The organism is Microcoleus sp. Pol12B4, assembly GCF_036701385.1.
Lineage (GTDB): Bacteria > Cyanobacteriota > Cyanobacteriia > Cyanobacteriales > Microcoleaceae > Microcoleus.
In genome coordinates, this window is sequence record NZ_JAUBQR010000013.1 from 1 (window position 1) to 51,766 (window position 51,766).

Annotated in this window: 33 protein-coding genes and 1 pseudogene; 17 read left to right on the plus strand and 17 right to left on the minus strand. The window is 45.8% G+C overall.

Translation table 11 applies throughout. From position 1 onward, the window contains the following. Positions 1–372: pseudogene (locus QUA38_RS03485) on the plus strand (4-hydroxyphenylpyruvate dioxygenase); the annotation flags it as partial. 20 nt (positions 373–392) lie between these two features. Here QUA38_RS03485 and QUA38_RS03490 read toward each other — a convergent pair. Further along, on the minus strand, positions 393–926 hold the full coding sequence (locus QUA38_RS03490; protein WP_333159226.1) for a GNAT family N-acetyltransferase: 534 nt from the start codon (positions 924–926) through the stop codon (positions 393–395). Then, positions 907–2,958 (minus strand): diguanylate cyclase domain-containing protein, encoded by a 2,052-nt coding sequence (locus QUA38_RS03495; RefSeq protein WP_333159228.1) that lies wholly within the window; start codon positions 2,956–2,958, stop codon positions 907–909. Before QUA38_RS03495 ends, QUA38_RS03490 begins: the two co-directional genes overlap by 20 nt. 573 nt (positions 2,959–3,531) lie before the next feature. Between QUA38_RS03495 and QUA38_RS03500 the strand changes: the two genes are divergently transcribed. Beyond that, the gene (locus QUA38_RS03500) at positions 3,532–4,218 is read left to right on the plus strand and encodes an HAD family hydrolase (protein WP_333159230.1); all 687 of its coding nucleotides are present in this window, start codon (positions 3,532–3,534) and stop codon (positions 4,216–4,218) included. Positions 4,219–4,364: 146 nt separating this feature from the next. Here the strand turns inward: QUA38_RS03500 and QUA38_RS03505 are convergent, their stop codons facing one another. Together QUA38_RS03505 and pgeF are read right to left on the minus strand one after the other, a co-directional pair. Continuing rightward, the gene (locus tag QUA38_RS03505) at positions 4,365–4,976 is read right to left on the minus strand and encodes a CPP1-like family protein (protein WP_333040744.1); all 612 of its coding nucleotides are present in this window, start codon (positions 4,974–4,976) and stop codon (positions 4,365–4,367) included. Positions 4,977–5,219: 243 nt separating this feature from the next. Next, positions 5,220–6,098 (minus strand): peptidoglycan editing factor PgeF, encoded by an 879-nt coding sequence (gene pgeF, locus QUA38_RS03510; RefSeq protein WP_333159232.1) that lies wholly within the window; start codon positions 6,096–6,098, stop codon positions 5,220–5,222. A gap of 430 nt (positions 6,099–6,528) precedes the next feature. Between pgeF and QUA38_RS03515 the strand changes: the two genes are divergently transcribed. The 3 genes from QUA38_RS03515 (at position 6,529) to QUA38_RS03525 (ending at position 11,660) form a co-directional block, all read left to right on the plus strand. Further along, on the plus strand, positions 6,529–8,307 hold the full coding sequence (locus tag QUA38_RS03515) for a peptidoglycan DD-metalloendopeptidase family protein (protein WP_333159235.1): 1,779 nt from the start codon (positions 6,529–6,531) through the stop codon (positions 8,305–8,307). 74 nt (positions 8,308–8,381) lie between these two features. Further along, positions 8,382–10,754 (plus strand): hypothetical protein, encoded by a 2,373-nt coding sequence (locus tag QUA38_RS03520; protein ID WP_333159287.1) that lies wholly within the window; start codon positions 8,382–8,384, stop codon positions 10,752–10,754. A gap of 15 nt (positions 10,755–10,769) precedes the next feature. Then, positions 10,770–11,660 carry a glycosyltransferase gene (locus tag QUA38_RS03525; RefSeq protein ID WP_333159237.1) on the plus strand — a complete coding sequence of 297 codons (891 nt, stop codon included), beginning with the start codon at positions 10,770–10,772 and terminating at the stop codon, positions 11,658–11,660. A gap of 472 nt (positions 11,661–12,132) precedes the next feature. On the opposite strand, the gene QUA38_RS03530 is transcribed toward QUA38_RS03525, so the two are convergent. The 3 genes from QUA38_RS03530 to ribE all read right to left on the minus strand — a co-directional run bounded on the left by QUA38_RS03530 (position 12,133) and on the right by ribE (position 24,354). Beyond that, complete coding sequence (locus QUA38_RS03530) at positions 12,133–13,164, minus strand: PleD family two-component system response regulator (RefSeq protein ID WP_333159240.1); 1,032 nt, start codon at positions 13,162–13,164, stop codon at positions 12,133–12,135. Next, entirely contained in the window at positions 13,157–22,276 is a 9,120-nt protein-coding gene (locus QUA38_RS03535) for a PAS domain S-box protein (RefSeq protein WP_333159242.1), read from the minus strand. The genes QUA38_RS03530 and QUA38_RS03535 overlap by 8 nt, the downstream gene beginning before the upstream one ends. Positions 22,277–23,637: 1,361 nt before the next feature. Further along, positions 23,638–24,354, minus strand: coding sequence for a riboflavin synthase (gene ribE, locus QUA38_RS03540; RefSeq protein ID WP_333159244.1), 717 nt, complete (start codon positions 24,352–24,354; stop codon positions 23,638–23,640). A 228-nt stretch (positions 24,355–24,582) separates the two neighbouring features. Between ribE and QUA38_RS03545 the strand changes: the two genes are divergently transcribed. The 4 genes from QUA38_RS03545 (at position 24,583) to QUA38_RS03560 (ending at position 30,672) form a co-directional block, all read left to right on the plus strand. Next, positions 24,583–25,089: a bifunctional nuclease family protein gene (locus QUA38_RS03545; protein WP_333159246.1), complete on the plus strand. Its 507-nt coding sequence runs from the start codon at positions 24,583–24,585 to the stop codon at positions 25,087–25,089. A 5-nt stretch (positions 25,090–25,094) separates the two neighbouring features. Beyond that, positions 25,095–26,225, plus strand: coding sequence for an aldo/keto reductase (locus tag QUA38_RS03550; protein ID WP_333159249.1), 1,131 nt, complete (start codon positions 25,095–25,097; stop codon positions 26,223–26,225). A 428-nt stretch (positions 26,226–26,653) separates the two neighbouring features. Next, positions 26,654–29,932 (plus strand): PAS domain-containing protein, encoded by a 3,279-nt coding sequence (locus QUA38_RS03555; RefSeq protein ID WP_333159251.1) that lies wholly within the window; start codon positions 26,654–26,656, stop codon positions 29,930–29,932. A 233-nt stretch (positions 29,933–30,165) separates the two neighbouring features. Continuing rightward, the gene (locus QUA38_RS03560) at positions 30,166–30,672 is read left to right on the plus strand and encodes a hypothetical protein (protein ID WP_333159253.1); all 507 of its coding nucleotides are present in this window, start codon (positions 30,166–30,168) and stop codon (positions 30,670–30,672) included. Positions 30,673–30,739: 67 nt separating this feature from the next. Here QUA38_RS03560 and QUA38_RS03565 read toward each other — a convergent pair whose 3' ends face one another. Further along, entirely contained in the window at positions 30,740–31,849 is a 1,110-nt protein-coding gene (locus QUA38_RS03565; protein ID WP_333159255.1) for an extracellular solute-binding protein, read from the minus strand. Continuing rightward, complete coding sequence (locus QUA38_RS03570) at positions 31,846–31,965, minus strand: hypothetical protein (protein ID WP_333067056.1); 120 nt, start codon at positions 31,963–31,965, stop codon at positions 31,846–31,848. Before QUA38_RS03570 ends, QUA38_RS03565 begins: the two co-directional genes overlap by 4 nt. Before the next feature lie 630 nt (positions 31,966–32,595). Between QUA38_RS03570 and QUA38_RS03575 the strand changes: the two genes are divergently transcribed. Beyond that, positions 32,596–32,994: a hypothetical protein gene (locus tag QUA38_RS03575; protein WP_333159257.1), complete on the plus strand. Its 399-nt coding sequence runs from the start codon at positions 32,596–32,598 to the stop codon at positions 32,992–32,994. A 387-nt stretch (positions 32,995–33,381) separates the two neighbouring features. On the opposite strand, the gene cobT is transcribed toward QUA38_RS03575, so the two are convergent. The 4 genes from cobT to QUA38_RS03595 all read right to left on the minus strand — a co-directional run bounded on the left by cobT (position 33,382) and on the right by QUA38_RS03595 (position 36,856). Next, the gene (gene cobT / locus QUA38_RS03580; RefSeq protein ID WP_333159259.1) at positions 33,382–34,488 is read right to left on the minus strand and encodes a nicotinate mononucleotide-dependent phosphoribosyltransferase CobT; all 1,107 of its coding nucleotides are present in this window, start codon (positions 34,486–34,488) and stop codon (positions 33,382–33,384) included. Positions 34,489–34,553: 65 nt separating this feature from the next. Beyond that, positions 34,554–35,309: a DUF2232 domain-containing protein gene (locus tag QUA38_RS03585; RefSeq protein ID WP_333159261.1), complete on the minus strand. Its 756-nt coding sequence runs from the start codon at positions 35,307–35,309 to the stop codon at positions 34,554–34,556. A 246-nt stretch (positions 35,310–35,555) separates the two neighbouring features. Next, on the minus strand, positions 35,556–36,053 hold the full coding sequence (locus QUA38_RS03590; protein ID WP_333159263.1) for a universal stress protein: 498 nt from the start codon (positions 36,051–36,053) through the stop codon (positions 35,556–35,558). Between the two features lie 89 nt (positions 36,054–36,142). Next, positions 36,143–36,856, minus strand: coding sequence for a Crp/Fnr family transcriptional regulator (locus tag QUA38_RS03595; protein WP_190663937.1), 714 nt, complete (start codon positions 36,854–36,856; stop codon positions 36,143–36,145). Positions 36,857–37,115: 259 nt separating this feature from the next. Between QUA38_RS03595 and QUA38_RS03600 the strand changes: the two genes are divergently transcribed. From QUA38_RS03600 to QUA38_RS03630, 7 genes are all read left to right on the plus strand, one after another. Further along, complete coding sequence (locus QUA38_RS03600) at positions 37,116–37,286, plus strand: hypothetical protein (protein ID WP_333159265.1); 171 nt, start codon at positions 37,116–37,118, stop codon at positions 37,284–37,286. A gap of 653 nt (positions 37,287–37,939) precedes the next feature. Further along, the gene (locus QUA38_RS03605; RefSeq protein ID WP_333159267.1) at positions 37,940–40,237 is read left to right on the plus strand and encodes a hypothetical protein; all 2,298 of its coding nucleotides are present in this window, start codon (positions 37,940–37,942) and stop codon (positions 40,235–40,237) included. Between the two features lie 143 nt (positions 40,238–40,380). After that, a complete protein-coding gene (locus tag QUA38_RS03610) occupies positions 40,381–42,279 on the plus strand; it encodes a hypothetical protein (protein ID WP_333159269.1) in 1,899 nt (632 codons plus the stop codon). Positions 42,280–42,587: 308 nt separating this feature from the next. Beyond that, positions 42,588–43,253, plus strand: coding sequence for a sugar transferase (locus QUA38_RS03615; protein WP_333159271.1), 666 nt, complete (start codon positions 42,588–42,590; stop codon positions 43,251–43,253). 82 nt (positions 43,254–43,335) lie between these two features. Beyond that, a complete protein-coding gene (locus QUA38_RS03620; RefSeq protein WP_333159273.1) occupies positions 43,336–44,181 on the plus strand; it encodes an ADP-ribosylglycohydrolase family protein in 846 nt (281 codons plus the stop codon). A gap of 208 nt (positions 44,182–44,389) precedes the next feature. Further along, positions 44,390–44,914 carry a CDP-diacylglycerol--glycerol-3-phosphate 3-phosphatidyltransferase gene (gene pgsA, locus QUA38_RS03625; protein ID WP_333159275.1) on the plus strand — a complete coding sequence of 175 codons (525 nt, stop codon included), beginning with the start codon at positions 44,390–44,392 and terminating at the stop codon, positions 44,912–44,914. Positions 44,915–44,959: 45 nt separating this feature from the next. After that, complete coding sequence (locus tag QUA38_RS03630) at positions 44,960–46,411, plus strand: methyl-accepting chemotaxis protein (RefSeq protein WP_333159277.1); 1,452 nt, start codon at positions 44,960–44,962, stop codon at positions 46,409–46,411. 106 nt (positions 46,412–46,517) lie between these two features. On the opposite strand, the gene QUA38_RS03635 is transcribed toward QUA38_RS03630, so the two are convergent. From QUA38_RS03635 to QUA38_RS03650, 4 genes are all read right to left on the minus strand, one after another. Beyond that, on the minus strand, positions 46,518–48,263 hold the full coding sequence (locus QUA38_RS03635) for a diflavin flavoprotein (protein ID WP_333159279.1): 1,746 nt from the start codon (positions 48,261–48,263) through the stop codon (positions 46,518–46,520). Then, a complete protein-coding gene (locus tag QUA38_RS03640; protein ID WP_333159281.1) occupies positions 48,256–48,885 on the minus strand; it encodes a hypothetical protein in 630 nt (209 codons plus the stop codon). Before QUA38_RS03640 ends, QUA38_RS03635 begins: the two co-directional genes overlap by 8 nt. A 210-nt stretch (positions 48,886–49,095) precedes the next feature. After that, positions 49,096–50,823, minus strand: coding sequence for a diflavin flavoprotein (locus QUA38_RS03645; RefSeq protein ID WP_333159283.1), 1,728 nt, complete (start codon positions 50,821–50,823; stop codon positions 49,096–49,098). Between the two features lie 355 nt (positions 50,824–51,178). After that, on the minus strand, positions 51,179–51,766 hold a 588-nt coding region (locus QUA38_RS03650; protein ID WP_333159285.1), incomplete at its 5' end, for an HNH endonuclease.

The following is a 51,766-nucleotide window of genomic DNA, read 5'->3' on the forward strand; positions in this document are numbered from 1 at the left end:
CAAACTAATAATATTGTGGGTGTTGTTGCCGATTTGCGATCGTGCGGTTTGCCTTTTCTGCCGGTTCCTCCAACATATTACTCCGAATTGCAGCAGCGGCAAAACTATTTGCCCGCAGATTGGCAAGCAATAGCAGCTTGTCAAGTTTTGGCAGATTGGCAAGAAGATTCTCCCGCAGCGATGCTGCTGCAAATCTTTACCCAGCCAATTTTTGCAGAACCGACTTTCTTTTTCGAGATTATTGAACGCCGCGTTAGTTTAGTGAACGGCAAACAGGTGCAAGCTGGAGGTTTTGGGGCGGGAAATTTTAGAGCTTTGTTTGAGGCAATTGAACGCGAACAAATGAAGAGGGGAAGTTTGATAGATGATTGACAAAATTTCCTCTTTTGAGGTCATAAAGGCTTGTTAATCAGCACTGCGATATCTTTCCATACGTAGGCAATTTCTTTGAGTGTAACTCCGGCTCTACTGGTTTGTCGTTCGTCTACTTTTTCACCTCCTAATAATTCATAAAACCTATAGGCTGAATTGTCTCCTAGTACCCAAACTAGCATCGAACTCAAACTTAATTCTGCCAATTTTGTGGCAACTGTTCTCACGAGTTGCCGTCCGATTCCTTGACGCTGATATTCCTCCAAAATATAGATAGCAAATAATTCTCCTTTATATACATATTTGCCCGTCCGCTCGCCACCACCTGCCGCAAAACCCACAATTTGTCCCGAGTCATTCTCAGCAACGCAGACAAAAACCCCAGTATTTTTGACGTTGGTCAGGATTTCTTGCCAACGGCTTTCTGCTTTTTCATAGGACAGTTGCGCGAAGTAATCTGTCGGTACAATTTTTCGGTAAGCTGTCCGCCAAGTATCTAGATTAACCCGTGCGATTGCAGGTGCATCAGCGATTTTAGCTTCTCTCACAATCATCAGAAAATACTCCTTTCGAGTCCGGAAATTCTATTTTCAAGTCTAGGCCAACTATATGATCGCGCCCTTCTAGTTTAGCTCGATACAGCGCTCGATCAGCCTGTCCAATTAACTCCTCAATCGATAAACCAGCAGCAGGTATCGTAGTAGCGATACCTATACTAAGAGTTATAAACTTACTTACCTTGGAAGCAGCATGAAAAATTGCCGCTGCTTTCAAATCGCTGCGAATTGCTTCAGCTACCTGCTTTGCTCCTTCCACATCAGTTCGCGACAAAATTACCGCAAATTCTTCGCCGCCGTAGCGGGCGGCTAAATCTCCTGCCCGCTGAGCATTGCTAACTAAAATCTGGGCTACTTTTTTTAAACATTCGTCGCCTCCTTGATGCCCGTAATGATCGTTGTAAAGTTTGAAAAAATCGATATCGCACAAAATTAAAGACAGCGACTCTTTTTCTCGCTCCATCAACTGCCATTCTAACTCCAATTTTTTGTCAAAACAACGACGGTTGGGAATTTGAGTCAATCCATCCACCGCAGCGAGCCGCTGTAATTCCATGTTAGCTGCTTCTAATTCTAATTTGGCTTGTTCTAAAGCTAAATTTTGCCGAGCTAATTCTTCACTTTGCCGTTTTTGTTCTTCGTACAAAAATCGGAGTGAAGCTTCAGCTTGTTGCAATTCTTGCTCCGCATATTTGCGCTTGACAAATTCCCCTAATTGAGAACCTACCACAGCTATTATCTGAAGTAAATCTTGATCCGGTGGCAGTTCTTCCCGGCAAAAAAAAGTCATTACTCCTACAACTTGGCCCCTAGCGTGAATGGGGAAACCGAATCCCGATCGCAGTCCCACTTCCTCAGCCAAACGCGATCGCACGAAATTGGGATCGCCCACAAGATCGGTAATCCACTGCGTAGAACCGCTCTTGGAAACCGCTCCGGGCAAACCCTCATCCCCAGCCAAAGTAATCTGCTGATCGTTTTCGGCAAACTCCCTAACTTCCTCCGCTGCCTGCCAAACTGCCACGCGCCGCCAACAAGGAGTTTCGTCGATCGGACAGCAGAGTTCCAGGTACCAAAGCGGATCTTTTTCAGATTTTATTTCCGCACCCACTCTAGTTTCTTTCTCTGCCTCTGCAGGCGTCCAAAGTTCGCCAATATCCCACCCAAAACTTTGGCAAATAGCTTGCAAAATTCTCGGAGTTGCGCTATTTAGAGAACTTGATTCTGACAGGATATGAGTAACAGCATACTGCGCTTCTTGAGAATTTTTTATACGCAGTTGCTTGGTAATGTCTTTGCCGATATAAACAAAATCTTGTATAACCTCGCTATCTGCATCCTTGCTTCCTGTGATTGTCTCAAAAGTAGAGCATGAAAACGCGACAATCAGCTTTAAACCTATTTTCGTTTGGCAAGCTACTTTTACTTGAGGCCAATATTGGCTTTTAAGTGCAGGAGGTAGCTGGCTGACTTTGCGTAATAATTTCTCCTCAGCCGTAATTATTGATAGGGATTGGCCGATTAATTCCGATTCGGTATATCCAAATAATTGCTGTGCAGCTTGATTCACTTTTTTGATTTGGCCCGATGTTCCTGTTACGAACAAAACATCACCTAGGGAATTAATAATTTTGTCAATGTAATCGCCAGTCGCCGCTAAGTAATCGACTTTCATACTGTTTTCGTTGACAGCCTGAACCATGATTTTATGAGCTGCAATGCTATCTGTCACATCTTCGCATAAAATAATTAATCTGTCAGCATTGGCTTGTCCCTTATAACCAAATATGTACAAATTCAGATACAAATAAGATCCGTCTTTGAGAACTCGGTTAATTGATTTTAACTGAAAGTCTTGTTCTCGTTCTTCAATAATATCTTCAAGGATTCCTTCAATTCCAATCAGTTCAGGAAAACTATCGCGCACGTCTTTTCCTTCGGCTACTTCTTCATGAATGTAGGCAAAATCTTGCACTTTCAAAGATATTTCTTTAATCTTGAGTTCGCGATCGACTGCGAGGTATGCCATCCTGCGTAAGGATAACAGCTTATAAAGAAGAATATTAATACTTCTGGCGCTGCTCTCTACAGTTAATGTTGGAAGTATTTCGTTATTGTAGAGCATCACTCTCCAAGGTTAGCAGGTAAAGTTAGTTGTTGTTTGGCTGCTATTTCTCATGGGATTTTTTATAATGGCAGATATCATCACCTGTTACCGCTGCCTAATTTATGGAAATAGTACACTTTGGATTCTCCAAGCAGTTTTTGTTTATTTTAATGAGATGGCAAAATATTAATTTAACCAACTTTTTTTGAGAAAGCGCAGTCAAAATCAGCTTAGATTGAAGTTGAGATTTATGAACAATACGTAGTGGTTGGGACTATTTGTGCCACACATTTTAATTGTAAATTCCCCGATATGGCTTACAACCGCTAAAGTTGAAGAACAGCACAGTTTAATTCAAATGTTTGCTCTAATTAGCACCATTCTTATAGACTTTACCTCCCCTAGGTATTTGTGTCAATTTTTGTAAAGAAAGTGTTACCTCTAAGTGATATAGTATCGAAGGATTTGTATAAAAGCTTAAAAATACTCTACTAAATGCTGAGACTTATTACCGACTTTGACGGCCCGATCATGGACGTGTCCGATCGCTACTACCTAGTTTACCAGTATTGTCTCGCCGAGACTCAACGTGAGGGGCAACCAGTGCGCGAACTCCCCAAGGCAGAGTTTTGGGACATGAAACGCGCGCGGGTTCCCGAAACCGAAATCGCAATTCTCTCAGGATTAGACGCAGCCCAAGCCCGCGATTTTGCCCAGAAACGCCGTCAAACTGTCCACACCCTACCCTACATGATTTACGATCGACCAGCTCCCACCGCTGTCGAAACTCTCGAAAAGGTGCAGCGCACTGGAGTAGACTTAGCGGTGATGACCATGCGCCGGGTTAGGGAACTAGATGAAGCCTTCAACCGCTGCAATTTAGGGCAATTTTTCCCCGAAAACCGCCGCTATTGCCTCCCCAACGATTACGTTAAAACCGGGGATGTCAAAGATAAGCCCATGTTGATGGCAAGAGCTCTGGCCGAACTCCCGCCGGCTTCTGACACTTGGATGGTTGGCGATACGGAGGCAGACATCATAGCAGCAACAACGCACGGTGTCAAGGTAATTGGTGTTTTGTGCGGAATTCGCGATCGCACCCAACTAGAAATGCACCAACCGGATTTAATTGCTAACAATTTGAGTGAAGCAGTTGAGATTATTTTAGGTGGCAATAGTTAGTCATTAGTCATTAGTCATTAGTCATTAGTCATTAGTTATTAATTGTTAGCTGATGTTATTTCTCAGAGGTCTTGATTTCACAGTTATTAGTTGTTGGCTGCTGACTAATGACTGCTGACTAATAACTGCTGACTAATGACTGCTGACTATCGCAGAAAACCGCTGACCAGCCACAGAATTAAAAACGTAAACAAAGCGATAAATTTCTCTGTTGTTATAAATGCCGGACTGACCAAAGAACCCAAAAATCCTCCCAGCAACAAGCCTATAACCAAGCCAGCCACAGTCAGCAGCACAGCCCGACCAAATTTTTGTTCCTTGCGATTAACAAAATAAAGACAAGAGCCGACCCCAAGAGCCAGAGTTAACTGTAGTAAACCATCATTAGCTGCCGGATAAATACTCAGTCCGCCTAAACCCACATACACCCCAGCCGGCCACAAAATGTCCGATCGACTAGGAGTATCGATTAACCGCTGCAACCAAGCTGGGCTGCCACTAGGAGGAGAGGGAGTAAAGCTTGGGGGTGGGGGAGTCAGCCGTTCGGGAAAGCGAATGCGTTCGGGTACTTTAATTTTCCCTTCCTGTCGCTGCCGCAGGCGATCCATGAGGATCGCGTCGTAAGCTGCTTCGATCAATTCCAAACGTTTCTTGTCACCGCTGTACTGCTCGCCTAGGCGCGTGCGGGCCTCTTGCACTTCATCAAAGGAAGCATCTTCATCGACTTCAAGCAGTTGATAGGGAGTTGGCTCACTCATGGTAATAACCCGCTGAAGACTCTCGTTATAGAGCAATCTTAACAAGAGAGGAAAGCGGGGCGGGATCTCTGCCGCTTTCCCAAAAGTTTTGCTGCTAGTTTTTGGTGCTTTAAAACAGGAACCAGCAAACCTTACGAAAATAGAAACTAGAAGGCATTTGGCATTCGTAAATAAAAAATAATGAATCCAAAGATTTTTATTTTTATCTTGGCCGTGTAAAATTTTACCTTCTGCCAAATGCCCTCAGAAGGGACTTGTCCTGCAGGCACTCACAATTCCCGACCACTGGACTTTTTTAAGTCGATCGCGGCGGTACGAAAAAAAGCGAGCTGAGTCAGAATAAGTACAGAAAGGAGCGATCGCCACTTGAGAAAGATCGATTCCCAACTGCTGCAATTGCAGAGCATTGCAGAGGCGAACATCCAAGCGTACTTTTCCCGGTTCTGGATCCGGTAAGACAGGCGTTTCCGGGAGTTGGTGCAAAAACTCTAGAATGCCGTCTGCTGTCGCACTAACGGCACTCTTAGGAGCAATGGTGGCTCCCAGTTCCGCTGCTACTTCCACAGATACCTGGTAAACCTCTCCAGCGATCGCCGGCCCCATAGCAATCTTCAGATTTTCTAGTTGACTGCCTTGTGCCACAAGTTGAGCGATCGCCTCTGGTAATATCTTAGCAGCAGTCCCGCGCCAACCCGCGTGAACCGCAGCAACGAGTCCGGTGCGATCGTCAGCAATCAGCACCGGCACGCAGTCGGCCGAGCAAACCCACAGCGCCTCCAATTCTCGATCGGCAACCAAGCCATCAGCCTCAGCATAGCTTGGGGCACCGGTTTCCGGGGCCGGAGCCACAACCGGGGACAAATCACTCGTTTTGAGTACCGCATTGCCGTGTACCTGTTGGAGTCGGTAAACCTTAGCTCCCGGTTCGAGAACTGCCGTCAGATCGATCGGCCCCAGGGGCGAGAAATCGCGCGTAAAAAAGCCGTGAGACCAGCGAGAAAGCAAGCTGCAAGTCAGATAAGGCAAGCCTTCAGAACTCTGCCAGTCCCAACTGATACCGTCAGGTCCTCCGGCGCATTCAGACTCAGGAAAATTTGTCAAGTGATCGCCAGCTACAGTCATGAAACCTATCCTTACCCAAGCGCATCATTTAGCTTGTATTCTAAACAATCAAAAATTTTGTCTGCGAAGTTTAAAGGCAGGGCTAGCTTTTAGGCAAAAATCACGATCGGTCGGCGGTTTTAGGACGACGGACTGCGCCGAAATTTTGCAGAACCCCAGAAATATAGGCAACTAATTAACATAGACGAACGCCAAAGCGCTATCATCAGTGTGGCCGTCACAGACTTCTCGGCAAGTGCCATCGGGATCAAAAAAACCGGATATCGATCGCGAGTGAATGCGTAAGGCATTTGAGCTTGTTCTATGTGCAAAAAAAATTGCCTCAAGCCCGGTAAAATCAGTTAGGCCTGTATATAAAGACAAGGATTGCCATACATTCGATCCTGACTTCGAGATCCTTGTGCCCCCTGTTGAGTTGGGAAAAAAAATCGTGAAACCAGTTCCAGACAAGCAAATAACAGCCCCTTTGAACACCAAACAGCAAAAAAATAAGCCTACAGGCGCCCGGACTCGATCGCGCCTTTTGTCCGATCGCTCACTGCTGGTGGGACTGGGTTGCCTTGCCAGTCTGGGACTGCTCAGCAAAGGTCTAGTTTGGGCTCAAGCCGAAACTCCGCCAGCAGAACAAGCCGTCCCCGGCGCAGCAGACCTCCAGCCATTATTTGAAGCTCCTCTCCCGCCCCCGGAACCCGAATACAGCCAAGGGTCGCCCGAACCATACCCTGAACCGCAGGCAGAAGTTCCGCCGTCCGAGCCTTTCGACGCCGCACCGCCCAGTGAGCCGGAGTACGCCAGCGAACCACCTCCCACCCAATATTATCTGCCAGAACCCGCGCTGATTCCCCTGCCAGAAGCGACGGCCCAGGAGCCGCCTTTTGAAGCGCCAGTTAACCCAGCCCACGCTGAAATCGACCAAACAGACTACAGCGTTGGCGCTACCAGCGACTACGAAGCGCCAACCAGAATAGAGTTTGCAGAACGATCGACCGGCTGCGAAGGAGAAGGCGGTTTGTGCGCGCCTCCTCCTGTTTCCGAGCCGGTGACGGCAGATGCAGGAGAACCCAGCTACAGCCCGGAAACTCCGATAGCAGGCGACGGCTATATAGCAGCCCCTCTTCCTCGAAATCTGCCAGAAAACCTTCCGGGCGATGTTCGGGAAACTGTGGTAGGAAATAGTAGCGGAAATCCTGTCAGTAAAATCGGTCAAGCCGTTCAACAAATAGGCAGCCAGGTTTGGGGGGGTTCAAACCCGCCCGAATCTGCTTACGCACCCCCGCGCTACTCGGCTAACGCAGGATACTCCGCAGACGCAGGATACTCCGCAGACACTGGATACTCTGCTAACATCGGCTACTCCGCAAACACTGGATACTCCGCAGACGCTGGGTATTATGGCGGATCAGGATCTTACGGCGGCGGCGCTCCAGCGCCCAGCATGGGACTCGGACCGGTTCAAGTCGGTGCCGTTAGTGTCAGCAGCGGCAGCAATACCGGTTTTGCTTACTACAATCTCACGCCGCGTCCTGCAGGCCTGCCCGGAAATGGCAACACCAGCTTGCTGTTTCCGCTATCTATTGCTTCGGCAATTACTTCGCCGTTTGGGTGGCGGACTCATCCGGTTATGGGCTACGGCAGGTTTCACACCGGAACTGACTTGGGAGCCCCGATGGGAACGCCCGTACTGGCGGCCTATGCGGGTCAAGTGGCGATCGCCGATTGGTTGGGCGGCTACGGTTTGACGGTGGTTCTCAACCACAGCAAAAAGTCTCAGGAAACTCTCTACGGCCACCTTTCGGAACTGTTTGTGAAACCGGGAGAGTGGGTGAAACAGGGAGAGACTATCGGCCGTGTCGGCAGTACGGGAATGTCTACAGGGCCTCACCTCCACTTCGAGGTGCGGCAAATGACTGACCAGGGTTGGGTGGCGATCGATCCGGGTTCTCAGCTAGAATTCGCTCTGGCAAAAATGATCGGCAGTTTGGAAACCGCCAAAGTACCGCAAATGCCGAAAATGGTGGAAATACAAACCGCTAGCGGACTCAAGGATTTGGAAAACGATCTGCCCCAGCTTCCACCTCTGCCGCTGGGAATGGACATCGAAGTTCACAACCTCCAGCCGCCATTCCCCGAACTCTTAAAAGCTGACATTTCTAAGTCCAAAGATACAGAAGCCGTCAAACCCAAAACTCAGAAGCAAGCTAACAGGTAAAAATTGGTGATTGCCTAAATTAATTTTCTTGTGGAACGGTCGAAAAGCCCACCCCACAAGAAAATTTATGTTTGGTGCAACGAACAGACGACCTCGTTGCTTTTCCTCGTTACCAGGCTTTTTCGCGTAACGAGGAAAAACTGATAAAAAATGGTAACTTGGAGCTTATGCTAATAGCGCAGCATTTGTGGGAATTAATTTTATTTCTGATTATTTTAGTCGGACCGATTCCCTTAAGCTTGTCTCTTGCCTTTGAGAATCAGAAAGAAAACAATAAGTATTCATTTCCCCATTTTCTCCTCGTACTCCTGGCAGGATGGAGTATTGCACAAGTTTGTATCGGCTTGCTTTTAGGAAGTGCCGAGCGCCTAAATATTGCTGCGGTGATTATAGCAGAAATTTTGATTTTTGCGCTCGGCTTCATCCTAATTTATACAAAAAACCACAAAACTTTTATCTTCTCTGAGTGGCCGATTCCCCAACTCAAGCAACCTCTGAGCAAATCCGAACGCCTAATTATTTTTGCTACTGCTATTGCAGGATTTTTGCTGTTACAAATTCTCGCAACCAAACCCACAACCAATTATGATTCATTGTGGTTTCACCTACCTGCGATCGCCCGATGGTATCAAACCCATTTATTTACCTTATTAGATGCCGCAGGAAATTGGATTTTTGAACAAGAACAAGCCCGAGTATATCCTTACAATTGGCACGTTTTATCTGCTTTGTGTGTACTCCCATTCCGAGAAGACTTTCTCGCAGCTTTTCCCCTGCTAATTGCGTGGGTACTTGAGGGAATTGCAGTCTATCTATTAAGCGTAAAATTCGGAGCAACCCGAATTCACGGTATGGCAGCAGCATCTTTAGTATTGACAGTACCGATGATGCTTAACCAAGTCAACACCATTCACCCAGACTTACCGCTAGCTGCAATATTTACAGTAGGTTTGTATCTTGGCTTCTCCTATCACAGCAGCCGATCGCAATCCGAACTTTCCCTATTTTTGGCAGCCGCAGGAATGCTAGCTGGCATAAAAATCACTGGCATAGTCTATGCAGCCTCACTTTTAGGAGGATTAGCAATATTAGAAATAAAAAGATTCGCGGTTAATAAAAAATCTACACCAGCTCCTTTGAGAATTCGCCACTTTCTCAAACCAGTCTTGCTGTGGGGCGTAGCTTGTTGCTTGCTTTTAGGAGGTTTTTGGTATGCGAGAAACTTGCTGCAAATCAATTATCCTGTCAGCGAAGTCGGGGATATTAAAATTCCTTTAGAGCCTGTTCCCTTACCGTCTCCCGTACCTGGGTCAACACCTCCGGTACAGCAGCCACCCGCTTCGCCACTGCTAAAGATTTGGCAAAGCACTTTAGCAGCTCAATTTAATCCCAGCAATTTTTCCCACTGGCAAACTGTCGGCTTACAAATTATCATTAGATTGCAACTGCCCTTTCTGGCGATGGCACTTCAGGTATTGGCAGCACCTCTTGCGTTTATTCAGGGTAAAAATAGAATAATTAATCAAAATAATATTATTTTAATAATACTTCTCGCCAGCACAGCAGTTCTGTATTTAATTACACCTTACACCTCCGGGACTGTCGGAGAGTCTATCGGTAAACTCAGCCCTATACTCGGTTTTAACCTCAGATACGGATTTCCCTTTTTAAGCGTACTCGCCATCGCCGCAGCAGCTACAGCAACTCTCTTGAAAACTCAAAATCAAGTTGTTCTAGCAGTGGTTTTGATTAGTGGTTTTTTCGGAATTACTAGCAACACAATTTTTGATTATATTAAAAATGCTTCTTTCACCGGAGATAGTATTGTTTGGGGGAGTTTATTGATTGACAATTTTAAGTCTAATCCAGTAGAAACTATTAATAGTATCTGGAAAATATTAGCTCCGAGTTGGCAATATATATTACCATATCCGATATTTTATATTGTGTCACTGACTCTAGCTGCGATATTTTTTAAAATAAATCCTGGCTTCGGATGGCTGAATCATATATTTCCAAGTCGCAAAAAATCAATTTACATAGTAATAATTGTTGTGTGTATAGGATTGATAGTAGTTGGTCATTGGAGGGAAAAGCGAGATATTGCACGCACCGAACTGTATCGTGGTATTTACGAGTATATTGATAAAAATACAGGACCTGATGAAAGAATAGGCTTCTTTTTAAGTTCGCGCAGCTACCTGTTTTACGGGAGAAATTTGGACAGAAAAGTTTTATATGTGCCGTTTAGACCAGATCGACTTTCGGCATGGATTGACAACCTGCGACAACATAAAATTAGGACTGTGGGATTCGGGCCCCTGACTGAGACAAACGCAGCTACCAGAAAAGCTTTATCTTGGCTGACAAGTGCCCAGGGCCCGCTGCAACCAGTTTTTGGGAAAAATTTTAATACTGAGTCGGTGTTATATCGCTTGAAAAATTAAAAGTTATTAGTTACCATGAACCAAGCTAAAACTCTATTTTCAATTATTGTTCCGACCTACAATCGCCCCGATAAATTAGCGGCGTGTATTCAGTCTTTTGTTGAAATTGAATATCCGCGCGATAAATTTCAAGTTATCGTGGTCAACGATAGCACCGAAATCTCTGTAGAAAATACCATTTCCCCTTTTCAAAATCAGCTAAATATCAAACTTCTGACACAACCCAACTCCGGCCCTGCAAAGGCGCGAAATACTGGGTCTTTTGCCGCAGAAGGCACATTTTTAGTGTTTACAGACGATGACTGTACTGTGGGGGCAGATTGGCTGCAAAACCTGGAAAAGCGATTTGTGGAAACACCAGATTGCTTAATCGGAGGTCGAACTGTAAACGCGCTGCCGGATAACATCTATTCTACTGCCAGCCAGCAACTGATCGATTACCTTTATAGTTACTATAATGCTATTGGTGATCGCGCCCAATTTTTCACTTCTAACAATTTTGCACTTCCCGCTGAGGCTTTCCAAAAAATCGGCGGCTTTGACACGACTTTTTCTCTAGCGGCTGGAGAAGACCGAGAATTTTGCGATCGGTGGTTGCATTCGGGCAATGCCGCAATTTACGCTCCCGAAGTTATAGTCTATCACTCCCATGCACTAACTCTTCGCAAATTTTGGAAACAGCAATTCAATTATGGTAGAGGTGCTTTTTTGTTTCAGCAAATTATCTCGAAACGCGGGGCTAATGGGAAACTACAACATCCGTCATTTTATTGGAACTTGCTAACTTATCCATTTTTCCACGCACCGGGCTTTCAAAAGCTATTAATTACTGCATTATTTTTAGTTTCTCAGGCGGGAATTGCTGCGGGATTGTTTTGGGAGAAAAACAAATTTGGTGAGGAATAGAGTTTGAGTATTTAACCGCAGAGAACGCAGAGAGAGAATTACCCCTCTTTTGCCACTTTCGGCAGGAAATAATCTGGGATGGTTATAGCATAAGACTTTTACCAAAAATCTTGATTTCAGCCATTCAGTTAGATAATAAATGCTCAAATCCTTGCTCTATCTACAGTTGAAAATTTGGCTCTCATTTTTAATTTCCCAGAGTGACAAAAGAGGGTTACAACGGTTCCCGCTGTTATGAGGTACAATAACAACAATGAGCCAACCAAGTTTTTAAATGTTGAGAATTTTTAAGTTGATGGTACCTGCAATTATTGTATCAATCATAAAGGTGGTAGTTAGACCGAACCTATGTAAAAAACATTTGAGTGGTGACCACCACAGTTCAATGGAGTAAAAATCTGGGGAGTATGGGGATAAACACCTAAATCAATTTATCTGGGAAGCAAGTTGAGTTGAACTCAAAGTCTAATGATTAAAAACTTTTCACAATTGAGCGGTTTCTCCCCTGCTCTTTAGCTTCATATAATACTTTATCAGCCGCAGCAATCAAGATTGAGGGGTCCGAGGTGTCCTGGGGAACTACACTGGAAACGCCCAGACTCAAGGTGACGTATTTATTAACAGCAGATTGAGCGTGGGCAATTTTAAGATTTAGAACTTCATTCCGCATCGCCTCAGCGACTTTTAGCGCTCCTTCAGCTTTTGTATTAGGTAGAATTACAGCGAATTCTTCACCTCCGTAACGAGCCAATATATCTGCCGGACGCTTAATAGCACGGCTAATAGCTTGAGCGACTTGCTGTAGACAGAAATCCCCGGCTAAATGACCATAAGTATCATTGTATTTTTTGAAATAATCAATGTCACCTAAAATCAAAGATAAGGGTAATTGATCTCGTGCCATCCGTTGCCACTCTTTATTGAAAGATTCATTGAACTGACGACGATTAGCGACTCCTGTTAAGCTATCTAAAGAGGCGAGACGCTGTAGCTTGATATTAGCTTCGACCAAAGCAGATTCAGCTTGTTTACGATCTTTAATTTCCTGTTGTAGCAATGTATTTTGCTCGGCGATTTTCTGTGCTTGCTTCTGAAGTTGGAGATACAGATTGCGGATAATTAGTTGGTTTTTAATGCGAGCTAAAACTTCGGCTGACTGAAAGGGTTTGGTAATGTAATCTACCCCTCCAGCATCAAAGGCTTTTACTTTATCAAATACATCATCGAGAGCGCTGATAAAAATTACTGGAATCTCCGCTGTTTGTGGATGAGTTTTGAGCAACGAGGAAACCTTATAACCATCCATTTCTGGCATCAAGATGTCAAGTAAAATCAGAGCGGGGGGAGAATTTTGGGCAACTTTTAAAGCTAGCTGACCGTTAATTGCCTTCCGGACTTGATATCCAGACTCGGTAAGGATAGCGGACAAAACTCGGAGGTTGTCTGGATGATCGTCAACGATGAGGATGTCCCCAAAGGAAGCGGGTACTTGATTACTATTCATTAATAGATGCTCGGATTAGATCAAAAAGTATATCTAAGCGAAAGTTATTAACCAAATCTGTGAGGGTGTGTGCTAAACTTGCCTCGCTTTCGGGAATTTGGTCAATTAACTGCAATATTAACTGATCGTTACCACAAAGCACCTCTTGTCGGAACTGTGCCATCCACTCAGAAGGCATAACGTTTAGATCCTCTGGTGTTAAGTTTCTCGGTGTTACTGGCTGGGATGAGCTATGCTGCAAATCCTTTTGATAGATATAACGGACTCCTAAGTGTTGAGCCATCTTGTCAAATAGCATCGACTCTCGGAAAGGCTTATGTATAAAGTCATCGCAGCCTGCTGTCATAATCTTGGCTCGATCTTCGTCAAAAGCACTAGCAGTTAAAGCAATAATTTTTGTTGCGTTAGTAGGTGATGAGTTGGCAGGTAAGTTGTGCTTCTCTCCAGCTATTCCACTTTGCTGTTCCAAAGCTTTTATTTCTCTAGTTGCTTCGTAGCCATCCATGACGGGCATTCGCATATCCATCCATATTAGATGCGGTTTCCAAGTTGACCACAAAGCGATCGCTTCTTGACCGTTAACCGCTTCTCGCACTTCAAATCCTAACGGTTTGAGTATTTTTAAGAGCAACTGACGGTTCTCTTCGACATCCTCAACAACTAGAATGCGGTACACAGGTTGATTTGGCTCTAATCCAATAACCGGCTGGGTAATCGATAAACTCTTCTCATCAGGTTCAGCAACCTCGCTCGCGAGGATACCAAATGTGAACATTGTTCCCTGACCGAGTTGACTGCTGACCGCAATCTCTCCTCCCATCATCTCTATGAATTGTTGGCTGATGGGTAAGCCCAACCCCGTTCCTTGCATCGATTTGCGACCTGCTTCTGTTTGGACGAAAGGGTCAAATAAAGTATCCAGTTCATTGGGGGCAATGCCGGGGCCAGTGTCTTCAATTTCAAACAACAAATAGGTTTTGGAGCTGAAGTTTTGGAGGTCAGATTTTTCGGATATCCGACCCTTTTTAACTCGCAATGCAATGTGACCGAAAGCAGTAAATTTTATGGCATTCCCCAAAATATTAATTAAAACTTGACGCAATTTATTTTCGTCAGCTTGCACGTATTGGGGAATATTTGATGCTGGTGGTTCAAAGGTTAGCTGCAAGCCTTTGGAAATCGCTTTGAGTTTTAGCATCTGTTCTATATCGTTCAGTAGCTGATACAGGTCAAAGCGATTTTCATTGAGCATAGTTTGACCTGCTTCAATTTTGGCCATTGACAAAATATCGTTGATTAAATTGAGCAAATGTTCGCCACTACGATTGATGATTCTTAGCTGTTCTTTTTGCTCAGAGGCAACGGAACTACTGCGAACCATCACCTGGCTAAAACCGAGAATGGCGTTGAGAGGAGTACGCAGTTCGTGGCTCATGTTGGATAGGAAGCGGCTTTTAGCAATGGATGCAGCTTGGGCGGCTTGGAGCGCTTTTTGCAAGGCTGCTTCTGCCTTTCTGCGTTCGCGAAGCGCAGCTTGCTGTTCGCTGACATCTATGGCATGACCTACGGCACGAATTGCTTGTCCGTTGGTATGTCGCGCGATCGTGCCATAATCGGATAGGTAAACGTAGTGACCATCTCGATGGCGAAGTCGGTATTCCAACACGTAATAACTTTGAGTTTCGTTCGCAAAGGCTTCAGATAGTTGCTGAGAAATTTTGGGGAAATCTTCTGGGTGAAGGTGTTCGTTCCACCACTGGAACTTAGCTTCAGCTTCTTCAGGAAGGTATCCAACGAGTTCAAACAATCCCCGCGTCCGTAAAACGATATTCTGCTTGAGATCCCAGTCGTAAATAAATCCTTTTACTGCCGATGCTGCTAGTTGAAAACGCTCGTTGCTTTGTTGCAGCGCTTGCTCCATTTGCTTGCGATCGCTAATATCGAAAGCTAAACCTTGAAGCACTTGAGTCTTTCCGTCAGCGCAAAAAACGAGATTGGCTCGATCTCTGAGCCAGAGCGTTTTGCCATTGCGAGTTATCATGCGATACTCGACGCTCAATGGCTCTCCCGTAGAAATTGTGGTGCTGACAGCTTGCCAAACGCGATTGCGATCGTCTGGATGTACGAAATCAGCCCAACTATTAAAGAAGCCAGCAGACCACTCTTCTGAAGGAATTTCCAGCAATTGTTGCAGTTGCGGGCTGATATAAGCGTTCTCGGTTGTTGTCTCAATTGGAGAGATATAAACGACTCCTGGAATTTGCTCAACCAAGGTGCGATATTTATGCTCTGCCCGTTCGAGCTTTTCTTCTGCAAGTTTGCGATCGGTAATATCTAATATCACCCCATGCCAAACTTTAGAACCATCTTCGCGGCATTCGGGTTGAGCTTGGGCGCGCAGCCATCTTTGTTTTCCAGAAGGAGTTATATTGCGCCATTCAGAAGTGAGAGGTTGCACGTTTTGAACGGCGCGAACAACTGCTTCTTGATGCTCAGGTTCGTCTTCAGAAGAAAATTGCTTCAAAAGGGTACTTTGCTCTTCTAGTGCCTGCTCCGGGTCAATTTCAAACATATCTCGGCAACCGAGACTGATATATTCAAACTTGGCCGAACCATCGGGATAGTATCCGTAGGAGTAAAGGGTTCCCGGAATGCTAGCCGTTAGGTGTTTGAGCCGACCTTCGCTAAGGCGCAGTGCTTCTTCTGCTCGTTTGCGATCGCTAATATCTTCGATAATGTACGACAATCTCGGACGACCGCTGGAGCCAATGGAAATCGGGCAAACGCTGGCAGAGAGCCACTTTTGTCCTGTAGGAGTTTCGCGACAGTATTCAAATCTAACCGGAACTTGAGTTTTTACAGCTTCCCTGTAGCGGCCCAGCCAAAGTTCTAAAAGCGATCGCGGCACTCCCGTTCGGCTAACGAATTGATTCTGCAATGCTTGTGGAGTGGTGCTTAATAACTGCCCTGTTGCTAGGTTAGCAGACAGAAGCAAAATATCATCTTCATACAGCTCTACAATGCCCATCATCATGACGCTACTGTTGAAGAAAGCTCGCAGAGTAGATTCGCTCTGTCGCAACGCTGCTTCCATTTGTTTCAGTTCGGTGAGGTTACGCAAACTCACCACCACACCTGAAATAGTGCCATCTGTCTCTACATAAGGAGCGTAGGTAACGCTGACAAATTTCTCTTCGCCGTTTAAATATTTAACCCACAGTTCGTATTGGACGATTTCTCCAGTTAAACATCGATCTAGATTGGGTTTGAGTTGAGTTTCAAACAGCTCTCCACCCAAAATTTGACTAATAGTATGTCCGACTATCTCTTCCTGACGGTACTGATGCCAAGTCAAGTAAGCTTGATTAACAATTTGATAGGTATAATTGCAATCGATTAAACAAATTGCATCAGTAGTAGTAGCAACAATCTTTTCGTAGCGTCGCAAGTTTTCTTCAGCCAGTTTGCGAGAATTAATATCTATTCCTACTGCTTGTAACTCTATTAAGCGACCGTTGCTATCAAATATGCCTCGGTTAGTCCAGTGCGTCCAACGAATTTTTCCGGCAATAATCACTCGGTTTTCAAGCGTAACAACCGGATTTTGCCAACTGATTTTATTGACGCATTGAACCACATATTCCCGGTCTTCCTCAAGCACAATGGGTTCATAGTGATATCCCACAAGTTCTTCCCGCGTTATGCCAAAAAATTGGCAGTAAGCTTCGTTGACATAAGTAAAAGTGCCATCGGGTAACAACCGAGCAATGAGTTCTGTCTGATCTTCAAGAATGCCACGATAACGCGCTTCGCTTTGCCGCAGGGCCTCTTCTGCCTGTTTAGAAGCAGTTATATCAGCAAACGAGCATACAACTCCCTTAGGAAGAGATTCATCAGATCGAAATATAGGTCGAGTATTAATGGAAATCCAGGTAAAACTACCATCGGGTTTGTGGACTCCCATCACCACGTTAGAGAAAGCTTTACCCGTTCGCAGCGTCACCATTGCCGGGTGTTCTTCTCCGGGGAAGGGGGAACCGTCTTCGCGAACGGTTCGCCAAGCGGGATCGAGGGAAGTGCGCCCCATCATTTGCTTGCGAGACAAGCCCAAAATGCGTTTTGCACTGGCATTACAAGTACGAATCGCACCATTAGCATCTTGCAAGACAATACCCTCTGCCATCGCTGTTATCACAGTACGGTAGCGTTCTTCGCTTTCTTGGAGGGCGGCTTGCGCGCGCTTGCGTTCGGTGATGTCCCGCACCAGACACACAACCTCATCAGCACCGCTTTTGACAATGCGCGTTTCGTAGCTGTGGATACCATCCGGTTTTTCCAGGTCGTGTTCGTAAATTTGTAGCGTTCCGGTTGCCGCTACTACTTGGAAACATTCGAGCAAGTCGGCTTTAATTTGTTCGGGAATGGGGGTGTCTTGTAACTTTGTGCCAATTAGCATTTCGCGCGGCACCAACAAGGAGGTGTCATTTCCTGCCACATCTAAATAAGTGCCATCTACTCGATGCCTAAACATCAAATCGGGGATGGCACTCAAAAGCGCCTGCATTCGTTCTTCGCTTTGTCGGAGAGCGGCTTCTGTCTTCTTGAGTTCGGTAATATCTGTCGAAATACCGCACAGGCCATAAACATCGCCGTCAGAATTTTTTAGAGGAACTTTGGTCGATAAAACGTGATGCAGCTCTCCATTACTATCAATTCCAATTTCCTCAAAGCGATGGACGACACCGCTGTTTGTTACGCGATCGCAAGTTTCTTTGTAAGCTAGAACAAATTCTTCAGCAAAAAATTTGCAATCGTTCGCTCCGATAATTTCAGATGCGCTACACCCAAAAAATTCCTCAGTTAAGCGATTGACATAGACGTAGGTGCCATTCAAATCTTTGATATAAATACAAGCACCTGCATTATCTAGGACGATTGATAGTTTAGCTTCGCTGCGCCGTAATTGGTCTTCTATTTGCTTGCGTTCCTCAATTTCCTGCTCTAATTGAGCATTTGTTTGAGTCAGTGCAGCCGTGCGTTCTTGTACCTGAGTTTCTAGAAGTTGATTGTAATCTTTTAAAAGTTGTTCTGATTGTTTGCGCTCGGTAATGTCAGTAAGAGTGCCGATGTAACCGATGATGTTATCATCAACATCTTTTTCCGCGATCGCTTGTGCCAATACCCAGATAATGGTGCCATCACGTCGCTGTAAGCGGAGTTCGCAGTAATAGGGAATGCCTTGTTGTACGAAGCTATACCAAGCAATAGTAACGCGATCGCGGTCGTCTGGATATAGCGTTGTTGCCCAACCCTCACCGATTAATTCTCCTAGAGAAAGCCCGGTCATCTCTAAACAGCTTTCGTTGCCGTACACGCAATAGCCTTGAGTATCGTTACGGAATATGCCAACAGGGGCAGTTTTCGCTAAAGTAGCAAAGCGTTGTTCGCTTTCCTGCAATGCTTTTTCTGCTTGTTTGCGTTCCGTAATGTTGGTAACAATTCCGGTGGCAAACCAGTAATCTTCAGACTTATGCTTTTTAGCGAGCAAAGTGTTAGATAACCAAAGCAAATTGCCATTTTTATGGCAGAATCGATACTCTATAGTTATTTGCCGTCCGGCATACAAATCTTGCATTGCTGGCAGAACGATTGCCTCAATATCTTCGGCAGGAACTCTAGAAAGCCACAAATTCGGATCGGCAGCAAATTCTTCTCCTTTGTAGCCAAGAATCTCCTCTCCATTGGGAGAATAGTAGTCGTATTCCCAGACTTTATCGGGATGGATGCGGGCAGAGGAAATAAAAGCGGCTGTATTGTCAAGCACTTCTTTGAGTCTGGTTTCCGATGCTTTCAGGGCAACTTGTGCTTGTTTGAGCTCGCGCATCGCGGCTTGCCGTTCGGCAATTCCCTGCCGCAATTCCTTATTTGCTGTTGCGAGTAGGGCAGTACGTTCTATGACTCTAATTTCTAACTCGTCGTGAGCTTGTTTTAGCGCTGCTTCCGCAACTTTGCGCGCGCTGATATCGCGAGCAACTGCCAAAACCGATTGCACCGAGCCATCGCTGCCAAACTCAGGAACCACGCGAGAAGCATAATAAGTTACCCCTGCAACCGATGGAATTTCGTATTCGTATTCAATGTTTTGCTCGCAACCCGTTTCAAATACTTGCTCAATGGCTGTTCGCCAAAGATTAACTAGCGTTTCGGGCGTACCAAACTCGTTAATAGTTTTACCGATAAATGCAGCGGGAGGAATTCCCGATTGTTTTTCAACCGTGGGGTTGATATAAAGATAGCGGCATTCCCGATCCAATCGCATGATAATGTCCGGCGCATTTTCTACTAAAGCGCGGAACTCTTGTTCTCGCTGTTGTAGAGCTGCCTCTGCTTTTTTGCGATCGGTAATATCGATTGCTACCCCGCCAACCAGCACTTGGCCCGATGAACTTGGCAGCGGAAACTTGTAAACCAAAAACTCACCAATGCTGCCGTCCGCGAGGGGAGCTAGCTCAATTACTTCGAGCGTTTGATTGGTTTCTACAACTTTGCGAATATTTTTTAAATATTCCTGCCCAAACTCAGCCGGATAGATGGAGAGGTCTGTTTGGCCAACTGAATAGTTGGTTGGCAAATTGAACATTCGGCAATAGGTTTGGCTGATGTAGAGCAGTCGCCCATCTCTATCCGTAATCCAAGCAGTGGCAGGGCTGTAATTCATAAATGCTTGGAAGCGGGCTTCACTTTCTTTTAAGGCTGCTTCTGCCTGTTTGCGATCGCTAATGTCGCGCAGAAAGACAGTAAAAACTTTTTCTCCTGCCAAGTCCAATTGGGAAATTGAAGCTTCAGCCGGAAATTCCGTACCATCTTTACGACGACCGATAATCTCGCCGCGCTTGCCCATCTTTCTTGCTGTATAGGTAGATTGGGCAAATTGCCTTACGTGCTGCTGATGGTTTGTCGCAAAGCGTTCTGGCAAAAGTCGGTCGAGAGTCTGACCGAGCATTTCCTCGGAAGTATAACCAAAAATCCGTTCCGATCCCTGGTTGTATAATGTAATGCGTTGGCTGGAGTCTACTGAGATAATTGCCTCGTCGGCAATGTCTAGAACCCCAGAGAGGCGTGCTTGAGAGGCTCGCAGTGCTTCCTCTGCGCGATAGCGATCGCTGATATCGCGAGCGCAAGCAAAATTGTATTCTTTCCCGTTAAATTCCAGGTAATTTAGCGTTATTTCTACGGGAATCACACTGCCATCTTTTCTGGATTGTTGAGAAGTAAATGAAAGTATTTTTTGCTCTTTAAGTTCTTGCCAATGCTGCGGCCATGACTCGATGGGAAAATTGGGATCGGTATCCCAGACGTACATCGATAGCAGTTCTTCGCGAGAATATCCAGTTTGCTTGCATGCTGCTTCGTTCGCCCGCAAAATTCTGGCATCGCGATCGACCCAGGCAAGGCCGAGAGAGGAGCGTTCGAGCGAAAAATCGGCCAATTGCAGTTGTTCTTCTATTTGCTTGCGCTCGGTAATATCTTCAAATAGATAAAGCCGTCCGAAATAGCGATCGCTTTCGTCGCGAATTTGTGTCGAAAAACGACGAATCGTGCGCCCATCGCGAAAAGGAATTTCATCTTCAACAACGGCTCGATTCTCTTCACTTTGCAACGGTTTACAGGATTCCGCAAAAGCCGGAACATCTGCAAGTACGGGCGCGCAGTGAGGAACGATATCGTTGTTTTTCAGTTGACCCCGCTGCATCTGTTCCTCAAGGTGTTCGATGCCCCAGATCGTGCAGAAGCGGTGATTGAAGTAGAGAATGTCATCGCTACGGTGATCTACAACAAAAAAAGCGAGTGGCGAAGCGTGAGTCATCGAACGCAGCAAAGTTTCTTTCCAGCGCAGCTCTGCTTCAGCCTTTTTGCTTTCTGTAATATCGGTAGAAGAACCGACCATTCTAATCGCATTGCCATCGTCATCCCAAAATGCCTGACCGCGATCGAGAATCCATTTATAAGTCCCGTCTTTACATAAAATGCGGTGTTCGGTTTGGTAAAAAGGTGTTTTTTTAGTAAAGTGATTTTCGATTGTTTCCATTACCCAGGTAAAATCGTCTGGATGGACTCGTTTAGCCCATTCATCTAGATAGTGGGAAATTTCGCAGTCTTCATAACCCAGTATTTTCTTCCATCGCGCCGAGAAAAAGATTTCATTCGTTCTGACATTCCAATCCCAAATTCCATCATTGTTACCCCGCAACGCTAACTGCCAGCGTTCTTCACTTTCTTTCAAAGCATTTTCCGCCTGCTTGCGCTCCGTGATATCCATACTGACGCCAAGTAAACGAGTGCGCGAATCGGGATCTACTAAAGGCGTTAAGGTGGTGAGAAAGCAACAACTCTGTTCTCCAAAAGGCAGATTCTCCTCGTAAGAGATTGTTTTGCCTTGCTGCAAACAGTCATGGTAGTGCGCTCGAATCGTAGTACCTGTATCGATGTCCCACAGTTCGTCCAGCCGTTTACCAATCCAATGCTCGGCCCAAGTTCCACTTGAGGTTTCAATGGCTCGATTCATGCTGACAACTTGAAACTCGCCATCCTCAAGCTGTTCCACCACCCAAAGGGTGTCTGTCACGGAGTTATAAAGGTTGCTTAAGAACTGCTCCCGCTCTTGAAGGGTTGCTTCTACCTTGATCCGCTCTCTAATTTCCTGCTCTAGTTCTCGATTAGCTGCCTCTAACTGTGCGGGACTCGGAAGCGCTAATACTTTTGGGATTAACGGCACCAGCACTATAGCTGTCACCACTGAAACCAATGCGGTGATGGCTTTGAGGCCGCCACTCAGCCAATAGGTAGGATGCCAAAGCGTCCAAATCTCCATCAGGTGAGTGGTGCCACAAGCGATGATAAAGGTGCTAAATAGCAGAAATATCCAAGGGTAGGGCAAATCTTGTCGCTTGCGAACAAAATAGAGCAGCGTAATGGGAATTGAATAATAAGCCAGGGCAATCAGCGAGTCGGAAGCGATATGAAGACTCACCAATCCTGGCTTCCAGAGATAGCAATGCCCGTGAGGGATAAACGGTGCTATAGCAAAAAGGTTTTTCCAAAGTTCCAGCATTTTTTTCTAACTGCAATAACGACTTTTGCGATCGCCCTGGGAGGGTGACAACCCGCCTGAAATCTTTATAGAGTAAAGATTTTGCTCACTTATGCTAAAAAAAGATAGGCAGCCGAATTGTTACAAGCTAGCCTACCCCAAAGATAATGTTACCCCATTGGTAAAAAGTTAGAAGGGAGGAGATTTTGTCAATACCCCTTTGTGTAGGAATATAATTAAATAATAATAATGATAACAATACTCCCGACAGTTTTAAATCATCCTAATCTTCCTTCAGTCTTGTATTATGGTACTCTGGCTGCTTAAAAACTGTCCGGAGTATTGCTAAACTCCAGTTATTAGGAATTAAAACTTGACACACGTTGATTCCCGTTTTTGCGCGATTTGCACGGCAACTGCACTGTCAAGAATCTAAGATCTGAATCTAAAACCTGAAATTACAGCACTTCCGGGTGTTATGAGGTACAATAAGAATAGATTAAAAAAACACACCAATGAAAGCATATTCAGTAGATTTGCTTTCCCAAAATAGTAGCAGCCCATCAACATAAGAAGCGTTCGATCAGAAAAACAGCAGCGATATTTTCCGTCAGTAAAAGCTCTTTTCAAAAACTGGTCAAGTAACCAAAAATCGAGGGTAATTTACAGCAGAAACGAGAGTGGTAAACCGAGATACAGTTATTTGAATAATTCCACAGCAGAGTTGAGAGAAATAGTGGCATCACATCCCGATACAACCTTACTATAATTGTGTGATTTATTTGCCCAGAAGACGGGAAATTGGGTAGAACAGCCATGTGTAACGCCTTACAAAAGTTGGGATTAAATCGTAAAAAAAAACAGTGAGAAGTAGCTAAGCCGGTACTTAAACAGTCATGTAATTAAGGTTAGAGTCTTAGGAAAAAGTCAAGCATATCGACCCAAAAAATCTAGTATTTTTAGATGAGACTGGAGTATTACGCTTGTTTAACCAGAACTCATGCTTCCAACGAGGAACGAGATCCTATGCGGTCAAACCTTTTTATCAAGGCAAGAAAGTTACAGTAATTGGTGCAATTAGTTTCCAGCGAGTAGTGGCATTAATAATGACCATAGACAACTCGATGGATAGCCAAGCATTTGAGGTGTTTATCGCTCAATGTGCTGTAAGAGTTAGTAGGTTGGGTCTGCTTTGACCAGTAAATTATTAATATAATAATTCGCTCCTGAGGCATTCTACAACTTAAAAATAGACTCACCTGGCTGTTCCACAAACAGTGAGTTTTTTTGTGGGGTTGGCAGGATAACCCGCCAGTAAAAGGCTTATTGAGGATGGTGTAATATCTCAGATATTAGCAAGGTGCGCGGTGCGTACCCACAGATTAGATAAAGCCGTGTTCTGCTAAGAATTCTGGTGTAATTGTTCCCAAATTGTTGATTCCCGGGGTTTCTTCCCACGGTTCGGGATGGGATTTTGATCCGCTGCGGAGAAATTTGGCGACATATTTGCCCAGAATATCTGCTTCTAAGTTTACTAAACTTCCTGGTTGCAAATAGCTGAGGTTTGTCTCACCAAAACTGTGGGGAATGACAGCAACTTCAAACCAATTGCCGTCAGCATCGCAATCTGCCACGGTTAAGCTGATGCCGTTGACGGCGATGCTGCCCTTGGAAACGATGTAAGGTGCGATTTGACGTTGCCATCCCGAATTTGCTGTTGGTGGGGCAGTAAACCGCATCTCCCAAGCGTTGGCGGTTTGGGTTGAGGTTGCTAAAGTGCCGATCGCATCTACGTGCCCGGTCACGAAATGTCCCCCCAATTTGCTACCGGCGCGCAGGGAGGTTTCTAAGTTGACCCAAGCATCGGGGAATGCTCCCAAAGTAGTACGGCGCAGGGTTTCCGGGGAAGCGACGGCGACAAAACCTTGCGGCAGAACTTCCACCACCGTCAAACAGACTCCATCCACGGCTACGCTGTCCCCAATGGCTAAATCTTGTAAAATCTGGTAGGAGTTGTTTGATGTGCTGCAGGAAATTTGGAAATAATCGTTGCCTAGCGACTTCAGCTTTCCGAGAGATTGAATTAGTCCTGTAAACATAAGTATTTTTCCGTAGTCGATCGCTTATTTACATCAAATCACAGGGACAAACCAGAGACAGGAGGTTTTGCCGTCTCCCTGTCCCCCGGAGTCAATCTAAAATCTAAAATCGACAGTCCCCGATCTGTTGCGGATTCAGGCGAAGATCAAGTCATACTGGATTTAGGTGATCTTTATGTCCAAGTTCTCTACTGCCTTACAGTTTCTTAATTCTATGAGGCCGATCGAATGATTGAAATGAAAGTCGCTGGAATTGCCTTAGATGCAGCCACGCGCAGTCCTATTGTCCTATTGAGAGACGCTACTGAGCGACGGGCTTTGCCTATTTATATCGGTCAGGAGCAAGCAAAGGCTATTATTAGCGCGATCGAAGGCCACAAGCCTCCTCGGCCCTTAACTCACGATCTGATGGTCAATTTTTTAGAGGCATGGAGTCTTACCTTGGAGCGCATAGTTATTCACTCGCTGCAAGATAACACGTTCTATGCCGTCCTGATCGTCCGTCAGGGAGAAGTTAAAAAAGAGATCGATGCCCGACCTAGCGACGCGATCGCCCTAGCCCTGCGTACAAATAGCCCTATCTGGGTGATGGAAGAAGTCGTCGCCGATGCTTCGATACCGGTCGATCGAGATGCTGATGAGGCAGAACGCCGGGCCTTCCGGGAATTTATCTCAAACCTCCGTCCAGAGGATTTGATTAAGAGAAGCGGCTTGGGCCCGGGCGAAACTTCCTAAACTTTATGCGCTATCGACGGTTTGGCAAAACAGAGTTGCACCTGTCGGTATTTTCCTTGGGAACCATGCGCTATTTGGCTTCTGAGGAAACTGCCTGTCAGACTGTACAACAGGCGTTGTCTCAGGGAATCAATCACCTGGAAACGGCTGCGGGTTACGGTTGCAGCGAGGAATATCTTGGCGCGGCCCTTTCGGCTGGTTTGTCGGTCGATCGATCGCGCCTCCACGTCACTACGAAAATTTCCCCAACGGAGGATGCAGCAGCTACGGAACGCTGCATCGACGCATCCCTCAAACGCCTGAATTTAGACTATATCGATTTTCTGGCAATTCACGGTTTGAATACTTGGGAACATTTGGCGATGGTGCGATCGGCCACAGGCTGCATGGAAGCTGTACGCAAAGCCCTGGCCGATCGCCGAATTCGGCACGTCGGCTTTTCGACTCACGGGCCTCTGGATCTGATTTTGGATGCAATAAATACAGATTTGTTTGAATTTGTCAACCTGCATTACTACTATTTTTTTCAGCGCAACGCCCCGGCAATTGAACTCGCCAAAGACAAAGATATGGGCGTTTTCATCATTTCCCCAGCCGATAAAGGAGGGCAACTCTACACGCCCCCGGAAACTCTCGCACAATTGTGCTTGCCTTTCTCGCCCTTAGAGTTAAATTATCGGTTTTTACTTAGCGATACTAGGATTGGGACTTTGAGTGTGGGGGCGGCAAATCCGACAGAATTAGAGCAACCCCTGCAATATTGCGATCGCGACTTTCCCCTCACCAACGCCGAAATCGCTGTATTCGAGCGACTAGAATCGGTTATGGCAGCCACTTTGAAAACCGACAAATGCAGCCAGTGTTATGCCTGTTTGCCTTGCCCGGAAAACATCAACATTCCCGAAGTATTGCGACTTCGCAATCTCGCAGTCGGGTGCAACATGACTGACTTTGGCAAATACCGCTATGCCATGTTTGAAAATGCCGGACACTGGTTTCCCGGCAACAAAGGCAACCGCTGCACCGATTGTGGCGAATGTTTGCCTCGGTGTCCCGAAGAGTTAGACATCCCAACTTTGCTCAAAGATACTCACCAGCGACTTGGGGGCAAAGCAGGCAGGCGGTTGTGGGATTGAAAAAAAGGTGATGGAGGCAAAAGGCGATCGAGCTTATCTAAAGTTTTGCAATAATTAGGCTAAACTTTGGTTTAAGTAAATTTACGATACAGTAGATCAAAAAATTACTTAGTCTGGCGACTGTCTGCTGGAGCATCCCGATTTTGCAAAAAGCGTTTTCACAGGAGTGCGATCATCCTGCACAGCCAAGCCTAAATCAAAGCGCGAACACTCCTGTGGAAGCACCCATTTGGATTCTCGCAACAAACTTTAAATAGATGCGACAGTATATGTAAAAACGACTCAAAAAAATCTGATTTAACAGCGAGGAACTGATTTTTTGGAAAATACCCCTGTCATTTTCTTACTCTGTTGTACCTGACGATAGCGAACAATCTTATAAAGATTGATTCACCGAACTCTATCTAAAATCTCAACTCTAAAATTGATTGTTTTCCAGATTAATTTATCGCCTGTTATCTACTACCGATTCATCTACTACTATGGCTCCAACTCAGTTAAACGGCAGCAAGCCAAATTGTTCGCAGCCAACTAAAGGTGCAACTTGCGAAAGAAGAGTGAAAGCAGCTTTAAAGCCGTGCACCTATAACTTATCTGTTACCAAAAAACAGCTAATTGGACTGCTGGCGTTACAAACAATCTTGCCAGTTGGACTAACGGGATCAGCACTTTGGCTAACATCGGCAGTGGGAAACAACGAACTGCAAAATCAAGCTAAATCGGAACTCAGCCTTAGTAAAAGTAACTACAATTTCAAACTAGATCGCGCCGCCGACCGTTTGCAAAACTCCTCTGACAGCAAAACGATAGCCCAAATAGCCTTAGGTTACAACAACGGTAAACAAACAACATCGGATTTGCGAAAATCAATCAAGGAAATTTTAGAAAATCAAGTCAAAATAGGGGAAATAGACAGCACGGTCTTAGTTGGAAAAAATCGGCAGATAGTTGTTAGCGTTAACGCCAACCCGGAGGGAAAAAATTTTAAACCGCAAAAAATAGTCGATCGAGTATTCGCTGCAAAAGAGCCAATTACCGCCACCGAAATCATTGCCAAATCAGAAGTTCAAAAACAATTGGGATCTTTGCCACCGGGAAGTGGCGATCGCCCTGTGCTCGTCCGCTACGCAGCAATTCCCGTAAAAGATCCCAAAAATCAGACAGTGATTGCTGCTTTAGTCTTAAGAAAAATTATCAGCCAAACGTCGGCAGTCGCTAACAGCGAAACCCTCAATTTACAGGGCGGCGGATATCACGCTATCTACGTACCGCTGGCTGACGGCAAATTGGTCTTGGCAGGTTCGCAAGCAGTTACAAAAAACCAACAGTTGCCAGACTTAAATTCAATAGATAAATCTCTCCTAAAATCTGCACTCGCCGCCGGCGGCAAACCAGTCGCCGGAAACGTACAAACAGGCCGTCAAACTTATGCAGTAGCTGCTAAATCCCTCGGCAATTTAGCGGGAAAACCCGCAGCAATTTTAGTTCGGGGCATCCCCAAAACCTCGATCGCAACTTGGTGGGGCAATAACTGGCTGCTGGCAATGTCTGCTGCTGCCGTTGTCCCGTTAGCCTTGGCAGTTGCTGTCACTCGCCGGATTGCCAAACCCGCTAACTCAGGTTTATCAACAGCAGACGGGAATTGGTCATCTAACTCCAGCGGCGAACCGCCGCAGCGATCCCGGAAGTTCGATCTAATTTATGACAATTTAAATTTAGGCGAATTTCCCGATTTATTCCCTACAAAATCGAGTTTAAACGGTAAATTAGCGGTCGATTTTCGATATAAAAAAAATCAGGGCGCTCTCCCGATCGCAAATCCCCAGATCCCGATAGCTTTCCAACCCCTAGAATGGCCCGAAAACTCCGTCTCAAACCAGTCGCGGCAGGTACATACAGAACTAGAAAAAAGCGCGATCGCCTTAAATCTAGTCCAGGAAGCTTGGCAAGACTTAAATCGCCTCAACTGGGAATTGCAGCCAGAAATACTCGATCGCCAAAACACTCAAAAAGCCCTGCGAAAGAGCGAAGCACTGCTGCAAGCGATTTTAGACAACTCAACAGCAGTAATTTATATCAAAGATGCGGACGGAAAATACCTGCTCACCAACCGCCATTTTGACAATTTGTTCGACATCGCAAAAGAGCAAATAACAGGCAAAACCGACGGCGATATTTTTCCCCAAGACAAAGCAGCAGTCTTGCGAGAAAATGACCTGAAAGTTCTCGAATCCTCGTCGCCCATAACCCTCGAAGAAATCATCCCTCAAGACGACGGCCCGCACACTTATATTTCTCTGAAATTTCCCCTCTGCAACTCCGAAGGTAAAGCTTATGCAGTCGGTACAATTTCTACAGATGTGAGCGATCGCAAACTTGCCGAACTCACCCTAGAAAAAGCCAAAGCAGAACTAGAAATAGAAGTCGAACAGCGCACCCTATTCCTCAAACAAGCCAACGAACTCTTGCGGTTTGAGCTCGCCGCCAGAGTCCGCGGCGCCATCACCGTTAGACAAATGACGGCTCAGGTAGCCCGACACGCCAGAACAGTTGACGGGATTCTCGGCGCTTCTCTTGACCTAATTTTTCTAGTAGATCGATCGGGAAAATACACCTATGTCAGCCGCACCGCCGCTCAAGCTGCGGGCATGAATCCCAGAGAAATGATTGGCAAAACCTGGCAGGAATTAGGCTGGTCGCCAACGATCATGCAGCGAGTTCACCAAGAATGCCACAGCATATTTGCCACAGCCGAGCCCAAGAAAGGTGAAGTAATTGTCCCCACGGCAAGCTGGGGAACCCGGGACTACGAGTACATTCTCAGCCCGGTTTGTGCGACAGACGGCAGCGTCGAAGCGGTGGTGGCGACACTGCGAGATATCACCGAACGCAAAGACGCTGAGGAAGCGTGGCAGTTGGCCAAAGAAGCCGCAGAACTCGCCAACCGCGCCAAGAGTGCTTTTCTGGCAAACATGAGCCACGAGTTACGCACTCCCCTCAACGCGATTATCGGCTACAGCGATATGCTGGTGGAAGATGCCGAAGAGTTAGGCAACTTAGAGGTAGTCTCGGATTTAGACAAAATTCGCATTGCTGGCAAACACTTGCTGCACCTAATTGACGACATTCTCGACATTTCCAAAATTGAAGCTGACAAGATGGAGATTTACCTCGAAAGCTTCGATGTTGGAGGCTTAATCGAGGAGGTGGTAACAACTATCAAACCGCTAATGGATAAAAACGGCAATACTTTGGAAGTATTGATCTCTGACAATAGCGGCGCGATGCACGGCGATTTGATGAAAGTGCGGCAGGTAATGCTGAATTTGCTCAGCAATGGTGCTAAGTTTTGTGCTAAGGGGAGGATCGTGCTTACTGTCGAAAGAATTACCAGTGAAGAATTAAAAAATAAATATCAACCGAGAGTTGCTCAAATGTTAATCTTGGATGCAGACTTTTTAATTTTCCGAGTGACTGACACGGGCATCGGCATGACACCAGAACAGCAAGAGCGACTGTTCCAACCTTTTACTCAAGCTGACAATTCAACTACTCGCAGGTACGGCGGTACAGGTTTGGGCCTGACTATTAGCCAGCGTTTTTGTCAGATGATGGGGGGCGATATTGAAGTAACTAGCGAGTTAGATTGCGGTTCTAGTTTTACTGCTTTTCTGCCTGCTTCATTGTTTAAGCGATCGGAATTTTAACATAACTGTAGTGGGGGGATTTACCAACAATAAAAGCCAAAAACAAACAATCTAATAAACCAGCAACAACACAATACCAAATCGCAATGTACATCTTTTTCATCTAATAAAATGTAAGGTTGATGTAGGTTATGTGCTGTGCAGGCACGGGTTTTATAGATGGGAAGTTGCCGACATAAATGCTTGGTAAAATGCTGCCCTACGGGAAATATATAAAAAATAAAACAATAATTATGAAATACGATGTTTATCCCCGCAATAATTGCATTTTGACAAAAAGCTTATTTTTGTTACTAATGGCGGGTTCTACGTGCTTCGGAGCCTTGCTGTGGGGACAATCTGCTGCATATTCCCAGCAGCCGAGCTGCCCGACTGGCAACGCTGCTAATTTGCCACCGCCTCCGCTTTCGCAAACCGAAAAAAGTGTGCCGAGTCTGTGGTTAGCTCAAAAACTCTATGGCGGAAAATTGCTCGATCGCTGGTTTGTAGATCCCGGCAATACTTGGGTAATTATCATAGTCAACCGCCAACTTTGGAGTTTGCTCGATTATATGGAACGCTATCAGTTTGTCAACCGCTTTGGCACTGTCGCCAACGATTATGGTTACAATGTGCGGGTTTGCAACCGTCAAGGCACTGCTTTGGCAGTTTATTCGTGCCAGGGCGATCGGCTTAACTGTCGCATTGATTTAGAATCTCTCTCAAATCCGGGTATTCGAGGAAGGGTGAAAGGATTTTAGTAGGGTGCGTCAGTCGCGAGTAATGTTCTGGATAATCGATAAATCAAGAGCTGACACACTCTACATTTTAACTTCTCACTACTTGCCTAGTTTCTTGCCAGAGCGATCGATATTGCGCAATCCCCCCATCCCCAAACGGCAGCAGAAAGTCGCTAGCAGCAAGAATTTTAGCATCTGGCAACAACACAGAATTAGTGCGAACCGCTTCCGGCAAATCTTCGGGTTTCATGCCGACAATTATCGGCGAACTAGCCTTAGCCAGCAAAGATAATTGAGGAGCAACCCGAGGCTGCAAGCAAAAATCAATCCATTTATCAACTAAAGAAACTGGATTACCTGATGCTGGTTCTACCCACAAATCTGTCCAAAGTGCAGTTCCCGAAACTGGAATTACTAAAGCAATATCCTTTTGAGTTTGCAGCAGCGGCAGCAAGTCCCCAGAGGAACCTACTGCCAACCAAGTATCGCCTAAAATTAATGGTTGTAGGTAAGAGTCAGAACTATAAAGTTTAACTTGTTGGTGCAGATTTGCGAGTTCTTTTTTAAGATTTGGGACTCGATCTAATTGCTGCGTATTGTAAGATTTTCCGAGTTTTTTTAATGTTAAACCGATAACTTCTCTGGCACTGTCTGGCAGAGAAATTCGATCGCGCAATTCCGCTCGCCACAAGTCTTTCCAATCTGTCGGAGTCCACCCCAAAGCCTTAAATTTGTCGGTTCGATAAGCAATTACCGTACTTCCCCAGCGGTAAGGTGCAGCCCACACTTTACCTTGAGGATCTAATTTACCCTCATCGTTGCGTCTGACGAGTTTTTGCCATCTTTCTGGCAATTGTGACCAATTAGCAAACTTAGCAGGATCGATCGGCTTAATCAATTTTTGCCTAATTGCCAAAGTCAGCCAGTAATCTCCCAACATCACCAAGTTAGCTTGATTTTTTGATTTGGGAACCTGTTTCCACTCCTGCAACAGGGCGAATAATTCTTTTAATTGTCCTTCTTGCGTTACCTGCAAAAGCGGAGACGGTTGTACATCGCGGCTAAATTTGCTTACCAGTTGGGCCGGAATACCGTTTTTGAGCGATCGAATTTTGAGAATGGGCTTGGAGTCGCACCCTGCCGCCAATTGACTTAAAGTTAGGGTGGCGGCCCCCAATAGCAAAGACCTTCGTTTCACCTGTGAATCCGCTTTTCTAAATATTGACCGATCGTTTTGTGTTCTACAGCCCGGGAAATAATTGTTTGTCGAGTCCGGTAGTTGGCGCCGATTTGTCTTATTTCTTCCTCAAACACAGAGCCATTGTACTCGGTTCTGCTGCGGTCTGAGTCTGTCGATCGAGCTTTCCGATGCCGAAAACTCCGTCAACTTAACGCCTGATTTGTCTGCTCCAAGTTCTTTTGGGCCAATTTCCTTCGCCGGCGGGGGCGATCGACTGCATCTGTGTTACATTTTTTAATATAATGAAACAACGAGAGCGCGGCCATCTGCCTTTGAATGACGCTTTTTACACAACCGAAGTAAAAAATCCTTTTAAATCGGCGACAGCTTAATAACTAAAAAAAACTAAAAATCCATTCATCTGAATCCTGAAAGCACTGGCGAGAGCGAAGTCAATCTAATAGGACGCTCTGCGATCCGCCTCTCAGAAACTCGACGTTTTAACTCTGATTGAAGGTTTGAACGAAGTATGGGGGTTAACCAACCGGTTTCTGTGTCCAAGACTATCTAAAACCTAAAATCTAAAATTTTCAATCGGCTCACGAATGGCGAGCGATTATCTTCAAGCTGGCTCCCTAAATCTACCGTCAGGATTGGGAACACAACAATTACGTCAAAAATTAAATAATTTAGTGATAAATCCAAGTTATGTAAAGATTTACCTAAAATGTAAAGATATAAGTTACGAGCCAAAGGATGATTGTATGGAAGCGCTCCGCCAGCAAGTTACAGTATTGACCCAACAAGTCGATGCTCTCTACAAACTCATAGAAAACCTCAGTGAAAAGTTATTGGAGTCCTCCCAGGAGAAGAAGCTGACCCAGCAACAGAGAAACGATCGCTCTGGAACGGTAGGAAATGACAAAACCTCGCCCTATCAAAGCTACAGCAGTCTCGACGGCCTCCTCGAACACAAAGACATACTGTTAGATGACAGCTACTTCGACAAGAACTCTCAAAGCCTGGAAAAAGAGTTGAGCGCAGAGATTCAAATCCAGCGCTTAACAGCTCAGCTAACAGCAGCTTATAATCGAATTGCAGCCTTGGAAGAACAGTTGCTCTCCAAAAGAATGCACTCGCAACATCTAGGCGGACCTAATTAAATAGTGCTAGCGGGTATCGGGTACTAATCAAAAAAAATACAAGTTGCGTTGATTTATGCTCGTCTACTTATAGATTCATTGGATAGAGTTTTTTATCTCCCGCAATTAGCAGGGGGAATACTGCATCACAGCCAGATATTATGTAGAAAATTCTGTAAATCTGAGAGCAGAAATTCTACAGAAAGTGATGTAATTATTCAGCCAAAACGAAGCTAGGTGAGCAGCACAACCATGTTCGCAGCTCGATCGCCATATCTGAATTTTTAATCTTTAATTCCTAACATTCCTGGATGCACAGAAAATTAAAAACCAGGTTTGCGAGTGTATTCGTCGCTGCAAAACCCCACTATTTTCAGTAAAAACCCGGTTTTTTGTCTCCAGGACTCTCTAATGTTTAATTTCACACCGCGAGGCTAAAGCTTCAACAGCTTGAAGGAGTTGAGTTGGAGTCCAATTTGCAGTCAGACCACTGGCGATCGCACAAGCTCCCGCACCGACACCTTCTTTAACATAGCCGCGATCGTAAGCTTGCAGTTGCGCGTAGCGAGATCCAGCAAAACTTAACTGCGCGGCCAACAGAGGCACACCGCCGATATCATTAGCAAGTCCTAAAGTGTCTCCTGTAGGGTCTTCGGCCACCCAGCGCGTAGTCCCTACCGCGACTTGTCCGGGACTCCATAGCAGAGCATATTCACGGGCTAAGGCTTGCATCAAAGCGTACACTGCCAGCATTTGCGTGCCCCCGGCCAGAAGCACCCCGCAAGTCCGACTGGCGGCGATCGCCATTGCCGCCACCGCTATTTGCATCGGATCGCCCACCGCCGCTACCAATTCCAGGGGAGTGCTGTTTTGTCCGTTAATTTCCCACTCAGCATTATTGAGTCCCGCTGTCACCGCAGCCAATTTTTGAGCGTGATTGCAGCGAGGATGAGAACTATTAACTTTGCCCGCCGCTGCAATACCCAAACCCATTAACACGCCCAAAGCAGTAGTCGTTCCCCCAACTACGCACTCCCCTAAAATTAAATAGCTGCCATTAGTTTGAGCAGCCAATTTAGCTCCCCAGATTAATCCTTGTTCGAGCAAATGTTTGACTGTTTCGCGTTCTAAAGCATTCCCAGAAATCAAACACTTTGCCGGAGTGCCGCCCAAATCAATTGCAGGTACCGGAGGTGGGAGGGGCAAACCAGCATTAAATAGGTAAAGGGGAACTTCCAAAGCTTCGACTACAGCGCGAGATATTAGTACGGGCGAGGCACCCGCTTCTAGGGGCGGCAAAGGATATTGGGGCGACGGTTGGGGGCCGTTATACAAAAATTCTGCATCAGCTAAACAAGTAAATTGTCGATCGTGCGGGGTTGCTCCTGCTGCTGAAATCCCCGGAATTAAGCCAGTAGCGGTAAATCCTAACACGCAGGCAAATATCGGTTTTCGTCCCCGATAGCGATCGATCCACCGCTGCCCCTGTTCGATTTCTGTATAAATACCAATCATAGTTAGTCATTAGTCATGAGTTATTAGTCAACAGTCATCAGTCAACAGTCAACAATTCTCACTAACTACTCTTCATAATCAATCAAAACTTGCACCCAGCTTGGCGGCCGCGGAATTGGATTTCCCAAACGATCTAGTAGCAGCAAAGCTACTAAATGCACTACAAATAAATAGACAATATTGTTAACCAAAATCATCCCGGCAGCGATTACCCCAATTGTGTTCAAACTTGGTACATTAAGCCAGCCCAGCTTCACAAACACCCATTCCACCATCTCTGTTACCTGGGCGGTTACGTAAACCCAAAGATCTTGACCCACCAAGGCGGACAGCAGCCAAAACCGAAAAAAGAAGCCTACAGTACCAATGAGAGCACCCACACTAATAGAAAGTGACCAACTCGCTTTGCGTCTCCAAAGTCCTCCCAGCGCAACTCCCATAATTCCAAAAGGCATCACGTATAAAATGCTCCGCGTCGGGCCCATCAGTACCGATAGCAGCAAACCCGATACCAAAGCTGCCATCCAAGCTGCTCGGTTGCCCCAACGCAAGTAAACTAGGGCGATGGGTATGGGGAAAAAAACCCGCAGCAAAGGCCCTAGCGGAAAGTAATAATTTACCAGCCAAATTAAGCTAGCGGTACTTGCCAAAAAAGCCGTTTCTACCAGCCTTAAAGGCGCTTCCCCAGAGGCACGCTTCCCCTGATCGGGATTGGTGAGATCGCCCGCCATGGCTGAAACATCGGCGGTTTGTGGCTCGTTATTTGTACTGGGTGAACTACCCGAATTAGACGCAGCATCTGCTGACAAAAAATCACTCATCCGATTTTAGATTTTAGATTTTAGATTTTACGGGACTTGCGCCCGATACGGCTGATTCCAGATTTTAGATTTTAGATTTTAGATTTTAGATTTTACGGGACTTGCGCCCGATACGGCTGATTCCCGGTTTCAGTGTTTGGATGCTTCGCCACCAAATTTAATATTGCTCGCATAAACCGGGTTTAGGTAGGAACGCAAGTCTTATGTCAGATGGATTTTCTCAGCCAAAATTTTCAGCAGCATCATTTATTTTTCGATTTTGACTTCCTGGATTACAAAAACCGAACAAGATGCGTGGTGAACCACATAATTGCTGACGCTGCCGAGGAAAGCTTCTGCGAACCCCGTGCGGCCGCGCCTCCCCAAAACTATTAAATCTGCGCCCCAATTTTCGGCGGATTCACAGATACAATGCCCCGGATCGCCGTCCATTTTGCAGTCAAATTCCACCTGCAATCCTTGTTTTGCTGCGGCGTCGCAGTAATTTTTTAGCAAACCCGAAGCGTGTTTTACCTCGCTTTCCAGCCGCAAACGTTGAGCTTGATAAGCTTGATCCATTAACTCGACATTCATTCCCAAATCTACTGGAATTGGCACTGCCGTCTGACCCACCGTGCTCACAGTAACGCAGTTAAATAGCATTACCTGAGCGCGATCGTTCAGAGCTAATTCTAAAGCTTGAGTAAAGACGCGGTGGCCGAGTTCAGAATCATCTAAGGCGGCGAAAATTTTCTTAAAACTCACAGCTTTACCTCCTGCGGTAAATTATTAATATCAGTTAGGTAACAGAGAGTGCTTTTGAATCTAATTCAAATTAGCAATCTCTGATACTTCTAGACTAACAGACGCTCTAAGGCGTGCAGGTCGGGAATGCACAAAACGTCACGTTCGCGCTGAATAGTTCCTTTTTTTTCCAGCTTGCTCAGCACTCGCGTTACTGTTTCGCGAGCCAGCCCGCTGAGGCTGCTTAATTCTCTGTGTGGCAGGTTCGGTATTTCTGTACCTCCTGTTTCTAGGATTTTTTTGCCTTGCCCCTCGGCCAAAAATAAGAGAATATCTGCTACTCGCGAGGTACTGTCGGACTCTCGCAAACGCAGGCGACGGTTGACTTGTCGCAGGCGCCTGGCCATTAGTTGAGCTAGCCGGATGCCTGCTAGCGGCTCGGTATGAATAAGCTGCACAAAATCCTGAGATGGCATATTGCCGATCAGTGTCGGGGCTAGGGTTATCACATCTGTCGATCGCGGTGCTTCTTCGATCGCGGCCATTTCCCCGAATAATTCTCCTTTCCCTAAAATATTCAGTGTTACTTCTTTTCCGTCTAGGTTGTAGGTGCGAATTTTCACCCAACCATCCAATATAAAATACACTGATGTTCCCCAGTCATTTTCGAGTAAAATCACTTGATTTGACGGATGACTGCGGGTAACAATGTGGACAGTTGCTCTCTCAATTACAGGATCGGGTAATCCTGCAAAAAAAGGAGTAGAAACTATCAATTGATTTATATTAGAATTTGGATCTCGGGTGTTAAAGCGGTCTTCCATGAGGCCATCATTTTAATTTATGCGCTTGAGCTGCGCTGGGCAGTTACAAATAGCTTGCAGCCGAGTCATTCGATTTGAGATTCCAGATTTGAGAAACAAGGATCTAAAATCGGCAATTTTACCTCTAAAGTTTTGCGGTCAAAGGCTCAATATGGGAATTAATAGACTCAAGCTCTGATTGGGAGCTAGAAACTAAAAAATATACCATAATTTTTTAGATATATACCACGGAGCAAATTTTATTAACAAAATTTTAGCAATGTGGCAAACGACTGAGCCGATCGAATTACCTTTGAAAGCACTTCGCGAAGACAAGCTTAACACTGCTGAGAGATTTGTTGTCACTAGGCCCTGCTGTAGAGAAGGTAGAATCCACGAGTACAAGCCTGTAAGCAAGGTAGACAGCGACCAAATCCGAGCAACTACCTAGAACCTGGCAAATGTCAGCACGATCGGCAAAATCCACAGCCATTGCGAGCCTAAAGACTGGCGCTCTTGGCGAGCGAAACCCACCCACTTCCCAGCAAACTTTTCTGCTACCCCAAAATTATTGTACCATTAGTATCTAGCCATGAATATAGATAAAAGGCTATGATAAAAGGTTACTCAAACCCAGTATACGGGGACAATCCCGAATCTCGCTATCCCAAAGCCCAAATTGTTTGAGGTTTTTTCCAAGTCGGTAAAAGATGAGGAGACAGTGGCGCGCCGCCATGCTAACGAAACTCGCGGTGACAGTGTGCGACCCGCCGTTCAAGCGGGTGAAGACAAAATTTCGTTGGGATCGCAGCTCTTACGAGCACGAATCAGCCTCCGGGTCGGGAAACTCGCCCCTGAGTCGCAGAATTTGACAGCACTTGCAATTGATAGAAGCTGGCATTTGGTGCGGAAGTACCGGCTAACCTATCATAGGCAATAGAAGTTATCCGAAGGCAAAACGTTAATTAACAGTTGTCAGAAAATATTAGTGAATTATTGACGGACTCGCATTCAGATTATTCTATCTATTGGCATCGCTGCCGCCTGACTTCAGTCTTTTTTCGGTAAAGTTTCTCCCAAGCCGCATTCCCAGAGGTTCCGCCCTTGAATTCTCAGAAGTACAAAATTCAAGCACTGATTGCTGAGATAGACGAGGTACTCAGCAAGCCCGCACCCCGCTTGCCTTGGACGGGTTCGATAGATACTGTCCACCAGCGCCAACTTTTAGAGCGAGTGCGCGCTTATCTGGTTTCCTCAGACTCAAAGCTCACAGTCCCAAAGGCCCCCGCCCGCCCAAATGTGCCCCCGCAACCAGTTCCAGTGCCCAAAGTGCCTCTGCCCGCCCCTCGCCCCTCAGCCGCAGAGCAAATCATGCTTGCCGTAACCGGAGAAATCAGCCATCTGCGTTCAAGCCTGACAGGGCCGCTCCAAGAAGACATAGAAGCTTTGCGGCAAGAGCAGCAAGCTCTAATTCAAGAAATCAAACAGCTAGAAGCAAAACGGCAGCAGCAACAATCCCTAGCTCAGCAACAAGCCAACCAACAGCGAATCATTGCTGAATTCTTGCAGGTACTGACTGCCCGCTTGGAAGAAACCTTGACTAGCGATTTCTCCCAAATTCTAAGTTCGCTAGAAAATCAGTTATTGCAAAGCAGCGCAGCACCATACTCTTTGGGCGGTGCGGCTGATGAACAGTCGGCTATTGACGTAACACTTAACCGACAAACCTCAAAAGAACATCCGCTGCTGACGCCGGCTCAGAGGTTGGAGCAAATGCAACTGTTCCAATCTCATGCTGACAATCTGCTGATGAGTCTCGATTCTAGGATGGGTACCGTGTTCGAGGCTTTGCAAGCAAATCTGCAAAGCTATCAAGCTTCCTTGAGACAAGAACTCGAAAATATGTACGGTTTGAGCCAGCAGAGCGAGGCGATGTTCGCGGCATTGGTCAACCACTTGGCTTCACAGTTGGGACGAGAAGCATCTTCCTACGTTCAACAGCCGATCGATTTAGCAAATAATCTCGAAACCGTCACCCCAACAACAGTCGATCAATCTCCTATCGCTCCCGCCCTTTCAAATACTCCAGAGACTCTGACGGGAGACTCGGTGCAGGAGATTCGCACCGGCGAATTCGGAGACCAAGACAGATTTCCCTATGCCGGTACAGAAATTTCTCCGCAATTCCGAAAGTTGAGGCGCGACCGCGACCGCATTCAAGCCCCAAGTTTGCTCCCGGATTGGGAAGATGAAGAGAATGTGTTGGGTGATACACCCGAATTATCTCGAAATGCAACTCGGTTTACTGGCGGTGAATTGGATGACAGGATAACAGAAACAGACGAAGAAATTGATGATTTGTATGCAAGCTTGTTCGCTGGAGAAGCGGTTCCTGAAGTAGAATTACAAATAGAAACTTTTCCAGTGGAAAATACTGTAATTGAGACAAAAAGAGAAGGCGTAGAATATCAAGCAGCGACGGATAATGAAAATGCAGAATCGCTAAAATTGACTGAAGATTTGTTTGTAAATTTACTGGATGAAGGCGAATCTCTGGAAGAGATTTTAGTAGAGGAAAATTCAGAATTTGTAATACGGAATTCTGTAGAGCGTCTAACTTTAGATAGTGCAGATTTATTTCAACCGCAAGTGGCAACAGTACCTCAAGTTTCAGAAGCATCACCCTCAAATGCTGAGGTGCAAATTGACGCGGACGATCGAGAAAATATAGAAACGGGTCAAAACATCAGCGAGCAGTTCGGCGCTACAGTCCCTCAATCAGCAGCTTCGCCGTTGAGAACGCCTGTAGAAATTAGCCCTCACCGACCCATTGCCACGTCCGCTGTACCAAGTGTCGGTGACTTGCAAACTGGCGAGTTCGACTCATCCTCGCAGCGGCTCGATGATGGGTACATCCAAGCTTCGCCGGACGAGGATTTGCTGCCGGTGGAGGCATTAGAAGATGATCTCGATCGAGATCTAAATCTGGACAACAATACTCTCGAACTTTTGGAGGCAGACCTCTACAATCTGGAGGGCTTGGAAAATACTAGCTCCCGGCGATCAAATTTCTCAGTCGCTAACAGCTTGGATTTATCGGCGAGTTCCCCCGAAGTCGGTCCAAAAAATCCCTTTGCCGAGGCCGTAGATGAAGAACTCGGAACGCTGGAAGATTTGTTCTCCGATGTGTTGGAACTTTCATCTGAGGATGAACCCTTTGTTTTGGAAAACGAACTTGAGGATGATTTGTTTGCGGAGGAAGATGAGTCGAATTTGACGCTAGACGAGATTTTGGCTAGTTTGACCGAGACCGATCGACCTTTGACTGATTCTTCCCCTCCAGAAACTGCCGAAACTAACGAACTGCGATCGAGTCCTCCAGAAAGTCAAAAAAAAAACTAATTTCGATAGAGAGTAAAGCAGGAGTTGTTGAGGGGAGAACCGATTTTAGCGAGTTTGCCGGGACACAGCAGCAAGAATCGGCTGGACATTCTGCAGCAGATGCGATCGCCCCATCCCCAGAACACCGGAATTCTAGCTGGTATTTGGGCATTGATTTTGGTTCCAGTGGCGTGTCTGCAGCTTTGCTCGAGCGCACCAGCGGCCAGTTGCACCCGATTTACTGGGAAGCGTCGCAGGTTGAGCCTTGGGCAGCAGACGCCAGCTTTAGGGTTCCCTCGGCTGCAGTGCTGGCGGAAACAGCCCCAGGAAGCCCAGGGTCAGAGGTGACAGTCAAGTCGGTGGGATTCAGACCTCAGCCTTTGCCTGCAGGAGAATTTTTACTGGAAAATTTTAAATTGCCTTTAAAGGTGGGCATTCCTTATCAGCGGGAGGCTGCTGGGATATACGAACCGCTGTTGCAGTGGTCGCCCTTGCAGGCTTTCTCGATCACCTTGCCACTGCAAGGTGTGCGGGGACTGCTGGCTACTTTGAATCCGAGTTTGCGGGGAGAAAAATTTGACGGATCGCGGGAACTTTTGGATTCTGCACCAAAGGAGATTTTTGCAGGATTGCCAGTTTCCAATTTAATCTGTAGGGCTTCGGGACTAACGCCAGAAACTCTAGATGCGGCGCTTTTAGACTTGCAGGGTGTCATTTTGGGGACTCCAGCCGGCTGGTCGGATGTTTATATGTTCAATCTGCGGGAGGCGGTTTTGGGTGCGTCTCTAGTGGCTTCTGGTTCGCAAATTTTTGTGGTGGAAGATGCGATCGCCACTTTGCTGGCTGCTGTAACTCCTGTGAAAAATGGCATGGAAGTCGAGTCATCAGCCGTGGATTCTGCTAAGGGCGGTGAAGAAGCTGCACCGCTAAATGCTTCGTCTTTTAGCGGGGGAACTTTGATTTTGAATGCTGGGGCGGCGACGGTGGAATTAGCTTTAGTTGAGTTGCCGTCCAATCTTCAAGATTTAACTCGTGCTGATTTTACTTGCCAGAGTTTTAGTTTTGCTGGCGATGCTTTCGATCAGGATATTATCTGTCAGTTGTTGGCTAAAAATGAAACTTGGGGAATGTCGATCGATTTGCCACGTCCTGGCCACCCTGATTTGCCGAGTCGCTATCAATTGCAGCAGCGGTTACAAGGTTCTGGTTTTGGCCTGCAATTGTTAGAAGCAGCAAGGCAAATAAAAGTTATTTTGCAACATCAAAAAAGTTTTGCTTTGGATATTGACCAGCAGCATTGGGATGTGAAGCGCAAAGATTTGGAAAGTCTGGTTTTAGTGCCTTTTGTGCAGCAGTTAAACCGCGAATTGAATGCTTTGCTCAGCCGCGCGGGAATGTCGCCTGCGGGGATTAATCAGGCGATTTGTGCAGGTGGTATGGGTGCTTGGCCTGCGATCGCCCGCTGGTTGCGGCAGAAGCTGCCGAATGCGATCGTAGTTCAAGACCACGAATTGCAGGTCGATCGAGATATTTTTGAGATTCACAATTCTGCATTAAATTCTGTATCTCAAAGTACCAATTTTTCCCAAAAATTTGGTCGAGTTGCCTGCGGGTTGGCGAGTTTGGCTCTCTATCCTCACATTTTGGATATGTCGCAGCAGCAGTACAGCGACTTTTTTCTGCTGTGGGAATTAATGCAGGTTTTGGGTGAGGAAACTTTGAGCTTTCAGGAAATTTTGCAGTTGTTGGAACGTCAGGGCGTGAATACCCGCACCTGCGAACCCCGGATTTTGCGGATTTTGGAAGGAAATTTGCCGGCGGGACTTGTGCCTGCGGAGGAAGATTTCATGCTGTTGGCCGAGGAGTCGAGACAAAACCCTGATTGGGAAGCAATTTTGGCTGAGCCACTGTTCTTTGAAGATGTCTCACGGGGTTATCGTTTGAATCTCGAACACGCCTCTGTTGTTCGCGAATATTTAGGCAAACTCGCCTCTAGCAGCCAGCAAAAATTGTTAGAGCCGCTAACACTTGCTTGGGATGTTCGCACCGATATTTATCGCTAAACGGCAAAAAACCCGGTTTCTCAGTAGAATCCTCCCTGTCTTTTGGGAAGAGTCCTAGTCGAAACCAGATTTTTTTGCGTCCAGGACTAACTTTTTTATGTAAATTTACGTAACTTTACATAAAGTTTATACGTTCTTATAAAAAACACATAGAAACTTTATACATTTTTAAAGATTGTGCAAAGCTCAGCATTTCAGGCTCTGCAGACTTGGGATGGCTAATAAGATGGACGTAAGAGATCGTTAAAGTTGAGACAAATCATATGAAATTTCCGATGGGTGCCTCGTGGAAATCATCATTATCAGAAATGCTGTCCTTATTTTTTCAAGAATTTACTTACAGAGTCGGTGTATCAAAAAAACAGCATCACCGATCCGTAACGAGCAAGGTAAAACGGTTAATCGATATTTTGGGCTCGCTGCTGGGACTGGCAATTGTTGCTGCGGTGGCGGTGCCGGTGGCAGTGGCGATGCTATTGGACAATCCGGGCCCGCTGCTTTACAGTCAAGTCCGCTGCGGCTTCAAAGGGCGACTTTTCAGAATGTGGAAATTTCGATCGATGGTTGTCGGTGCAGAAAACCTCAAACATTTAGTTAGGAACCAAGCCAATGGTCACATTTTTAAGAATGAAAATGACCCGCGAATTACCCGCGTCGGCCGCTTCTTGCGGTGCACGAGTTTGGACGAGTTGCCTCAATTCTGGAACGTGTTAGTCGGCGACATGAGTTTGGTGGGAACTAGGCCGCCCACTCCTGATGAAGTTGCTGCCTATGACGATTTTCACTGGCAACGTTTAAATGTCAAACCCGGTATGACTGGAGAGTGGCAAGTCAACGGACGGTCTGGAGTTAAAGACTTTGACGAGATTGTACTCATGGATCTCGACTATCAACGCAAGTGGTCTGTTGTCTACGACATCACTCTGATTTGCCAAACAATTTGGGTTGTCTTCAGTAAAAAAGGTGCGTGTTAATAGACTTGCTATTTAGGGGTGTTTTTTGCTTTTAAATTTTAGGACAAACCGGGGATGAAATAGTTATAAACTGATTAAATATATGTTAATAGAATTAGCGATTGGTGATGCTTACGGTGCGGGTTTTGAATTTGTTGACCAGCAGACGATCGAAATGTACAACAATCTCAACGGCTACATCAAGCATCCCCGTCACGATATCCAGCCTGGATGTTACACGGACGATACGCAGATGAGTTTAGCCGTCGCAGAAGCTATCGTCAGCCGAGAACCTTGGACGCCGGAACTTTTAGCCAGCAAATTTGTTGCAGCTTTTCAGCGCGATCGGCGATTTGGTTATGCTGGCAAATTTTACAATTTTTTGCTACAAGTTCAAGACGGAAAAGAATTCTTAGAAAAAATTCACTCCGCTAGCGATAAAAGCGGATCTGCGATGCGAGCAGGCCCCATTGGCATTTTTCCTACTATTGAAAAAGTCATCGAAAATGCTAGCATTCAAGCTGCAATTACTCACAACAGTCCTGATGGCATTAATGCAGCTATAGCAGCAGCTTTGATGTCCCATTACTTTATTTATCAGCTAGGTTTAAAGAAAAATTTGGGAATTTTTCTAGAAAAGCACTTAGCTGGTGAGTGGTCGATACCTTGGCAAGGAGAAGTCAGCGTTAAAGGTTTGGTCTGTGTTAGAGCAGCTATTACTGCGGTCATGCGAAACGATAGTATGAGCAAACTGCTCCAAGATTGCATTGCCTTTTCGGGAGATGTCGATACAGTAGCAACTATTGCTTTAGCTGCTGGTTCCTGTAGTAGTGAAATTGCCCAAGACCTGCCAGAAAATCTGGTACAAGGATTAGAAAATCAATCTTACGGCAGAGATTATATCATAGAACTGGATCGACAGTTAATGAATTGCGCGATCGACTTCTGACTTCTTCCTGAGATAGGTTACATTCGTTAAATATCTTACACTGTTTCGTTGGCTAACTTATTTATATGAAGATTAAGACCAACTGTCACAAATAGGGTTAAATTTTATGTAGGTAGTTGCGCTTGAGGGCTCTTTCCTAAACTAAGAGCGCTAAAGCCCAACTACATACCTTGGTTTAATTTTCCAGTTGGCCTTAGTCCTATCTATTATGAATTTGCCTAATTTGATTACTTTTTCTCGCTTGCTGGGAGTACCTTTCCTGCTCTACGGTTTGTACGACCCAAGCGCGCAAAGCCGCTGGATTTGCACCGCGATTTTTGTGGTAGCTGCGGCTACTGATTGGCTGGACGGCTATTTGGCTAGGAAGCTGAATCAAATTACCGATTTGGGAAAGTTTCTCGACCCTTTGGTGGATAAATTGTTGGTGCTCGCGCCGCTTTTAGTGTTGATTGAGTTGGGTCGAGTCCCCGCTTGGGGAGTGTTTTTAATTTTGGGTCGGGAGTTGACAATTGCGGGGTGGCGTGTTAATAAAACTACGATTTCTGGAGCTAATATTTGGGGCAAATTGAAAACGGTGAGTCAGATTGTGGCGATCGCACTTTTAATTGCTCCTCTATCTGAGGCGTGGAATGTTCGGGCATTAATTGCTTTTTGGATTTCTGTGGCTTTAACTTTGATTTCTGGCGCTATTTATCTGTGGCCGGAAAAGAATGCTGAGCTTGACAAAGCCTAGTTCTTCGTTATTCCTTATTCTGTTTAATATAAAATCTAAAATCCAATGAACTTAGGGATTCGGGCTAAATTATTGGCTAGCTTTGGAGCTTTGATAGCCTTACTCGCAGGTGTGGGGTTTGTTGGTTGGCGAAACACAGTTGAACTAGCCGAAGATGCAGAGAAATTGTACACATATCAAGTTAAGGGGACAGTTGCTCTAGCCAACGCCGAGTCGGCTTTGTGGAAGCTGCGTTACGGCTTCCCCCAGTTTATAGTTCAACCTGAAAAGCGATCGGAAATTTTGGCACAAGAGCCACAGTTATACAAAATAATTGACGATAGCCTGCGAGAATATGCTAGAGGTGAACTCACAGCGGAAGAGCAAGCAGCTTTCAAAAAAGTGCAAGATATTTATCAAAGGTATGTTGCAGCAAGACCTAAGTGGTTTGAGTTGCAGCAAGCAGGCAAAGTTAAGGAAGCAGCAGAGTATCGCGCAGCTACGACAACTCCCTTTGGTGCCGAAACAGTTAATGACTTTTCAGCACTAATCGACCTTCAGCGAAAAGTCGCCGCAACAAAACACGCTCAAATTGAAGCGAAGATTGGGCATTTGACCGTCCTGCTACTGCTTACTCTCATCTTCGCTTTGTTGTCCGCAGCATTCCTGACTGCGATCGTCAGCCGTGAGATTGTTAACCCAATAGTACAATCTGTGAGAAAGATTGTCTCTTCTTCAACGCAAATCGCAGCCGCCGTGGCTCAGCAGGAACACACTGTGTCTCAACAAGCTAATGCTGTGAATCAAACGACTGCGACGATGAATGAGTTAAATGTTGCTTCGGGACTTTCAGCCAAGCAAGCAGAAGCATCAGCAGTCTCGGCTCATCAAGCGCTAACACTAGCTGATTCTGGTAATAAATCTGTAGAAAATACCATGAAGGGGATAGTAACTATTCAAGAAAAAGTAGGAGCGATCACCAAACAGATTACCTATTTGAGCGACAATGCTGTTAAAATTGGTGGAATTTCTGACCTAGTAGCCGATATCGCTAACCAAACCAATATGCTGGCTCTCAATGCCACAGTCGAAGCAGTCCGTGCTGGCGAAAATGGTAAGGGTTTTGCTGTAGTTGCGACAGAAATTCGCCGACTAGCTGAGGAAAGCAAAAAATCAGCCGAGAAAATTAATACTCTGGTGACAGAAATTCAAGTGGCTATCAACTATACGGTGATAGTAACGAATGAAGGAGCAAAAACAGCGGAGCAAGGTATTAAACAAGCTCAAGGAACAACAGAAATTTTTGCGGGTGTAGCAGATGCCATCGACAAAGTATTTTTGAACAACAAACAGATTTCTCTGAATGCTAACCAACAGGCGGTCGCAATTCAACAAGTGCTTGAGGCCATGAACAATGTTAACTTAGGAGCAACAGAAACTGGGAGTAGTCTTGCTCAAGTTAAACTGAGTACGCAACTCCTCAACGAAACCGCAGAAGAACTTAAAAAGCTATCTTAGCAGAAGGAAGAATGCTCTTCGGCGAAGCTGAGCGGGTAAAAAGAAAGAAGAGCGGGGACTCTTGGCACCGCCCTACAAAAACAGAGTTTTGCGAGATTATTTCGATTTAATAATGACTCCCAGATTTCCGGTAGTGCACCGCTGTCACGCCGTCATTTTTCAGCAAATGACCGTTTTCAACTGCCGCATAAACTACCCAGTGATCGCCGCATTCCATCCGACTTATCACTTCGCATTCCAGATAAGCTAGAGCATCAGTCAAAACTGGACAGCCGTTGCTAGCTTCCATTGTTTCGACTCCCGCAAATCTGTCTTCTCCCGGAGCAAAGTTTTTCATGAAATACTTCCGCAACTGTCGCCCTTCGGCTAAGATATTCAGCACAAACTTATCTCCGGCGTACATCAAAGCTTCGATTGATCGATCTTTTGCCACCGCAATCGTCACACCGGGCGGATTAAACGTTGCTTGCGACACCCAGGAAGCCAGCATCGCACTGCTAACCTCCCCCCGCTTCGCCGAGAGTACGCACAGCGAACCAACGAGTCTCCCTACTGCTTGTTCAGTGCGATCGCTCCCCGCTGCTAACTGCGGTTTCGGTGCCCGCAATTTTTGCGCTTTAATCAAAGCTTGAGCAAAATCTGTTCCCGCTTCTTTGCACTCGTGAATTGTCGCCGCCGTCGGCTTAAATTTGGCTCGAATCGGCTCAAATCCAATTCGATAGCCGGCATCTTTCAGCTTATTTTCCACTAAGTCGATCGCCTCTCCACTCCAGCCAAAAGAACCGAAAACCCCCGCTAGTTTGCTCTTAGTTGCGGTAGATAAAACAATTCCCAAAGCAGTTTGAATTTGCGTCGGAGCGTGTCCTGCTAGAGTGGGAGTTCCGATGATAAATCCCGCGCATTTTTCGATCGCCTCTTTAATTTCTCCCGGTTCGGCAAATTCGCAGTTAATACTTTCCACCGCAACGCCGGCTTTCGTAATTCCTTTGGCGATCGCCTGCGCTAAAGTCGCGGTATTTCCGTAAGCCGAAGCATAAATCAAAGCAACTGTCAAGTCTTTTGAATTTTGTTGCTGGCTCCATTCCCGATACAAATTGCTCAGTTCATTAAGGCCGTAACGGACGATCGGACCGTGACCGGGAGCATAAAATGCTGTGGGTAAATCGGCTAATTTATCCATTGCCGCCAGCACTTGTTTTGCCTGAGATGCGTGCAGGGAATCGTAATAATAGCGCCGATCTTCGCTGTAAACGCTCCACCCTTCATCAAATACTTGGTCGCCGCAAACGTGAGCTCCAAATAGTTTGTCAGTGAACACGATTCGAGTTTGCGGATCGTAGGTGCAAAGTTGATCTGGCCAACGGGGAGTCGGAGTCGCAATGAATTTTAAGGCGTGACCTTTTCCTAAGTTGAGAGTTTCTTCTCCCCGAACGATCATAATGTTTAATTCTTGGTCGGGAAAAGCGGCGCGCAAACTAATTGCTGCTGGATTCGTGCAAACCAAAGCTACTTGAGGAGCTAATTCTAACAGAGCTTTAATTGTTAATGACCTGTTAGCATTGAAATGCCCCAGAATTATGTAATCCAGCTTTGTCAAGTCCACCCGTTGCTGCAAAAATTCCAGGTAATTTTGAGTAAAAGATTCCCCCGGCGGGTCGAACAAAGCAGTTTTGTCAGCTTGAATAATATAGCTATTTGCTGTCGTACCCTTTTGCAGCGAATACTCGACTTCAAATTTGAGTCTGTCCCAAGTGCGCGATCGCACAATAAAAGTATCGAGTGCGATCGGGATAAACTGCACGTCGCGGGGTTTGGTATCAGAGGCCAGTCTTGAAGTCAAAGTGTTAGTCATTAATTGCACCTATGAGAAATTGAACCACAGAACTTCTTTTGATTTCGTGCCAAAATTTAGTATCTACAATGTCAAACCTTGCACCTCGACCCTGTAAATTGGTATCCAGGTCAGTCAGAAATTTCCTGGTTGTCACATCATCCCCAATTTGGATAAAGCTGACTCCAATTTCTTCGTCTTTATCTATTTTATTTGCTGCACTTACAATAATTTCAGCCACAGCAGCGGTATTTTCTGGTTTTTGATCTAGGACTGCAACAATTATTGCTCCTTTCTTCCCTTTGCCATCTGTTTTGTTGGCGAAATAATCGCTAAAACTTGCTTTAAGAGCTTCTTCCAAATTAATTGCAGTGGGGTTTGCTGAATCCGGTTCCGTATTTTGTCGCTGCAAAATTTCAGCTAACCGTGCCACATTGGAATTTTTATACTTCCACATAGGAGTAGAAGCTTCGTAAAGAGTGATGCCGTCGGTGTCAAATTCCTGACATTTTTTTGCTAAGTCGATCAAAGATGCCTGTGCTTCTACCCATTCCTCGTACCAAGAATGTTGGGGGTCTCGGCTGGCATCGCTTCTGGCAATAATAATTGTGTAATCTCGGTCTTCTAAAAGATTGGCAGGCATTGGCAATTCCCCTAGTTAAAATGGAGTCAAAATGACAACGGTTTGCCCGGTAAGGTGCTTAGATTGCACCCTACTTTGAGAGCCTGGTAAGGTGCTTAGGTTGCACCTTACTTTGAGAGTCACTGCGTAAAAGAAATCACGTTTCTCCCCTGAGAAAGAGTCCGTTAAATCCGTTCAACCCCGTACACTGCTCGTTGCCTAAATTGCTTCCTAATAGTGATTTCCGACTTTGCGGTGGTGAACGGCAGGCAGTGCATCGGGATTGGATACGCGGCCGCTATCGACGATCGCATATACGATATGATGATCCGAAAGTTCCATCCGGCTGACTACTTCGCACTCCATGTACGCCAAAGCATCTGTCAGAATGGGAGAACCGTTGGTTGCTGGTTGAGTTTTAACTCCGGCAAATCGATCTGCACCAGGAGCAAAACGCTTTAAAAAGTGCCTCATCAAAGTTTGATAATTGCCTTCTTCCAGCACGTTGAGAACAAATTTATCTCCCGCGTGCATCATCGATTCGATCGCCCGATCCTTCGCTACTGCTATTGTTAAACCCAGGGGTTTAAAGCTGGCTTGCGTTACCCAAGAAGCCAGCATCGCACCGCTAACCTCGCCTTTTTGGGCGGTGATGATGTACAGTCCGCCGCTGATTCGTCCCAAAGCTTTATCGAGGTCGCTGTCGAGGGATTTCATTTGTTTGACTGCTTTGTCCCGCGTCAGCCACTGTCCCAAGTCGGTGCCGGCTTCGTCGCAAAGTTGATAACTCGCTTCTGTCGGCGTTTCTTTAATCAAAATGTTGGGAAATGCTTCTTTTAAACCCAACTCTTTGAACTTGTTTCTCAGCGGGTAAATAGATACGTCATCACCACCGCCGGATTCGCACAAACCGAAAGATTGTTTGTTGTTAGCCGCAACTAAAATTGTGTTGATAGCAGCTTCGGCATTCACAGCAGCAGTACCGCTACTCGGGGGCGAACAAATTACGATACCGGCAGCATTACCCACAAGTTCCGCAACTTCTTGTAAGTCCGCGATTCTCAAATCCATCATTTCCACAGCGACACCGGTTTTGGTGATACCGTGCGCGATCGCTTGGCTGAGTCGATCGCTAAATCCGTAGTCGGATGTGTAAAATACCGCTACAGTGGTTTCTGCCTTAGCTTGTGCTTGGCTCCACTTTTTGTAGCGTCCCGTAAGTTCCACAACATTGTGCCGCAGCAAGGGCCCGTGACCGGTCGCAACTGTACCGATTTCTCCCAATTCTGCCATCCGCTTCATCGCAGCGAGTACCGATCGAGCATTGGGAGCCATCAAACACTCATAATAAAAGTGGTAATCTTCCTCAACTGATGCTAAATCGTCATCGAAGGTGCTGTCGGAACAGTAGTGCATCCCAAAAGCATCGCAGGTAAACAGCACTTGAGTTTTGCTGTCGTAGCTGAAAATAGTATCGGGCCAGTGCAAGTTCGGGGCCGATACGAATTCGATAATGTGGCCGTTTCCTAAATCTAATTTGTCCCCGTTTTTGACGACCAATCGCTCAAATGGTTGGTGTACAAGGTTTTCTAAAAATTGAATTGCTACTTTCGCCCCCACGACAATCGCTTGGGGTGCCAAGGCAAGCACATCTTTGACTAAACCGCTGTGGTCTGGTTCGGTATGGCTGATAATTAGATAGTCAATCTCTTTGGGGTCAATTTCGCCCGTCAGAGTGTCCATGTATTGCTGGCGAAACTTCTCGTGCGAGGTATCGACGAGGGCGGTTTTGTCACCGCGAATGATGAATGAGTTGTAAGTTGTACCGTTTTTGAGTCCGAATTCGATGTCAAAGCGGTCTCTATCCCAGTCCAGGCATCGAATTGCCGTTGTGTCAGGGGCAATTTCGACTTTTTCCACCGTCAATCTGCGTTGGACTCGTTCAGTCAGCGCTACCATCAGTGCCTCCTTGTCTTTTACCCATTACCTTATTCTTTTCATTCTGACACGTTTCTTTTGTAAATCTTTATAAAATTTCTTATGAGGCTGTTAAGTATCCCAAAATTTATGGCGTAAGGCAGTTCGGCAACAAAGCACTGTACGGGATGTAACGGATTTGAGGAAGAAGGAAAATTCAATAAAATCAATTTTGGGTCTACAAACAGTTGACAATAAACTTGTCTCTGTGGTAATAAAACTGAGTTCAAGTGGTTCGGCGATATTAAAGTCGGCGACACTCTCACGAGCGCCGCCGCTCTCCAAAACCGTGCGTGAAAATTTCTCTTCACACGGCTCCTCAGTGACTCGGTGATTGTCACTCATACCGCATTACCAACATATCCTCTTTCCAGAACCATTCTGTATGTGAGGGTGGCTTAGGTTTAGCACTTTTACAGCTAGATTTTGTACCCAGACTGCCATCTGTTGCAGTCTTTATATCGTGGCAATGTCTGTGAAGTAAATCCCAGTTTTCATAAGAATCCTTTCCACCTTTCGATTTAGGAATTCTGTGGTCAACTTCCATGACATCTTCGTCTCGAAAATGTAATCCGCAGTGAGAACATTTACCCTTTTGAATCTTGAGAAGTGTTGCCACTCTTTTGGGACTTTCAGGGTGTTTTCCCATTCTTGTACTCCAATACACTAAGTTTCCGTTGTATGGTGACGATTCACCTTTAACTTTGGCATGGTCTATGATTTTTATTTGACCATGTTTGCGTAACCGAAGAGGGTTAATCCCTTCTTCCCTGGTTGCGAATACCCAGTGATCATTGCCTATGGTTTGCCAGTATTTATTTGACACCCATGTTTTTAATTTTTTCGGATGGCGATGATTTGCCCAAGCTCTGAGTTTTTGATACACTAAGAAGTCTAATTTATAGAAGACTTTGCTACTTGAAAC

Bases quoted from the DNA above. Each gene is read 5' to 3' on its own strand.
- QUA38_RS03630 (WP_333159277.1), top strand. From the start codon at position 44,960: ATGAACTTAGGGATTCGGGCTAAATTATTGGCTAGCTTTGGAGCTTTG.
- QUA38_RS03575 (WP_333159257.1), top strand. From the start codon at position 32,596: ATGGAAGCGCTCCGCCAGCAAGTTACAGTATTGACCCAACAAGTCGAT.
- QUA38_RS03620 (WP_333159273.1), top strand. From the start codon at position 43,336: ATGTTAATAGAATTAGCGATTGGTGATGCTTACGGTGCGGGTTTTGAA.
- QUA38_RS03645 (WP_333159283.1), bottom strand. From the start codon at position 50,823: ATGGTAGCGCTGACTGAACGAGTCCAACGCAGATTGACGGTGGAAAAA.
- QUA38_RS03600 (WP_333159265.1), top strand. From the start codon at position 37,116: ATGTGGCAAACGACTGAGCCGATCGAATTACCTTTGAAAGCACTTCGC.
- QUA38_RS03585 (WP_333159261.1), bottom strand. From the start codon at position 35,309: ATGAGTGATTTTTTGTCAGCAGATGCTGCGTCTAATTCGGGTAGTTCA.
- QUA38_RS03490 (WP_333159226.1), bottom strand. From the start codon at position 926: ATGATTGTGAGAGAAGCTAAAATCGCTGATGCACCTGCAATCGCACGG.
- ribE (WP_333159244.1), bottom strand. From the start codon at position 24,354: ATGTTTACAGGACTAATTCAATCTCTCGGAAAGCTGAAGTCGCTAGGC.
- QUA38_RS03505 (WP_333040744.1), bottom strand. From the start codon at position 4,976: ATGAGTGAGCCAACTCCCTATCAACTGCTTGAAGTCGATGAAGATGCT.
- pgsA (WP_333159275.1), top strand. From the start codon at position 44,390: ATGAATTTGCCTAATTTGATTACTTTTTCTCGCTTGCTGGGAGTACCT.
- cobT (WP_333159259.1), bottom strand. From the start codon at position 34,488: ATGATTGGTATTTATACAGAAATCGAACAGGGGCAGCGGTGGATCGAT.
- pgeF (WP_333159232.1), bottom strand. From the start codon at position 6,098: ATGACTGTAGCTGGCGATCACTTGACAAATTTTCCTGAGTCTGAATGC.
- QUA38_RS03595 (WP_190663937.1), bottom strand. From the start codon at position 36,856: ATGGAAGACCGCTTTAACACCCGAGATCCAAATTCTAATATAAATCAA.
- QUA38_RS03535 (WP_333159242.1), bottom strand. From the start codon at position 22,276: ATGCTGGAACTTTGGAAAAACCTTTTTGCTATAGCACCGTTTATCCCT.
- QUA38_RS03530 (WP_333159240.1), bottom strand. From the start codon at position 13,164: ATGAATAGTAATCAAGTACCCGCTTCCTTTGGGGACATCCTCATCGTT.
- QUA38_RS03525 (WP_333159237.1), top strand. From the start codon at position 10,770: ATGAACCAAGCTAAAACTCTATTTTCAATTATTGTTCCGACCTACAAT.
- QUA38_RS03560 (WP_333159253.1), top strand. From the start codon at position 30,166: ATGAAATACGATGTTTATCCCCGCAATAATTGCATTTTGACAAAAAGC.
- QUA38_RS03635 (WP_333159279.1), bottom strand. From the start codon at position 48,263: ATGACTAACACTTTGACTTCAAGACTGGCCTCTGATACCAAACCCCGC.
- QUA38_RS03495 (WP_333159228.1), bottom strand. From the start codon at position 2,958: ATGGCATACCTCGCAGTCGATCGCGAACTCAAGATTAAAGAAATATCT.
- QUA38_RS03500 (WP_333159230.1), top strand. From the start codon at position 3,532: ATGCTGAGACTTATTACCGACTTTGACGGCCCGATCATGGACGTGTCC.
- QUA38_RS03640 (WP_333159281.1), bottom strand. From the start codon at position 48,885: ATGCCTGCCAATCTTTTAGAAGACCGAGATTACACAATTATTATTGCC.
- QUA38_RS03545 (WP_333159246.1), top strand. From the start codon at position 24,583: ATGATTGAAATGAAAGTCGCTGGAATTGCCTTAGATGCAGCCACGCGC.
- QUA38_RS03550 (WP_333159249.1), top strand. From the start codon at position 25,095: ATGCGCTATCGACGGTTTGGCAAAACAGAGTTGCACCTGTCGGTATTT.
- QUA38_RS03615 (WP_333159271.1), top strand. From the start codon at position 42,588: ATGCTGTCCTTATTTTTTCAAGAATTTACTTACAGAGTCGGTGTATCA.